Here is a 57,671-nt window from a genome sequence, read left to right on the forward strand (position 1 = left end):
CTATGATCCTTGGCGGCAGTGGCCCACGAGCCAAACTTACTTTTTCAAGATCGTCGCCAGGGGCACGGCCCATCACCAAAATAGATTGTTTACCTATTTGCTGATATTCAACCAATGCAGGCACATAAGGATGAGATACTTGAGATAGCATAAAGGCTTCTTCCTCAAGCCGTTCTTGTACATGCTGAGGAAGATTTATTCGAGAAAACTTAAAGACGTGTTCTTGAGCGATTGAGCTTTGACTAAAGCTTGAACCTGAGCCTGGGTTTTGATTGGGCGCGGTACCTGCAAATGCAAAACCAAACGCCCCTTTTCCCAATAGGGAGATATTGCGATAACCTAAACTAGCTAACTGGTCGATGCACAGTGCTACCCAATCCTTGAGCTTTTTAGCATCAGCATGCGAGAGCAAATAAATAGACTGCTCATCGGGTATATAAAAATGCGTTAACCCTTTTACCTGAGACATGCCAATTGCCTACCTCTTTTTAATGTTTACGCTTATGTGTTTTAACGCGTTTTAGGTATTCGTTTATAAGTGCGAGTCAAAGGGCCTAACCTTCTGTAGTTAGCCATGTCAATGTGTACACAGCGTTACTTCCTAATAACGGCGTGATCTCATCAAGGGCTTCACGCATACTGACATCAAGTTGCCAAGGTGGATTGATGACACATAAGCCAGAACCGTACATGCCAGCATCGGCGGTATTTTCTTCAACGGTAAGTTCAATAGTGAAACAAGGCGTACCTAGTGCCGATAACGACTGACACATCTGCTGGCTAGCCCCACTTTTAGCCCCTGCTCTCTGTGATAGTAGCGGATACCACACTACCATTTGTGCTTGCTGCCAACGTGCTAATACTTTCTTCACCGCACTGACTACATCTTGGTATTCAGAAAGCTTCTCGTAAGGCGGATCTATTAATACCGCGCCACGATTAGGTGATGGTGGCGTCAGTGCAATTAAGCCTTCGTAACCATCCCTGTGATGAACATGGCTCCGGCTATCGCCAATTTGCCACATGGCATCATCAAGCTTTTCGTGTTCAGCTGGATGTAACTCCATAAGATGCAGCACATCGATATCACGTTTCAGTTTGGCGCTAATAGCCGGTGAACCCGGGTAACATCTATCACTTAAAAACCCGTTACATAGTGACAAATAGGATTGTAACAAAGGCGAACTTGCCGATAGGTTTGCCACTTTGTCTACACCAGACTCATACTCTTTATTTTTGGATGCTAAAGCATCATCGAGTTGATAAAGCCCAGCCCCACTATGTGTATCATAGAGGGTGAAAGGCTTATTTTTTTTCTTTAGATGGCTTATTACGCCCATCCAACAAAGATGTTTGATAACGTCGGCGTGGTTGCCGGCATGAAATGCATGTTGATAGCTAAGCACGATATACCATGAGTTGGCGCGCAAACTGCGCAGGAAATTGTAGTTTAGCTGTCAATAATAACGCTTGGCCTAACATCCACACAAGCCCGACAACCCAGTTCCTTGCAATTAACCTCGATATAAATAAGCTTCCCATCAATAAGCGCTCTGTAATTAAATTCAAAGCACTTGGATCAAACCATTTTGATATTAGTGTTCACATTTAAATAATTATCAATCACTAGGCTGTGGGCCTACCGCCCACGTTAAAAATACCTATCGCTATTTCAAGTGCATTAGCATGGTTTCTGGCTCCTCGATGAAGCTAGACCAGAGATTATTGAAGCGAACCATAGTGGCACCATCAATAATGCGGTGGTCGCCAGACCAATTCACCATCATAATACTGTGCGCTTCAACGCTACCGTCAGCGGCAAAGCGAGGAAGGGTTTGCGTTTTGCCCAGCGCGACAATAGCAGCTTCTGGCTTATTAATAACCGGTGTAGCTGTAATGCCACCAATAGCGCCAATATTTGAAATGCTGATAGTGCCACCTTTAAGTGCATCCCCGCTTAATTTACCTTCTCGAGCTTGCTCGATAGTGGTATGCATTTGCTGGGCGATATCAAACAAAGAAAGGTGTTCTACGCCTTTAACATTAGGCACTAAAAGACCCATTTTAGCGTCAACAGCAAAGCCGATATTATGGTGATTAAAATAAGTAAGCTCAGTGCCATCTTCGTTTAATTGGCTGTTAATGATGGGAAATTCTTTTAACGCCAACGACAATGCTTTTACAAAAAATGGCATAAAGCTAAGCTTTATTCCTTTTGCTTCAAACATAGGTTTTAGCGACTGTCTTAACGCAATTAGCTTATCCATCCTAATTTCATCGCTCACCGTAAAGTGAGGAATGGTATTTACTGACGCCACCATTTGTTTTGCCATAGCGGCCCGAATGCCTCGTACTTTTTCGGTATAGCTTGCTTCGCTTGCTGTGTTATTCACTTTAGAGCGCGACATATTGTTAGCCTCGCCCATGGCATTTGACATAGTGAAGCTTTCATCGGGGCTTTCACCAGAGCTCTCACCGGGGCTTTCATCAATGTTTGCGCTTACGCCGGTCGCGCTAGCATGGCTGACATCATGTTTTAAAATACGGCCTTTTTTGCCACTCCCCGCAACGGCAAGTAAATCAATCTCGTGCTCTCTTGCAATACGACGTACTGCAGGGCTTGCCAGTACTTTTCCTGGTATAGCGATAGGAGGCTCAAAATCCCCATCTTGCCATTTCTCATTAATGGCCGCGTTCCCTTGCTCACTGGTATTATTGTTTGCAGGCGTTGCGCGATGGTTTGTATTTTCGTTTACTTTTTGTTCTTTGCCTGCTTGCTCATCTGTAGCGACAGCCGTTGGGTCTTCGGTGCTATTTTGATGGCTTTCGCTAGCGCTTTCATCAGTATCAAGGGCAAATAGTGGGCTATGCACTTCTGCAATATCGCCTTGTTTATAATAAAGCTTATGTACCGTGCCTGAATGCTTAGCAGGAATTTCTACCACAGCCTTATCTGTCATTACCTCAACCACACTTTGGTCTTCAGCAATAACATCCCCTTCTTTCACATTCCACTTGACGATTTCGCACTCAACAATACCTTCGCCAATATCAGGTAAAATAAAATCAATATTCATATTATTGGCTCCCTTTTAATAATGTAATGAGCGCTTGATAGCTTCGTAGGTTTTAGTTTCATCAGGCATATATTCGGTTTCATGAGCAAGTGGATAAGGTGTATCTAAACCACAAACACGCGTAATAGGCGCTTCTAGATACAAAAAGCATTTTTCTTGGATAGTGGCGGTAATTTCGCTGGCGAAGCCGCCAGTGAGCGGCGCTTCATGATTAATAAGAAGTCGACCGGTTTTCATAACCGAACTGATGACTGCTTCGGCGTCCCACGGTAAAATTGAGCGCAAATCGATAATTTCACACGACACGCCATCATCTAGCGCCATTTCAGCTGCTTTCTGCAAAATCTCAATTTGTGCCCCCCACCCTAATAGGGTGATATCTGTGCCCTCTTGTACTAAATCGGCTTTACCGAGAGGCAGTTCATAATCTTCTTCAGGTACATCGGCAATAGACGCGCGATATAAACGTTTTGGCTCAAGAAACAGCACCGGGTTTTTATCACGAATAGACGCTAGAAGCAGACCTTTAGCTTGGTAAGGGTCTCGTGGAATAACCACTTTTAAACCTGCGCAGTGGGCGAAAAATGCCTCTGGCGATTGGCTGTGGTAATGACCACCCGATATACCGCCACCATATGGCGTGCGTATGGTAAGGCCGCCAACATCAAATTGGCCGCCTGAACGATAACGCCATTTGGCCGTTTCATTTACGATTTGATCGAACGCGGGGAAAATGTAATCACCGAACTGAATTTCAGCAACAGGGAAAGCGCCTTGTGATGCAAGCCCGTTTGCGAATCCAATAATGCCCTGTTCGGTAAGCGGCGTATTAAAACACCTGCCTTTGCCAAATTTTTCTTGTAGATGACTGGTAGCTCTAAATACCCCACCAAAATGGCCAACGTCTTCACCAAACACCATGACTTTTTCTTCGGCTGTCATGGCAGTAATTAACGCGTTGTTAATTGCCTGTAGTAAGTTCATTTTAGCCATTAGCGAACACTCCCAGACGTTTTAGGATATTTTTTAGGGTATTGTTTAATATGAGCTTTTAGCGAAGTAAGCTGATCTTGTAAATGCCAGGGTACACTGTCATAAACATCTTCAACTATTTCCTCTATGCCGCAAATAGGAATGGTTTCACTGACTTTCAGCGCCGCGAGCACGTCTTGACGCGCTTTATCTACCTTGGCTTTATTTTGCTTTTCATCAAACCAACCTTTATGGGTGAGCCAATTCGCCATTCGGGCGATTGGATCTTTTGCGCGCCATTTATCTTCTTCATCTCTAGAACGATAGCCCGTGGGATCGTCAGACGTAGAATGCGCAGCAAGTCGGTAAGTCATGGCTTCTATTAATACCGGGCACATTTCTGCTAACGCTATACGGCGTGCTTCCTGCGTCGCGGCGAATACCGCTAAAGGGTCATTACCATCGACCCGAATCGTTTTTACCCCATAGCCAATTCCGCGTGATGCAATACCATCACCAGCAAATTGTTCTTCTGACGGCGTTGAAATGGCATACCCATTATTACGACAGAAAAAGATAACCGGGCAATTAAGTACCGCAGCCATATTTACGCCTGCATGGAAATCCCCTTCCGAAGCTGCGCCTTCGCCAAAGTAACAAATAGTGACGGCTTCATTACCTGCCATTTTCTGCCCGTAGGCATAACCTGATGCTTGTGGTATTTGGGTTCCTAATGGAGACGATATAGTCATAAAATTCAGCGCTTTATCACCATAATGGATAGGCATCTGCCTTCCTTTATTGGGGTCGGCTTTATTGCTGAACATTTGATTCATGAATTGATCAGTTGTATAGCCTCTAAAAGCAAGTGCACCCTGTTCACGGTATTGACTCATGATCATGTCATGGGGAGATAACGCCGCTGCACTAGCAACGGCAGCGGCTTCTTCACCAGTACTTGCTAAATAGAAGCTAATTCGACCTTGGCGCTGCGCCGCCACCATTCGCTCATCGAGAATTCTGATGTATTCCATGGTGTCGTGAATTTTTAACGCCAGGGTTTGGTCAAGCTCTGGAAGCTGTGCGTTTTCATGCTCACTTCCATCTGATTTAAGCAATTGAAGCATGGGAATATCAATTAACCCGTTGCCGATAACTTCAACCCTGTTTGTTGTTTTAATTTTTCCGAGATGATTTCTATCTTCCACAATAATCTCCCTGCAATTTGAAGGATTCGAAAGCGAGATTGCTATGTTCACTATGCTAGTGGAAGTATGTTGGTGGCGTTGTGCTATTTCAGCAGTGCTTTATTAACTAAATATGATGAAAATTCTCAATATCTAATTTTAGTAGTATTGATATCCTAATAATCACCAAGAATGTTAAATCGATGCAAATAAAAGGATAAATATAAAGTACTAAATTGTAAAAATAAGCTTAGATTAGCGTAAGAGGATGGCTGATAGGCCTTGAAATTGCGGTCATACAGTCAAATTTTCATCCTAACTTTTTAGCGAATATCAAATTAAAAAGTATGACTAAATGTAACAATATGTGTAATTCATATTAATGTTTAATATTCATTACAAAGTGAAAAAAATTGTGCTAGAAATATTATTGTCATTGTTATGACAATAAAAATTGGATCAACAAAGCCAATAAAAATAAGAAATTTCATCCATCCAGGGAAAATCCCAAAAACAGGCCGACGGAGGTTACCTGTGAATAATAAAGTGACGTTAGCTGTATCAGCTGCACTAATGTCGATGTCCATGCATTCTGCTGCAGAGCTATCATCTGCAACCGAATCGTTTTCAGTAACTGCTGATCAACTCAAAGCAGTAAAAGCGACATCGATAAATAAGTACAAGAACACTAAATCAGTTTCCACACCAAAAATACTCTACACCGCTGAGAAAGGACTCGAAAATAAAGATTACATTTACTTTGTACATCTTTCTGATGACGCAGTAGCGAGCTACGATGGTGGTGTTGAAGGTTTAGAAGCTACTAACCCCCAACTAAAAAAACAAGTTTCAGTAACACGATCTAATTCGTCTGCTAGTAAACGCTTAGACGCTTCGCTTCCAGAAGTAAAAGCATATGCCTCTTACCTTGAGAAGAAACAAGCAGAAGTTATTGCTAAAGCAGAGTCTGCTGTAGGTTCTCTTGAAACTATAGCAGAATATAAATATGCACTTAACGCAATTGCGGTAAAAGTATCACCAGCTGAGGCAGAAGCCATAGCGCGTTTGCCTGGTGTTAAAAACGTTGAACGCGATGAAGTGTATAAACTTGATACTGACACTGGCCCTATCTTAATTGGCGCTCCTGCAGTATGGGACGGCACAGCTAATGAAAGCGGCGTAGGTCGTCAAGGTGAAGGTGTAGTAGTTGCGGTACTTGATACTGGTATCAACAGTGATCACCCTTCTTTCGCTGACGTAGGTGGTGATGGTTACGATCACACTAACCCACTTGGCGCCGATGTTTACTTAGGTGAATGTGCAGTTGAAGCTGAAGTTCGTTGTAACGATAAGCTAATTGGTATTTATAGCTACCCGTCTATCTCTGACGTATACGCAGATGCCGATATCTTCCCTCAGGACGGCACTATACGTTTTGGTGAAGATTACAACGGTCACGGTTCACATACTGCGAGTACTGCAGCCGGTAACGTGCTTGTCGATGTCGGTGAAGTTACGGCTGAATTTGATGTGAATGCCAGTGATGGTGTTGCGACTGGTTTTACCTTTGGTCAAATTTCAGGTGTCGCCCCTCACTCAAACATTATTTCTTATCAAGTATGTCAACCTGGTAACACTGGTGATACCTATGCAGGTTGTACTGGTGCGGCTATGGCTGCAGCGGTAGATGATGCGGTTGAATCAGGTATTGTTGATGTTATCAACTTCTCAATTTCAGGTGGTGGCTACCCTTGGAGTGGTTCGCTTAACGCAGCGTGGTTGAATGCACGTAACGCGGGCATTTTTATTGCTCAATCTGCGGGCAATAGCGGCCCTGATCCAGAAACAACTGAGAAACACGCACCTTGGATTACCGTTGTTGGTGCTTCTACGCACGGTCGAAGTGTAGAGTATGATAAAGAAATCTCTTTCACTGGTGGTGCAACTGAGTTAGGTGCTATCGCTGGTAAGAGTAACTCTGGCGCGATATCTGGTTCAATCGTTTATGCAGGTGATTACACCAATGCAAACGATCCTGATGGCGACCCAGCACAGTGTTTAGAGCCTTTCCCTGAAGATACTTTCGCGGGTGAAATTGTTGTTTGTGACCGTGGTGCTATTGCTCGTGTAGCTAAAGCATCTAACGTTGCAAGTGGTGGCGCTGCGGGTTTCGTTCTAGCAAACCTTGCAGATGGTGCAACATCAGTTAATAACGATGCGTATATTATACCAGGTATCCATGTTGATGCGACGAACGGTGATATGCTGCGTTCATGGTTAGCAGAAGGTGAAGGCCATACCGCTTCAATTACTGCCTCTGAAGGCATTTTAACAGTGGACGACGACGCGGCTGATATTATGGCTGAGTTCTCTTCACGTGGTCCTAATACATCAATTAGCACACTAACACCGTCGGTAACTGCGCCGGGCGTTAGCATTTATGCTGCTTACTCTGATGAACAGTACGGTCAAGATTCTACAGGTTCTGCTCCTGCTGATTACGCCTACCTTCAAGGTACGTCTATGTCAGGTCCTCATGTTGCGGGTGCTGCTGCACTTGTACGTCATGAGAAACCATCGTGGACACCAGATCAAGTACGTTCTGCTCTTATGATGACGGCTACCACCGATGTTCTTAAAGAAGACGGTGTTACCGCAGCAGATTGGTTTGATATGGGCGCAGGTCGCATTGAAGTAGACCTAGCAGTTCAATCTGGCTTAGTTATGGATGAAACAGACGCAAATTATGCCTCTGCTGATCCAGCACTAGGTGGTGAGCCTCGTACACTTAACCTACCTTCTGTTACCGACGACAACTGTGTAGGTTCGTGCACATGGACTCGTACTGTAACGGCAACTAAAGACGGCTCTTGGTCTGTAGACGGTGTGGGAATTTCTGATGGTATAGAAATTACCGTTACACCAGCTACCTTCGACCTAACGGCAGGACAATCTCAAGAGTTAACGATTGAGATTGATGCATTCCGCGCCGAAAGTGATGTTTGGTCATTTGGTCAAATCAACTTAGTTTCTGGTTCATCGCCAGACTTACATCTTCCTGTTTCAATTGTTGCATCTAACGGTAACTTACCTGATGAAATCGACTTTGAAGCACATCGTAATCAAGACTCGTACTTGCTTGAAGATGTAATGGCAGTTGAGATTACTGATCTTCAGGTTACGTCTTACGGCTTAACCAAGGCAACCAAAGTTGAAGGTATGGTTGCGCAAGACTCAGACAACAGCGACTACTTAGATGATTTAGAAGATGGCTTGCATATTACTCAAATCGAAGTACCTGAAGGTACCCTTCGTTTAGTAGCTGCAACTATGGATACGACGTCGCCAGATCTTGACTTGCGTGTTGTATTTGATGCAAATGCTGATGGTATTCCTCAAGAAGATGAGCTTATTGGCATAAGCGCCACTGCAACATCTGAAGAGTACGTTAGCGTTGAAATGCCAACCGCAGGTAGCTACTGGGTTATTGTACAAAACTGGGCTGCATCATCTGATGAAGAAGGTTTTGAAGATAGCTTTGTATTAGCGCATGCCATGGTTGATAACCAGCCAGGTGAAGGGTTAACTATTGACGCTCCTTCTGCTATTCCTCAGTTAACTGAATTCGATGTACGCTTTACATGGGATTTAACTGACGCGGTTGAGGGTGATATCTACGTTGGTGCTGTTTCAATAGGTACTGATGCTGATAACGTTGATAACCTTGGCGTTATTCCTGTTGATATCGTTCGTGCTGAAGATGATGTTTATGTAACTGCAGAATCTGAAGAGCGTGTTCTACCCGGTGAAGAAGCCACTTTCTATGTAAACGTACTTCCAAACTTTACTACGGAAGACCGTGACTATGAAATTTCACTGACGCTACCAGATAACGTTACGTTAGTTGAAGGCTCACTGTCTCATGATGGTGTTGCTACTGAAAATACGCTTTCTTGGTCTATTACCCAAGAATCGCTACTTGGTGCTACTCCATCTTACGCAATTACCACTAATGCTACTGACGCATTCTGTGCTAACCCTGACTTCGGTCAAGGCGGTGGATACATCGACCTAGCCGGTTTTGGTATTGGTATAGATGATACATTGGATGGGGATACAGTAGACGGAACTTATTCACTTCCTGCTTACTTCCTAGGCACAATGTATAGTGCAGTTACAGTTACTGATGATGGTTTTGTAACATTAGGTACTGCTATCTCGTCGCCTTGGGTTAACCAAGGACTTCCAGATGTTGCAGATCCAAATGGTGTTCTTGCTCCGCTATGGCGCGACCAAGAATTTGACGTTGCTAACGGCGTAGGCGTTTCTGTTGCTACTGCAGGTGCTGCGTATACCATCATTGAATGGGATAACATGAGATTCTGGGGTCTTAGCGAAGATTTCGCTGATATTGCAGATTACCAAATTGTTTTCTTCAATGAGCCATCTGAAGGTCAGCCAAACATCGTATTCTCATACGATAACGTGACGCACGACCTTGGTAGTATCTTGCCTGTGACTATTGGTTACGAAGATATTGATGGCGCTACGGGTCAAGCTCCTTACTACACGCCTTACAGCCAAGACTTCTTTGATGCTAACTTTGATGCTGAAATTACATCTGGTACGCAAATCTGTATGTATCTTGATGACGTTGATAGCAGCCCTACTCAATTAGCTTACACCGTTATGGTAAATGCTGATGACGCTGGTGGTGCTATTCAAATGATGGCCATGTCTGAAGTGACTAACATCCCTGGTGCAGCATCTGCAGTATCTGAAACTTACGAAGGTTTACAAGTTGAAGGTCCTCCAGTTGTAACTATCGACGGCATGACAGTGGCAACACTAGAAGTGGTTGAATTAATGGAGTTGAACTTACCTGGCCTAGTAGAAGAGCCTAATGGCGACGCTGTCGACATTACTTGGAAGCAAGTTGAAGGACCAGCAGCTATCATTGCAGGTGCTGGCATAGAAGAAGCTATCCTAGTTGCTCCAGAAGTAACGGAAGATACGCTAATTGTGCTTGAGCTTACTGCTACTGATAGTAACGGTAACACTTCAATGGCAACCGCTAATGTAACGATAAAAGATAACTTACCACCTGTTATCAACATCACGGCTCCGTTTACTGTTGAAGAAGGTGAGTCAATCACTGTTTCTGCTACAGCAACAGATCCAGAAGGTGATGACGTTACATTTACCATCAATGACATCCCAGGCTCAAGTCTAACGACTACAGCGCCTAATACGAATAGCACTATTGCTGTTACGTTTGAAGTGGTTGCATTTGATGGCTTAAATACAACAACAGAAACAGTAACCGTAAGCGTTACTGATAAGAGCGGTGGTTCAATGGGTTGGTTAACATTGCTACTTGTTCCAGTTGTGTATTTACGCAGACGTAAAATGAAATAAGCGATATCGCCTAGATATTACTTAAACGTAAAAGGCCGCTGTTAAGCGGCCTTTTTTATATCTGATGAAACGTAGAGTATTCCTAGTTAACGTTAAACCTAATTAGCCTTATAACTACCTCAACTACGCGCTTTTATTATTCTTCATCGGATAATCTCGACAAGGTATTGTCTAACCGTTTACTGGGCTGAACCCCCATTTCTCTGAACTTCTCTACTTGCCGGACTAAATTTCCACGCCCACTTGAAAGCTTATTCATTGCTGCATCATAACTACCATGGGCGGTATCTAGTGCTTTACCAATCTTTTCAATATCAGAGACAAAGCCTACAAATTTATCGTATAGCTTTCCTGCTTGTTCTGCGATGAGCTGCGCGTTTTGGTTCTGGTACTCGTATTGCCAAATATTATTGATGGTACGTAATGCCACAAGCAAATTCGTGGGGCTAACTAACATAATATTATGATTAAGCGCGAGTGAAACAAGATCCGGCTCTTCTTCAATGGCCAATAGAAAGGCTGGCTCGATAGGAATGAACAGTAAAACATAATCTAATGTGCGCAGCCCTTTTAGCGACTGGTATTCCTTGGCGCCTAGCCCTTTAATATGGCCTTTGATTGAAGCGACGTGTGCACTGAGATACTGTTTGCGGCTGGCGTCATCGTCGCAATTAAAATATTGCTCGTACGCCGCTAAGCTTACCTTGGAATCGATAATCACGTCTTTGTCATTCGGTAAATGCACCACAACATCGGGTTGCAATCGCCTACCCTGTTCAGATTGTGCCGACACTTGGGTTTCAAACTCATGACCTTCACGAAGACCAGATTCTTTGAGTATGCGCTCTAAAATAACCTCGCCCCAATTCCCCTGCTTTTTATTGTCGCCTTTAAGGGCATTGGTTAACGCTGAAGCTTCTTCGGTTATGCGCTGATTCAACGCCTTTAAACTTAAAATTTCCGTTTTTAGTGACGCTCGCTCTTGCCCTTCACGAATGTGTTGTTCTGAAATTTGTCGTTTAAACCCATCTAATTGGGATTTAAAGGGCGCCAATACCGCTTCAATATTATGTTTACTTTGGGTTTGATAGGTTGCGCTTTTCTCATCAAAAATTTTATTCGCTAAGTTTTCAAACTGGGTTTGTAAGCGTTGTTCTGAGGAATGCATTAACGCAAGCTTTTCTTCATGATTCTGCATAAGCGCATCAAGCCTAGCCTTTTGCGCTTCGTATTGCGCCTGCAACTTACTGTACTCTTTTTGTAGCACGCCTGATGCTTCACTAAGTTGATGTTTCTCAGCTAGCACCTGCTCATACTGACGTGATTTTTCAACCAGCATGCCCATACGCTCTTGGGTTTCATTGTAGGTCTGCTGCTGCGCAAGTAACGCATCATTTTTTTCGGCAATGTTCTTGTGAGCCTGGTTCAGTGTTCTACGGGTCGCTATTAGCAAAATAAGAAGAATTAACGCCAGTAAAAATAAGCCAGCATTCAAATATTGGGGGGACAAATCAGATAAGGAATACATAAATACACACGCACTGTTAATTTATACAGCACTATAAACAAAAACAGGTGCCATTGGCACCTGTTTTAAACACAAATGTATGATTACTTAGATAACGCTTTATCTAAATCTTCAATTTTTGCTTTCCAAATAGCAGGTCCAGTTTCGTGCGCGTTAGCGCCTGTGCTGTCTACTGCTACGGTAACAGGCATGTCTTCCACATCAAATTCGTAAATGGCTTCCATACCTAAATCTTCAAACGCCACTACCCGTGACTTCTTGATAGCTTTAGAAACCAAGTATGCTGCACCACCTACGGCCATTAAATAAACTGACTGATGCTTTGCAATAGATTTCACCGTTGCAGGGCCACGCTCTGCTTTACCTATCATACCGATAAGGCCTGTTTTCTCTAACATCATGTCAGTGAATTTATCCATACGAGTAGCAGTAGTTGGACCCGCTGGGCCTACTACTTCATCGCCAACCGCATCAACAGGGCCTACGTAATAAATAAAGCGGTTGGTTAGGTCTACACCTTCAGGTAAACCTTCACCGTTATCAAGCATCGTTTGAATACGCTTGTGCGCCGCGTCACGGCCAGTCAACATCTTTCCAGAAAGTAATACGGTTTCACCCACTTTCCAGTCTTGAATGTCTTCTTTGGTCACATCATTAAGGTTAACGCGACGGGTGTTTTCACCCACTTCCCACGTTACCTCTGGCCAATCTTCTAATTTAGGCGGCGTAAGTTCAGCAGGACCTGAGCCATCTAAATGAAAATGTGCATGGCGGGTTGCTGCACAGTTCGGGATCATCGCCACAGGCTTAGACGCCGCATGAGTAGGCAAAGACATAATTTTAACGTCTACTACGGTCGTTAAGCCACCTAGGCCCTGAGCACCAATTCCCAATTGATTCACGCGCTCGAAAATTTCAACACGTAGCTTTTCATCTGTGGTTTCTGGGCCGCGAGCAATCAGCTCTTGAATATCTACCGGATCCATTAAGCTTTCTTTAGCCAGTACTGCTGCTTTTTCAGCTGTACCACCAATGCCTATACCTAACATGCCAGGTGGACACCAGCCGGCGCCCATGGTTGGCAACGTTTTCACTACCCAGTCTGCAATATTGTCGCTAGGGTTTAACATTACCATTTTAGATTTGTTTTCTGAGCCGCCGCCTTTTGCCGCAATCATCACCTCAACTTTTTCACCTGGCACCATATCAATGTGCACAACTGACGGTGTATTGTCTTTGGTATTGGTTCGCGCGCCCGCAGGGTCGGCAACGATAGAAGCGCGCAAGGGGTTATCTGGATTTAGATAAGCGCGGCGAGTACCTTCATCAACCATCTGTTGAACAGTCATGTCGGTTTTATCCCATGTCACACCCATGCCTACTTTTACAAAGCAGGTCACAATACCGGTGTCTTGACATAAAGGACGTTTGCCTTCAGCTGACATTCTAGAGTTAATAAGGATTTGTGCCATCGCATCTTTAGCTGCTTGGCTTTCTTCTCGGTTATACGCTGCTTCTACGGCTTTAACGTAGTCGAGCGGGTGATAGTAAGAAATAAACTGTAGGGAATCTTCAATGCTATCAATGAAGTCCTGTTGGCGGATAACGGTCATGACATCCTCTTTTTTTATTTTGCTTTCGTGGTCTTAGCCTGCTAAAAAAGCGTATACTAGCGCATCTGTTGGCACCGTACCATGTAAAATATGGGTGAAGCTTTGCGATAAAACAAACTTGTGCAGGTAAATTTAACGCGCTTAGCTAACGTTAGCTGTTTGATAGCGTGCTAATACGGTTTAATTAATTTTCCAGTACCCATTTAACGCAGCTTCAATGCCGACAACATTCTTCTTAACCTGATGTATAGAGTTAGTTTTTAATGCCCGCAACATCGCAAGTTACCATTACGCCAATCAGCACATCGTTTTCACTTTGCCTTATAGATATTTTTGAGCAGGTTGCCCACCGCGCGGGAGCCGTTTTGCTTGATACCTGTGGCTCCACGAAAAGCAATGGTCGCTACAATGTGATGGTATGGGAGCCTAGCGCTACCGTAACGGCCAAGCACGGTGAAGCCCCTCTAGTGCAATTAGATGGCGAGAAGGCATTCACAACTAACTTTCAGCCTTTTGAAGCCGTCACGCACTACCTTCATGGATCAGTGGCCAATCTTAAGGTAGATGAGACTAGCCAATCATTAGCTAAACAACTCCCTTTTATTGTAGGCGTAACGGGTTTTGCTGGTTACGATGCAGGGCGCTATTACGAAAAGCTTCCAGCAAATGCGGCGCAAACCTATACCACCCCAGATTTTTCCGTAGGGCTTTACCTGTCATCTTTAATTGAGGATACGGTTACCGGTACCTTGTATTTTTGCTCGGCGACAGGTGAAACCACACCACCTGACTTTGTCATACAGCCTAATTTTACTACTGATTTTGAAGATAGTGCTGATACTGGCGATTTTTGCGAAGAAAGTGACCATATAGGCCGTGTCTCTTTAGCCTCTATCAATGATGAGAAAACACAAGGTGATGATATTGCTAAAACGCCGTTTTCATTAACCAGTGATTGGAAATCTAACCTAACAAAAGAAGCCTATATTGACCGTATTGAACGAATTCATGACTATTTAAAAGCGGGCGACTGTTACCAAGTAAACATGGCGCAGCGTTTCACAGCTGCATACACGGGCGATTGCTGGCACGCTTATCGCGCCTTACGAGAAAGTAACCAAGCGCCCTTTTCTGCATTCATTCAGTTAAAAAACAGCACTATTTTAAGTATATCTCCCGAACGCTTTATTAGTGTTAAGCAGGGCGTGGTGGAAACTAAACCTATAAAAGGTACACGCCCACGGTTTAGTGATGAAGCTAAAGATGCACAAAGTGCTCAGTCTTTGCTGACTGCATCGAAAGATCGTGCGGAAAACCTTATGATTGTTGATTTACTGCGTAATGATCTTTCAAAACACTGCAAGCCTCATTCAGTAAAAGTACCTGAGTTATTTGCCTTAGAAAGCTATGAAGCAGTGCATCATTTGGTGAGCACGGTTGTCGGCGAACTTAACGACGATGCAACGCCATTAGATTTACTTGCCTCCTCATTTCCTGGCGGTTCTATTACAGGCGCACCTAAAATTAGGGCGATGGAAATTATAGACGAGCTTGAAGTACATAGACGCAATATCTATTGCGGCAGCATTTTTTATATGGGCTTTCGTGAAGATATGGACTCAAGCATTTGTATTCGTACGCTGCTTGCGGAGAATAACCAGCTGCATTGCTGGGCTGGTGGTGGTATTGTTTTAGATTCAGTGGCTAATGACGAGTACAAAGAAACCTTGGATAAAGTGTCTAAAATTCTGCCAGTGCTAACCTCCCACTTTGGAGCGGGCCGTGAACAGAGCTGATTTCCTCCGCCAATTTCACCATTTGCGTCAAACGCACCGAGAGCCCGATTACCCGCTTAAATCTAGAGGTAGGCCTGCTGCGGTATTAATTCCTTTAATGGATTATGGTAATGAGCTGACGGTATTACTCACAGAGCGTGCACATCACTTACGTCATCATCCAGGGCAAATTAGTTTCCCCGGTGGCGCAGTAGATGAAGTAGATAACAGCGTTTTTGATGCCGCTTTAAGAGAAGCCCGCGAAGAAATAGGCATGCCTTCTGAAAACGTAGAAATTATTGGGGTGTTACCCAATTACAGGACAGTAAGCGGTTATCAGATAGCCCCGGTTGTTGGTTTTGTTGAACCCAGTTTTACGCCTGTTATCGACCCTAACGAAGTAGAAAGTGCTTTCGAGGTGCCTTTAGCTCATGTACTGAATCGCAAAAATCATCTTATTCATACTGCTCGTAAAGGTAAGCGTTCATCGCCTATCTATTTTATTCCGTGGAATGAACATATGATTTGGGGTGCTACGGCTGCCATACTACGAAACTTGTCTCACCATATTCATCCTTAAGCTCACCTACTCTCAAACACACTTACCCTTGCGTGCCGTTAAATGTTTCTTTACACCACATTAGCAATTCTTATCAATTGATTAGGTTTTCTGTATTGTAGTTAAGCCCGTCTACATGCATGATCTAGGTATTAGTAATGTAGACTGGTGTATTTTTATGATTAGTGTTTTTGATATGTTTAGCGTGGGTATTGGCCCTTCAAGCTCGCACACCGTTGGCCCCATGCGTGCGGGTGCTGAATATGCTAAAACACTTGCAACAGACACCGCATTGTTTTCAAAAATCACGACGATTAAAGTGGAATTGTTTGGCTCTTTAGGTCAAACCGGTATTGGTCATGGTACAGGTAAAGCCGTTATTCTTGGATTATCGGGTGAAATGCCTGAAAGCATTGACGTGAATAAAATAGAGCCATTACTAGAAGACGTACGAAACCAAGAATCTTTGTGCCTAAATGGCGAGAAGCCTATTTTATTTCCAAACAAAAACGCGATTGTCTTTCATCGCCGTAAAACCCTTCCTAAGCATGCTAATGCACTTACTTTTTACGTATATGAAAACGACACCCTGCTGTGCGAGCAAACGTACTACAGCATCGGTGGCGGTTTTATCGTAAAAGAAGAAGACTTTGATGCCACTAAAGCACATGCCGGTGCCGTTCAAGCGACTGTACCTTTTCCTTTTAAGTCTGGTGCTGCGCTGCTAGAGCAATGCAAAAATAATGGGTTAAGTATTAGCGCACTTATGCTTAAGAACGAAACGACTTTTCAACCTGCTCACGCCGTAAAACAAAAGCTGTTTGAAATATGGTTAGTGATGAAAGCCTGTGTTCAACGTGGCATCGACAGTGAAGGCATATTGCCAGGTGGTCTTAAAGTTGTACGCCGTGCGCCGGCGCTTTATCGTCGCCTGCAAACCGAACATACTACTGACCCTATGCAAACCATGGACTGGGTAAACTTATTTGCCTTAGCCGTAAATGAAGAAAATGCAGCTGGGGGCCGAGTGGTAACTGCGCCAACCAATGGCGCGGCCGGTATTATTCCTGCGGTTTTACATTATGTAGACAAATTTATTCGCCCAGTGGATGAAGAAGTGGCTAGCCGCTTTTTACTCACCGCAGGAGCGATTGGTATTTTGTACAAAGAAAATGCATCCATTTCGGGTGCTGAAGTAGGCTGTCAGGGTGAAGTGGGTGTGGCATGTTCTATGGCTGCGGGTGCGCTGGCAGAGATGATGGGCGGTACTGTACCTGCAGTAGAAAATGCAGCTGAAATTGGTATGGAGCATAACCTAGGATTAACTTGCGACCCCGTGGGTGGCTTGGTACAGGTTCCTTGTATTGAACGCAATGCTATGGGTGCAATTAAAGCGATAAACGCTTCACGGTTAGCACTGAGAGGCAGCGGCGAGCACAAGGTATCGTTAGATAAAGTCATTAAAACCATGCGTGATACGGGTAACGACATGAAAACCAAGTACAAAGAAACAGCACGTGGCGGGCTGGCAGTTAATATTATCGAATGCTAACCGTTAAATGAAATCACTGGCTTTAGTACACCAGTAGAGACAAAAAAGGCGATGGCGGTTTAAGTAAGAACACCGCAAATCGCCTTTTTATTCTGGGCTGAACTACCGTTTAGGTCATTGATTTTCGATGTACTGGTGTAAGCATATGATTTACATATAGACATTATTTAATTTTATTGTTTTCAGTTAACGTTACCGCGACCGATATCGCAGAATAAAATGTCATTAAAACTACAAAAACTTTGGGCCGGTCATCATAAATTTTATAATAGAAAACTTCTGGATTTGCTCCAAAACTATTGGTTTCGCTTAAGAACAATGTTACGCGCTCGATAGTATCGTCAGTCAACCTATTTACTTCATCAGAGTTTGTAGAGCTAAAATCACGTAATTCATTGCTTATAACAAGCGTGGCACCTTCCCACTTACTTTGAGTGTGATGGTAATATAATCCACATGCTATGTGCGATAACACGCTGTCAAAACGTCTTAGGTCGATTGAATACGCCGCAGTGTGTTCTACTTTTCCATCGGGATGTTTTAGCATTACACGTTGATAGTTATCTAAAAAGTTCGAGTATGTGTCAGGCCGCCGGTCAATTGCTCGCATGATCTTGGTATTAAACAGCTGCTCTTTTATGTCATTTCCATGAAAGCACGTAGATAGACAAAACACTAAATACTCATCGTCTCTACTCTTACTATTATTGTGTTTCTCACAGGATGGTACCGTTATTAAATCTTTGCGTAGACTGATTTCACTGAGCACATCTTTTTGTTTTGGAAACAATGCTTTTGGAGGAATATGCTCCTTCGTTGTCGCTAAGGCATCGCACATGTAGCACGTTCTCTTTCGCATTAGCTACTCGACTTTTCTATCTTTGCCAGATGAGGCACGCTTTTTTCGCTCAACCTGCACATACACCGTATCGGTTGTCGCACTGCTAGAATGGCCCAGATCTTCTGATAGATCCTTTAGCGGTCTATCACGCTCTATCTCCATGCTTGCACCGGTATGACGCAGATAATGTGTGGTGGCTTCATTTAATTTCTGAGCGGATTCTAATCCTTGTTCTGACTTCATTTTGTCAAATGCAGCGTCGAACACGCTCTGAATAAGCCTCGAAATTTGACGACCTGTTAAACCACCGCGGCCTCTTATTTTTTCAACCAGAACGGTTTGCTCACCTTTGGACGGTAAAGGTGATAGTCCACGCCATTTTCTATAGCGTTTCAAAAACGTAAGATAACCCGGTGGTACCGTGATATCTCTTATCTTTTTGCCTTTTCCATAGGCCTTAAACCACCAGTTGTTGCCCTCATCTGTCCAAAAATGACTCATCAAGGGCGTCCAATCATTGCGCTCCGAGAGTTCTGAAAGCCTCAGAAATAGGGTTTTCATGGTAGCAATAGTAAATAAACTACGCTCCAAAAGCGGATCACTATCCGCCATCTCAACGGCAGTATCCAAGAGATATTGCCATTGCTGCTCAGTTAATCGACTTATCGTCTTTACCTGACTGTCTTTTATCAAGTACTTACAGTCTCGTTTTGCCAATGGAATAGGATTGCCGAAACAAATTTCTTCATCGATGAGATGGCGGTAAAAAGAGCTTAATGCCACAAAGGTAGATTCGAGGGTCTGCAATGAGGGTTGGTACTTTTTCGGATCGAGCACTCTGTCTTTATCGTATTTCGGCGGCGTTTGCCTGAACGGCGTCCACTTAAGGTTTGAAGCAAAGTAACCGTTATTGAGGCGAAATCGGTCATGGAGCTGGGTGCTTATCCATTTAACCGGTGGCGCCACACAGAAATCAATGTATCGCAAAATATCTGCTTTACGTAAATCATCTACTGGCTGCTTATCTACCATAAAGACCCACAATAGGAACTTTTCGATGTCATTTCGAAAACGCACGTACGTGTGTTGTGATTTGTTGCGACCAATATATAAAAGGTATTCTTTCGCCCAGTCCCAGTGCTGTCTCATCCATGTCGGTTGATTGTCTAAGAATGAACTTAGCTGTGGATAGTCAGACAAACTGAGCTCTGCTAGCTCAGTATACGTGGGAAACAACGGTGTGGGTTTAGTGATGGCCAAGTGTGTTGTGATTGTTAGTTAAGATGCAAACATTATAACTTAATCCTGCACCCTATGTCTAATACTGAAAAGTATTAGACATAGCGATACATATCAGGAGTATAACTACCCCCCTCCTGGAAAATCAGTTTTAATTACACATTCTATTCCAGTACTTTTTAATCTTGATGTTCTCTATTAATGAGCATGATCTCAAATTATGAATCTGTCCGAAACTTGCTTAAATATAACTTCTCAGCCCCTACAATGAGCACCAAGCCAATTATCGCGGCCCAGATCACCAAAATATCAGAGGATGCCTTTATCCAAATAAATGCCCCTAGCACCACGATATCCAATGCTATTGCACTTAACACGATTACAGCACTTGCGTTAACTTCTTTACGCAAGTGCTTAAACACGCCCCAATGTATTGCTATGTCCATAAGCAAATAAAAGATTGCGCCTAACGATGCAATCCGGCTCAAATCAAAGAAAATTGTTAGTAACATGGCGATTACCACAGTGTATACAACTGTGTGCTGTTGCACGCTGCCGGGCATGCCAAAGTGACTGTGTGGTACTAGTTTCATATCAGTCAACATCGCTAGCATGCGTGAAACGGCAAACACACTTGCAATAACACCCGACACTGTCGCAACAATAGCAAAGCCTACCGTGATCCAAAGGCCACTTCTTCCGAATGCTGGCTTTGACGCTTCAGCTAGCGCGTAGTCTTTTGCCACCACAATTTCATCTATCGATAAATTAGTTCCAACCGCTACTGCTACCAACATGTAGATTATAAAGCAGATGAATATTGAAATGATAATGGCTCGACCCACATTTTTCTTTGGATCAACAATCTCGCCTCCGCTATTAGTAATAGTAGTGAAGCCTTTGAAAGCCAAAATAGCCAACGCCACGGAGCCTATAAAGTTACTAACGCTCGTATCAGCAGGCACAATAAAAGTGCTAGTAAAACCCGCATCAGCAACGTAAATACCCCCGCCCGCTAACACCAGCAACCCCAATGCTTTGGCTATTCCCATGATAAAAGACGTCGTCTGAATAATTTTGTTTCCAAGTACATTAATCAAGAACGCGGCAATTAGTAAAGCAACACCAAGAGCAGGTACCATCCATCTCTCTGGCTCAATGTCAAAAGGTTGCAGAGCATAGTTGCCAAAGGTTCGCGCAACTAAACTTTGATTAATAACCATAGAAAAGTACATCAGTAAGGCACAACATGCGGTTATTGTGCCCTTCCCGTACGCTTTTTTTAAAAACATAGCAATACCGCCTGCCGAAGGGAAAGCGTTAGATAGCTTAACGTAGGAATACGCGCTCGCTGAAGATATGATGGCAGCAGCCAAAAAAGCAAAGGGAAACCACTCGCGAGCTAGCTCAGCTACTTGCCCGGTCAGTGCGAAAATGCCCGCGCCTATCATTACGCCAGTACCCATTGCTATTGCGCCGGCTAAGCTCAAACTGCCTTTGTCATAATTTGAATGTTCGTGTTCGGCCATTATTAACTTCCTTGATTATCATGTTGTACGGAGTACGAGGCATCATTTGTCCGTAAAGCGAAGCTACATATCTTGAAAACGATTCAAGCCTTGTGCCATTAATATTATTTCTTGATTTTCAAGCTTCAATAAGTTGCTTAGAAGCTCTATATGATGAGGAATAATGGCCTGCTCTTTTAAGTATGAGTATAGGTCTATTACCTGTTGATGCTGGTCAAGCACGTTAGCAACAATTTCAGATTCCGTTTTATTCTCAAAATCACCGTCACAATGGTCGTGCAGGAAAATTGGGTTTTTCTCCAAATATTCTATAAACAAGGTTTCCAATTCACTAAACTTAGCGTTATCGGAAAACGCTTTAACCAAAGCCGCAAGATGCTGTTCGTGAGCGAGCAAGTATTGCATTGCCATTTTTGTACGCTCTGAGTGACTCGGCGCGCAATGTTTCAGACATGTCGCCAATTGCTCATGGAATTTTACAGTCCAGTGCAGTATGTCGCGCATACTTTCTATCTTCATAAATATCCTTAAGCTCTGAAGGCTAACTAATGATTCTGCCAGCCATATTAATTTAAACGATGCAGATACAAACTTCATAACAGGCAGATTACCGTTGCATTACATCTTTGTCAGATAGCGGCTTTTATTGGGTGCTTTTCTTTTATTTAGCGGGATTTACGATAATGTAAAAGTCAGATATAAGTCCGGTAGATATTAATGTGAGGTTGTAAATGAATAACACAAAACAAAATCAGCGGCGCACATTTCTAAGAAATGCCGTGTACACCGCTGGCGGTTTAGCATTAACTAGTCGAATGTCAGCGCCATGGGCTATGCCTCAGGGCTATACTAAAGAAAGCATAAATGAAAATAATTTGGCAATGAATTTTGGTAACAGCGTCGTTAGTGGCGAGGTCATCGATTTAACGATTGCAAAACAAGCCAAACATATTGCAGGCGGTACTTCTCAGCCTATTACTATAAACGGCACGTCACCGGGCCCATTATTACGTTTGAAAGAGGGCCAAAATGTCACCATTAATGTGACCAATCAACTCAACGATAGCACGTCCATACATTGGCATGGCTTTATTTTACCTTACACGATGGACGGTGTGCCGGGAGTCGCATTTCCTGGGATAGCGCCAAACTCGACGTTTCGATACCAATTTGATGTTGAGCAAAACGGTACTTATTGGTATCACAGCCACTCAGGCTTGCAAGAGCAACTCGGCCATTTGGGGCCAGTCATTATAGATCCGAAAGATGGTGACATTGGTGCCGACAGAGAACACGTCATTTTGCTTAGCGATTGGACTTTCGAAAACCCACATGATGTATTCAGACATTTAAAAGTCGCTGAAGGTTATTACAACTATCAACAAAGAACCATTGAGGACACCGTAAACGACATCAAAAAACGCGGCTTCATAAATACGCTAAAAGAGAGAGCGATGTGGGCTGATATGCGCATGAACCCACGAGATATTTTAGACGTTACCGCCTCAACGTACACTTACCTCATGAACGGGCGGGACGCCTCAACAAACTGGACGGCTTTGTACAAACCAAACGAAAGCGTGCGGCTAAGACTAATCAACGGTTCTGCTATGACCTACTTTGATTTCAGGATCCCTGGATTAGAGATGGTTGTCGTTGCTGCAGACGGTCAGCCAGTAAAACCGGTTACTGTCGAAGAAATTCGCATTGCCGTTGCTGAAACCTACGACGTAATTGTGAGACCCAAAGGAGCCACAACCTACACGCTTTATGCTGAAAGTATGGATAGAAGTGGTTATGTTCGCGGTACATTAGCGACTGATTTGGGCGTTCAAGCATCTGTTCCTGAACTTCGCCAAATGCCAGAGCGCGGAATGGCAGCGATGGGAATGGGAGATATGTCTTCCATGGATAGCATGCCAAATATGGATGAGAACGGCTCAACAAAATCCATGAGCAAGCATTCAGATAGGTCAAAAATGAATGATATGGGCGATTCAGAAATGATGAATATGCCGCAAAGTAAAAAACCACTGCCCATAGACAGCATTGACATCAAACACGATTCTTCGGGTCATGGCGTTGGGGCATCAATGATTGCAAGCAATCCGACCAGCCGTTTAGATGAGCCCGGCATTGGACTAGAAGACGTTCAGCATAAGGTTTTATTATATAGCGATTTAGTAGGTGCTGAACCATGGCCAGATGAGCGCGAACCAACTCAGACTATTGAGTTGCATTTAACCGGCAACATGGAGCGTTACATGTGGTCGTTCGATGGTCTTAAATTTAGCGAAGTGAAAGAACCTGTACACTTTAGATACGGTGAACGAATACGGCTTATTTTGGTAAACGACTCTATGATGAATCATCCTATCCATTTACACGGTATGTGGATGGAGCTGGAGAATGGCAATTATCCACCGCCAAGAAAACACACCATCAGCTTAAAGCCCAGTGAAAAAGTATCGCTACTCATTAGCGCAGATGCACCCGGAAATTGGGCATTCCATTGCCATCTGCTGTATCACATGGATGCAGGTATGTTCAGAATTGTGTCGGTATCTTAGGAGATGACTATGAAGAATGTAAATACTATTATTTTATCTCTTGCAGCGACTAGCATGACTGCCCTACTTGCAGGTGCACATGCACAAGAAACTACACCATCTGATTGGCCAGAGCCTGTTGTTGATTATTACACTGGTACGATACTGTTTGACCGCTTCGAATATACCCGCACCGATGAAGATGAAAATATTGGGGTATGGGATATGGTTGGCTGGTACGGTGGTGACACGTATCGCCTTTATTTCAAAAGTGAAGGTGAAAACAAACAAAATGATGGTGAGCCAACAGACATTGAACGAGCAGAGATACTCGCTAGTAAATTAATTGCGCCCTACTGGGAGTTGCAAGCAGGATTAGGAACTCGAGGAACGTTAACAAGTGAATCTAATATGGAAAATTATGCGGTTATAAGCCTTTACGGCTTGGCACCCTACCAATTTGAAATGGATAACTCGTTAATGATAAATGAAGATGGCGACATCAGTTTTGCAATGGAAGCAGAATATGAAGTAAGAGTCACACAAACCTCATATCTTCAGCCTCGTTTAGCAATTAGCGCCTCCCTATCGGAGTCTGAACGGTTTGATCGCCAATCAGGCTTCAATTCAATTCGATTAGGGCTTCGCTACCGTTACGAATTCTCGCGAGAGTTTGCCCCTTATGTGGGTATGTATTGGAGCAAATCATTGGGCAACACCGCCGATGTTGCAGAGCTAGCCGGTGAACCGATAAGCGAAACTGGACTTGTTCTGGGTGCGCGGTTTTGGTTTTAAGAGGATAGAGAAGATAATAAAATGGAAGTTATACTTCAGCTTTTAATTGCTTTTGTAACCATCGGTTTAGTTACGGGCAGCCACTATTTTTGGCTGCAACAACTCAGAGCGTGGATGGACAACACCAGACTGTCGCCGCTTTTAACTCTACTAGGCGTCGTGTATGGAATAACTATTAGTCAGTTAACTGCGGCGCTGTTGTTTGCAATTAGCTTTAGAGTTTCCATTACGCTCGGGCTAGGTGGTTTTGATGGAGAAGCCGTTGCCACCTTTGTCGACATCTTTTATTTCTCGCTAATCAATCTCACCACACTGGGAATGGCTCCAATTGAGCCATTACGGCATTTATATCTTCTAGCAGGCATTGAAGCCATGACAGGTTTCTTGCTTGTAAGTTGTTCTGCATCATTAATTTTTAAAACAATGAATAAGTAATAAAATAGGACCTATTATGACCAAGTACACTAAATTTTTTGCAATGATTTTCACCTCAACTGCAGCAATGCTGCTGATGATGTATTTCAACACCTTTGCATTTGACCATGTTTTCTTTAGTGAAACACGTTTGTATATGGCGATATACATGGGCGCCATCATGGCAATTATCATGCTGTTATTTATGTTGAACATGTATGAAAGTAAAGCAAAAAACACACTAATATTATTAGGTAGTGCGGCAGTATTCGCTATCTCGCTATTCTTAGTTCGCTCTCAAACGACAGTTGCAGACTCCTCGTGGATGAAAGCCATGATACCGCACCACTCTATCGCCATATTAACCAGCGGCAGAGCAAACATCGAAGACCCTCGCGTTAAGAAATTGGCAAACGAGATCATCAGTGCGCAAGAACGCGAAATTAAAGAAATGAAATGGTTGCTTGAGGATATAGAAAAAAATGGTATTGCGACATCAGCCGATGACGCCTCTAAAAGAGCTGTCCCAGCATTTAGTGGACAATAATCAATAGTTTATTAGATTGATATAAGGACGATAAGATGAAAAAAACAGCAACGCTTTATCGAATGCACACCAGTGAGCATATTTGCCCTTATGGGTTACGCTCAAAAGACCTTCTCGAAAGAAAAGGCTTTGAAGTAGAAGACCATAAATTGAAGTCGCGAGAAGAAACTGACGAGTTTAAGAAAAAAAATAATGTTGAAACCACACCTCAAACTTTCATCGACGACAATAAAATTGGCGGTTATGACGATTTGAGAGATTATTTTGGCATGGAGCCGGCAGGTCAAACCGGCACAACCTATACGCCCGTACTAGCCATTTTTGCAGTCGCCTTTTTAATGAGCTTAGCCACTAGTTTTGCATACACCTCCGGCGTTAACTTAATAAATGTCGTTGAGTTGTTCGTTGCCTATAGTATGACCATATTGGCCATTCAAAAATTGCGCGACCTATACACCTTTTCAAATTCATTTATTACCTATGATTTGTTAGCCATGCGCAACATCAGATATGCCTATGTCTATCCGTTTGCGGAGGCGTTCGCTGGTATTGGCATGCTAGCGTCGATATCTGGATTTATTGTAGGACCTGTGTCCCTTTTCATTGGAACGGTGGGCGCAATATCAGTATTTAAAGCAGTGTATATCGATAAACGAGAGCTCAAGTGCGCGTGCGTTGGTGGCGATAGCGACGTGCCACTTGGGTTTGTTTCCCTCACGGAAAATCTGTTCATGATTGGAGCTGGTGCATGGATGTTGTACTCAGCTCTTTGAAAGTTCATATTAAGAACGTTAACGTACAGAGTAATTTTAAATACAACGATAAATTAAACATTACTTTACCTTTACCAATAAGGCTGCTTTTTATTATCGATATTGGTTCAGCCAATATGTAGGAGTTACCCATGTTTGGATTCAGTTTGCAATTGCAAATATTTTTAGATACTGCACTGACTACTATTATTTACAAACTAAATACGAATGGGAGATAAATATGTTATTTCGCCAATTTTTTGATTCTGAATCGAGCACTTATAGCTATCTCTTGGCTAGCGATAGTGGCCACGAAGCTTTGCTAATCGACCCGGTAATAGACAAGGTGGATATGTATCTGAAACTAGTCGAACAACTCGATGTTCGACTAGTGCGAGCCATCGATACTCATACCCATGCGGATCACATCACCGGTCTTAGAAAGTTGCGGGAAAAGACCGGTTGCATCACGACAATGGGCGAACAGACAAAGGCTGACTGTGTATCTGAAACCATTCGGGAGGGCGAGCACATCCGGTTGGATGATATTGATCTTGAAGCGTTGTATACACCTGGCCACACCGATGAGTCTTATAGCTTTTTGCTTCACTGCGAACAGCCAGCAGTATTCACCGGCGACGTGCTACTGATTCGCGGCAGTGGCCGAACCGACTTTCAAGGCGGCGACGCTGGTCAGAGCTACGATTCCATCACTAAAAAGCTATTTACGCTACCGGATTCAACGCTGGTATACCCGGCGCACGATTATAAGGGCTGGACCCGCAGCAGCATTGCTGAGGAAAAGGCTCACAACCCTCGGTTAGCCGGCAAGAGCCGTGCGGAATATATCGACATTATGAGCAATCTGGATCTGCCTGATCCGAAGATGATGGATGTGGCCGTTCCGGCGAACCTTGGCTGCGGTTTAGCTGCAGATGCATAGCAAACTGACAATTTTACCATTCATTCATACTGCAATCAGGAGAAATTCTTATGCTTACGTTTTTAACTGCGCAACAAATGATCGATGAAGCCAAGAAAGTGGCTGACACCGTCGACGTTGAAAAGGTAAAGGCTCTGCGTCGCAGCAGCGCGCTAGTGCTCGATGTTCGGGAGCCCAATGAGTGGCAGGAAGGTCATCTGGAAGGTGCCGTCGCTATACCGCGTGGTGTATTGGAAATGAAAATTTCCGACGAAGAAAGCGACCATCAACGGCCTATAGTCACCTATTGTGCCAGCGGTGGTCGCGCCGCGTTAGCCGCAGCCACATTACGACAAATGGGCTATATTGCAGCTTTTGCGTCGAAAGCTGGCTTTGACGATTTGCAGGCTGCCGGACTACCTTGTAATAAGCTCGACTAAATTTTCACATAAACATAGTTATGTGTCTGTGCGGTAGCAACGCATTGCACGCAGACGGGGCCCTTTTAGTGGTCTTACGGAATGTCAACAGGAGAGGACAGAACTATGATAAGCGATATGGGGATGATGATGGGTATGGGATTGGTTTATCTATTGATTATTGGCGTTTCGATTTTGTCGATTGACGCACTTTGGAAGTACTTGCGTTCGAAGGAAAAATAGAGTGATGGGTCAACTTTGGATTAGTCGCGCGGTACGGAATCCGGAAGCGAATTTCTTGCTCATTTCCTTTCTCTTCAATTTTGTCTGGGAGATGTGGCAAATGCCTTTCTACGAGGGGCTGAAAACACTGGACTACATGAGCGTCGTTCGAACGTGCACTCAAGCGAGTATAGGCGATGGTGTGATAAGCGTGTTGGCTTACTGGAGCGCCGTCGTGATCGCTCGATCCAGAGATTGGATCCATCAGATGGCCTTTACTCCGGAGTTAACTTATCTGGCTACCGGGCTGGTCATCACGACTTTCATGGAGTGGCTGGCAACCGACGTATTGGACCGCTGGCAGTACGCGCCAAACATGCCGGAGCTGCCTATACTAGGTACGGGGTTGCTACCGATTTTGCAGTGGTTGATTCTGCCACCGCTGATCCTCTGGTTTGTTCGCCAGCTGTCGGTTGGGACATCGTAGAAACAGGTATTGCCAAGTAAACTTTTGAAGTCGCACTAAATGTAGGCTTGAGTGTCATTCTGCGGCTCGTCGCTATTCAGCAAACGCACATTCCCTTTTTGTCTGAAGGTAAACATCTAAAACTTCACCGTCTTGAACCACAGCCCGCCAAAAGTTTTTCTGGTCAACTCCAACCGGACTTCTTCTTTAAAGACATTTTATAGTTAATCGGCGACAGATTGCCATTAGCTGTATGCAACCGATCTTGGTTGAAACAAAGGGTCAGAACACTTGAAAAGCGACTATTTATTAAAAGTCCACTTAGTTTCCTCGTCGAACCATGAAGCAGTATTATTGAATACAACCGATGCTGTAATCTTTTGAGGAAGAGTGGATAATGCTAATGCCTGGGGGGGACTAAATTGCTGGTTCATAAGCTTGTAATAAACAACACTGGAACCTTTATATCAATTCAGATATTGATGTTTTGTGTAAACACGCAATACCATCTAAACAGCTTACGACTAATAAGCTTTTATCTTCCAAAATGACGTTTCCTGGTAAATAAGAATGATCATATTCTTCAGCCTCAATATGACTTACATTAAATAAGACATTGTCTAGTTTTACGACTACCCCAAAAAAACCAAAGCGACGAGACAATAATTTGATGTGACTGGCGGGTAAATTCCAATCTACCGCTCTTTCAAATATATCACTGCGCGGCCAGTAAGAATGATCGACTTGAGGCGTAGCTGAATCGTAATATTTATCAACATTAGTGAAAAACGTTTTAATTAGGTTTAGCGACTCGATGTGCATTTTAACCATCAAGGTCGTTATAGATTCGTCAGTCGATACTGGCACCTTCAATTGCATAATGATGTCGCCGGCATCAACAACATCCGATATCTTATGAAGCGTGAGCCCCGATATTGTTGGGTGGTTTATTAAGTAAGGCAGAGGCGTTGGTCCTCTTCCTTTTGGCAGCAAGGTAGGATGAAGATTGATTGCATATTTAACGTCAGTAGATGGCAATATGTGCAAATATTCTGCAACAATGAACATCTCGGCCCCTAGTAAAATAAGCTTATTCAAGTCATCTAAAGTAGGTTTAACCTCAGCCAAGGGAATATGATGATGAGAACATAAGCTTGTTATGGTTGAAGCACCATGTTCAGGTTGGTTCTTATAAACACGCAGTATTTGATGGCCTTCATCAAGTAAATATTTTAAGCATGACGAGAACAAGTTATTCCCAAAATACACAATTTTCATGATGCTTTCCGCCAATCAAAATAAACATGATGAAAGTCGTAATTAAATCTGGGTGTAAAGCCGTATCGATATAAAATAAAATCTTTGGGCTCACTGACTATTAGCATGTAACTTCCCTAACGACTGCGACAGAATAGCTCTGTGCTAACGAACAATGTTTTGCTTAAAAACCAAATATTGAAATCTCCGTCATTTTTACTTACGGAACGCGAGTGATATTTTGTGCTGTTAACAAAACTAACCACAAAGGTTTTTCTTCTTGCTTACATCAAGTCTTATCGGTTTTGATGTCTTGTAGTTTGCTTAAAACCTCTTCGAACTGCTGTTTGCCGCAGTTCTCACCGTCTTCTGCTTTTGGATCTATTTTTTTAGTCGATTCAGTCTTTATGTCGATGCTTTTTGAAATATTATTCGCAATTTCCAAAGTTAATTCCTTAAATTTGATAGTGAAGCTAGATTTACAACGAGACCGTAAAATAAGTGATTTGATCCCTGAGTTCATTGCATGTGGATTACATTTTCATTACATTGCCGTCATTATTAGCATGAGCGATTACGGGGAATAATGAAATTTACTGACATTCTTGCCATGAGCCTATTGTACGATTGATTGCTTTTTGACAAGCTGAATTACCCCAAAGCCGTGGATGATGGCTCGATGTCTTGAGCATGTCGAGCATTCCAATTGGACTGCTGTGCTACCAAATTTTTTTACGGAATCTATAGGGCCATATCGCGACGGGTAATAATGCAAGTGTCAATTTAGTGCACGCTTAGTGTTTGAATTAAACGAAATATAGCCAACAGACAAAGCGATAATGACAATACCTGTCCATTGCCAAAAAGTTAAGGTCTCATCAAAATAAAACCACCCCAGATACAGCCCAAATACCGGCGTTAAAAAACTATACATATTAAGATGATACAAAGGTGCTTTGTCCATTAGCCAAAACCAGATGAGAAATGGAAGCGCTGTGCCGGGGATCGCAAGCAAAGTGATAATACTGGGATACACTATCGATTCGACTATCGGGTCAATCACGCTTGTATTGGTCATGTATGCCTGATAAAAACTAAAAATTCCTAATGGTATGGCACCAATCAACAGTTGAAAGCCCATGGCATAATAAATATCCACTTTATTTGCGATTAATTTAAGTAATATGTTACTTACTGCGATACCACTCGCTGCTATCAAAATATAAATAACACCATAAACAGGCTGTCCATTATCACTCCATAGGGACTCACTGCCGATCATCGCAATCCCCGCAAAGCCAATTGCCATAGCTAAGGCGACGCTTTTGTCCATATGCTCTTTTAGAATGAACCAACCAAGGATCCCTGCAATCAAAGGTTGGGTGTTAGTCAGCACGGTAGCCAAACCAGGAGAAATTAAGCTGGCAGCATAGAACATACCCCAAAATCCTATACTGGTAGCCGAAATACCAATAGCAGTAATAAACAGCCATTGTCGCCTGTTTTTAGGGAGTGGTCTTTTTAAAAATAAGGCAATGATTACCAGAAATAAGCCCGCTATGATAGAACGATAAAAAGCGGTAAGCATAACCGGTGCATAGTCTAATGTTAAAAAAATTAATGGATAACAACTTGCCCAAGATAACATTACACTAACTGCACCAATTTGAACTTTCACTTTTGGTTGACCATAAATATTATTTCACCTTAAATATTAAATTATAGTGGGCTTCTTTGAGCCGTTTTTTCGTGAGCCGAATGACTTGTATTGCGGGCTCTCAGCATTGCCGTAATATACTCTCCTTGCGCAACGTTAATCATTCTTTCTCGTTCTTGCTGAGCTTCCATCACTTCATCGAAAGATGATTGAACTGGGTCGGGTGGGTTGACGTCTTTAAGTTGAATCGTTTACGATTTTACTTTGTTGGTTCAAGATATTGAAATTTGATGAGGTATCTAAGTTTGCCATATTGCATTTCCTTAATTGTTTCTATCGATGTTGATAGTTTTAAGAATGAGCTCGTATATTTTTAGCCGCAAAAATTACACCAAAATGATGAATAATGGCCTTTCTAAGTGACCTTTTTACAAGCATGTAGAATTACTTTTCCGCATTGTAATGTAGACCATGGGCGAGCTCAGGGATACGCTAATGATGCTTATACCACCCAGCACGTTTAATATCATTCCAAGACGTCGATTGATGACAAGCGTAACATGCCTCTACTTTTGCTTTAGGCTCGCCGGCTACTTTTGCTGAAATCATTTTAAAATGTTGCATGTAATGGCTCGGCGGTGCTTCATGGCATTGGTTGCAATCACGTGACTGACTAGAAGGATGCGTATATTTAGGTAATGACCATGTATTTGTGCTATGACATTGCACACAGTCGTTTCCAAACAAACCAAAATGTTTATCGTCATTGCTGTGACATTGTGAACAATTGAGTAAAGCCTCTTTGTTGGTTACTTCAGGGTGAATAAAGAGCGGTTCAGGTCTTTGTTTATTCGTGAGCAAATAAGTAACAAGTGCAATGGTTGTGGCGTCCTCGTCAAAAGGCATATCAAGATTTGGAAGCATGTCAAAGCCAATATCAACCAACGCACCATGATCCATCTTAGAAATATTGGCATTGAGACCTTCATGCTCAATATGGCAACTGGTGCACTCCTGTATATCAGCATGGAAGGCGGTTGGTTGACGCGCAACAATATGCGTATCGTTTGCATGACAAGCAACACATTTATCTCTCTCTACCCCTTTAATTGGGGTATGACAACTTAAACAATCGTTATCAATAAAGGCATGAGGTTGACTAAGTGAGCCAGGGCTTATTGCCTGCTCCCAATCTAATTTGGATAAATCTTCAGGCTCGTGCCAAAAATGACTCAGGCCAAACGCTAAGACTATGATTGCTAATACACCGACAAACCATTTCATTATAGCCACCTAAGCCCAAAATAAACCTCACTTGCTATATGTATAAACAGAACACAATATAGCGTCATTGAAATAAAGATGTGAAACTTCAACCAGCGAGAAAACCAAGTTTTTGCTGTGTTATGGATCATAATGCTATATTCGGTGTCTGAGATGGCATCCACTATCTTCAGCAACTCTTTTTCTTTTAGCAATGATTTATCTTGTCTAGTGCCGAGCAAGCTTAGACTAAAGGACGGAAGGATATTTGAAGTGCGTTTAGTAAACGCTTCATACTGAGCATCACTAACGCCATCTCTCAAGTCGTTTTTTGAGTCATTTAATGCGTGTTGAAACTCGTTTAATTGACGCTTTTTTTCTTTCATTTTCGTTGATATTAAACCAAGTACATATCGGCCTACAAAACCGCTCAGAACCACTACCATCATAAACAACACAAGTATTATACCGACGGGACTAGCAAATCTGTGCGCGCTATGTATCAACGCCAATATTGGTCCTAGCACACCCGCGTAAATATGGATTTTGAGCAGAGTTGCCATAGGAATGAATTTTGTGATGCTCTTTTTTAGGGACTTTGTTCGCTTTATGAACATATATACAAGTGGGATCAGCATCAATATGCTGGCTAGTGCTCCGACAACAAAACCGCTTAGACTACCCGGAAACTGTGAAGAGCGATGCCACAAAAAGCCTAGCCAAAGTAAAATCATGAGTGCGACTAAGCTACCGACTAAATTTCGCTCATGTGTATTCATTTAAGCTTCGACCTCAACATCTGACGTTGGGATAGCCTGACATGCTAGTATATATCCTTCTTTTTTATCTTGCGGCTCTAACCCGTCATCAACGTCCATTTCTACGGCTCCTTTGGTGAGCTTTACTTTGCAGCTTCCACATGAGCCGGCACGGCAAGAGTTATCAATATCAATATCGAGTGAATCAGCAACATCTAAGATTGTTTCATCTGCATTCACCGGAGCTTGTTTACCAGAAAGACTAAAGGTAATTTGCTTTTCTCTCACTTTTTCTAGCACTTGCTGAGTAACGTTAGGTTTATTAAGGCTTTTAGGAGTTGCAGGACCAAAAGCCTCCGTTTTTATTTGGCTCTCAGGCACGCCTAAACCAGAAAGGATCCCCTTCATGGCCTCCATCATGGCTGGCGGTCCGCAGATATGGGCAGTTTTTGCTTCAATTTCAGGCACAAAATCTTGAATTAATCCAGAGGTCAAACGCCCCTGTGGACCCATCCATGACGTCCCCTTTGCTTGCGTCATACTCACAAGTACTTTCAAATTTGAATAACGAGCCTGTAAATACCTTAACTCCTGTTCAAAAATAAAGTCCTTCGTAGTACGTGTGCAAAACAGAAAATATATATCACCGTCCCAACAAGTCGTGGTTAAATATCTTACTGCGCTCATCATAGGGGTGATCCCGACACCGCCTGATATGAGCATGACACTGTTTTCGCCTTTCCCATTAAAAAAGAATTTTCCACCTGGCGCTTTGACCTTAAGCGAATCCCCAACTTTTACATTGTCATGCAAAAAACGAGATACCACACCATGCTCTTCACGTTTTATGGTGACTTCAAAATAATGTGTTTGTGTGGGTGATGAAGCTATTGTATAAGAACGTTTAACTAATTTATCGACGCCATCAATTTGCAGCGAAAAAGTGACAAATTGACCCGGCTCGTAACTGAAAGAAATGAGGTCATTGTTCGGATGAGCAAAGCGAAATGTTTTAACATCATGGGTTTCAATGAATATCGCTGTGACTTTCATCTCACCGCTAAACACTTTTCGTCGCATCCCTGAGTCAGCAGAATTTACAGGTATTGAGGCTGATAAGTCACTGTTTACACCATTATTAGTTGGGACGGATGTCGCTGTTTCTACATCAACTATTGACGTATCAGTATTTGTGGGTAAGCCAGTGTTGTTTTTTTGACTTGTGCCTGAAGCCTGAGTATTTTTTTCATCATTTTTGAGTTGCGCGAGCAACACGGATGCTCTGCGCATTTTCAATCCATATACGTATATCATGACAACAGCAAAGAGCAATAAAATCACCATGATAGAAGTGTGAAACGGCGTCATCCCCAAAATAATAGTCTGATTGTCTTCAGGTATGCTGGGCAGTATATCCATCTGAGTTTTGAACCACGTTAAGGCTACGCGTCTTGGCTCCTGTCCATCTAGCAGCGCACGTTTAGTCGCAAGACCACTATCAAAATGGGCAATTCCCTCTTTTACCGTTTCAAGCGCGATTTGCATTTGGGCATAATCTTCTGCCTGTGAGGCCTCTGCCAACCGGGTAAACCCATTAGAAAGTTGTTCGTTGCCTGATCGCATTCGCTCAGTTGCTTTACTCAAGAGAAGTGTCGTTTGCTCAGGCGTAGCTGACTGCATTCTCATTAAAGAGGGATAGAGATCTTTGGGTTTGGGCGCTCCCATTTTCTCCATCATTTTGTCCATTCCTTTGCCCATACCAGGACCCATCATACTGGAAGCGTCAATACCTGGCTGAATGCTTGGGATCTCATTAGTTGGTTTTTCATCTTTGCTTGGATGATGTCCAGCATGTTCATCGTTCTCAGCTTGTTGAAGCGCCATTGGCTGAGAAGAAAAACCTATTACCGTCAAGGTAAACATGATTAAAAATACAAACCGACAATTCAGGGTAAATATAGGCAACAACGAAAATCTCATTGCGAAAGCCCTTTTTGTTTGTGCCAAAGGGCTTCAATTTGAGATAATTGCGACGGTGTTAAAACTGACACAGCCTCACCGACCAATACGATGAATTGGGTACGAAGCTCACTGTTTATAATTTCAATTGCAGAGATTGTACTTTTAATATCACTAAAATTCGGTAATCCTTTGGAGGTAAGCGTCCATAAGCTTGACTCTAATCTGCTTCGCTTTTCAGTGTGGCTTACTTGAAAGGTTTGCCATTTGTCCTGAATATTTACTAATAGATTTAGTTGCTCATCTGATAGAAACAGAGCGTCTTTGAAGTTCATAAAAAACGAGTCTTCTCCAAGATGATACAAATGTAATGCGTCGCTTTTGCCAGGTAATGTAATTAACGTATTTGTATCCGTTACCACTGGTGGTATTTTTTGAGGCATACCCATCATTGAGCTATTTTTCATCTTCATTTTGCACATCATTCCCATGCAAGACTGATTGGATTTAGACATCATTGTCATGCTATTTTTTCCCATGCCCATTGCTGGTTTAATTGTATTACTAGGTTCACCAGAAGTTGAAGATGGCTGACTGTATGCCTCCCTGCTTGTGTTTTTTTGTGTTGTGGGCGCGAGAGAATTGTCTAATGCTTGCAAGGCTTTTTGAATATCTGCAAAGTCGTCACTGGTTGACTTAGGAGCTGTTTGTTCTATTTGTTTATGCAATGCTTGCTCAGGTTTTCCAGCTTCTTCCATCGACTCAGTGACTTGAGTCGCAGCTGAGCAAGATACGGCAAAGAAGGCGCTAAATGCAATTGTTGCGAGGTTAGCACCCCACTTATATTTCTTAGAATTTATTCTAAGCTGAGCGCGTGACAGCCAAAGAATGATGTAAGGATTAAAAATCACGATCAAATTCAACCATGTCATAACGAACAATTTCACCATCTACCACAGTTGCTTCAGCAAAATGTTGATTCTTAGATTTTCCCAGTCTTATTTTTCCAATATATTCCCGTGAATATGCACTTTCACCTTCCGCTATCGCGGCTGGTTCATACACTGTTCGAAACACGTTAAAGACTTGATGCTCTTTCAATCCATCTGTATCAGACACACAAATAACTGCTTGTCGGTCGGAAACAGAGACTACTTGGCCGCTCATTACATAGTCATGGTAAACCTGACTAGTACAACCACTAACTAAGCCTATTGCTAAGACAGCAATTGCAAAGAACTTTATAAATCTATTCATAATATTATCCAACGATGATGGTGTTTTTGGATAGGCGCGTTGCACCTATCCTGCTATAAAACGACTAATTTTTTTTATGCTGATGCTTTGGTTTACTTTTTTCCGCTGTGTGCCCCATCATCTGCTCCATCATGTCCATCATCATACTCATGCGCTTTTCCATCATCGCCATTTTATCCTCAGCCGACATATCATCATGTTTATGTTTCATGCCTTTCATGTCGTTCATACCCTTGCTGTCATCCGATTTCATCATGCCCATCATGCCTTCCATTTTTTTAGCATGATCATGCAACATTACTTCTCGTTTGCTAGGATCTGTTTCTTTTTTAACCGCGGCTAACATTGCTCGCATGTCTTCCATATGACTTTGCATTTTTTTCATCATTTGGTCTTTCATCATCGGCATTTCATGCTTGTCCGCGTTTTGGTGTGCATAGACAGCAGAAATAGGTGAAATGACTAAAACGCTGGCGAATAATAATGAAGTTATTTTTTTCATGATTTTATTTCCTTTAGTGATACTCAATTGAGCAGCTTATGTTTAAAAATGAATTTTGCTTATGCTGAATCTGTATTTTTTTGACGACGCTACGTTATTTAGGCGACAAAAACACTACCAATGCTGCGATTTCTTCATCGGTTATGGGCATTTTCGGCATCGCTGACGCAGAGTTATTAAATTGAGGCTCTTTAACTTTACGCTCAAAAAATGCTATTCCTTTTTCGCTGATAATATTATCGAGTGACGGGCCAAGGGTGCCTCCTGCGCCTTGCACCTGATGACACCCTTGGCAACCATAGCGAGTCAGAACTTCTCTTGGCTCAACGGGTTTATTGACACTCGCAAGAACTTTCGGTGCTTGCACAGGTGTTGAAGCAATTTCCATAAATTTGAGAATGGCCTGGACTTCTGCTCCCGTTAGGTGTGCCTTTTCTCGCATATGTGGCATGATGACTTTCCATTCACTTATGGAAAACTCTTGGACTGGACGGCTGTTATGGCATCGCGCACAATTATTGTTGATCAATTCTGCGCCTGACAGTGGTTCGCTGCTATTCACGTGTAGCGAAGTGAATAAAGAAATAAACAACACAAGTATGTTAATGGTAAATTGATGTTTCATAAATAATCCTCCTAGAAGCCATAACTGAATTGCACAGCAAAACGTTTGTCATCAGGGCCATCAGCCACGTTTGTATCTTCGTAACCCACTTTGATGACTGAACGCGGATCCAACCAGTAATTAACACCGACCATCCATCGCTCGGCCTCTTCTACTTTTTTTGTTTGCGCACGTTCAATAACAATTTCCGTACTCCCTAGCCCTTCGAATAGGTGACCCACGAAAAATGTCCCTTGTAAAAACCACCCATTGCGAGAAAGTGAATTAACAACTTCCTCATGGTCTTGCTCAATAAACGCTTCCGTTTTTGTACGAATATACTCTCCTCTTACCATCAGATGCGTACTGATGAAATTAATGTCAACACCATTTGCCTTAATATCTAACTGGCTGTTTTCGTCATACGCACCTTGGTAATAGGAAGTGCCGATTTCTATTGAGGGGAGTAACGCAACGGCAAGCCGACCACCAAACGCCTTGTTACTATTGTTGTCTGAGCTTGTCGCTTCGAATTCCACTTCAGGAAAAGCTTCTGTGTGTTCATCCCCGTCTGTATCCGGATCTAATGAGTTAGCAGGTGAAGACAAACGAGCAAGGGCGATATTGTGGTCGTCATCAACTTCCTCTTCATCATGAGATGCTTCAGAACTAGGCCCATTTGTCATAAAGACATCCAGAAAAACCTTGGCTGAACCCACTTGATAGACTTGTTGTGCTGCAATACCAATATCGCTCAAAATCGGCAGCATGGGATCCATTGCTTGGCTAGAGCCGTGTGCACCATATATTCCAGGGGTCCATATGCTGCGATTTATCCAACTGGGATGCCAGTTGGCACTAAATTGGCCAAACGGTAATAGAAATTTCCCCGCTGTAATCGTTGTATTGTTGTTCACAAAATAATGGATATCAGCATATTCAAGTTCGGTTTGGGTCTCACCGTTTTCATTGATACTTACTTCAAGTTCCGCCTCTACGTGCATCTTGTCATTTAGATTGAACAAAAAGATTGGCACGAAACGCGTTGAAAAACTGTCAGTACCCGCGACATCGGCACTTTCATATTTTACATCTCCGTATCCAACAAAGACGAATCGATCATTGGATTGTGCCGCATACGTTGGCGTTTGCCAGACGATAGCAGCCGAACAAAAAGTCACTAATTGTATTGTTTTAACCATCCGCATAGCATTTTCCCACTCTATTTATTGCGATTAATTAACGTAATATTTTTTAATCACATATCTGCGCGTTGAATATAGGTTGTATCCTATTGGTATGGGTTTCCCACTTCTTGATTTGGATCAATATTTTCAAATAAGTAGATTACAAGATGATTACATTTTTGTAATAAAACCATTTACTTACTTAAATTTTTCCTCATTTCAAATATGAACCAGCACAAGTTTTTCTTTGGCTAGACTGGACATAAAAATCACAAATAGATTGAGTTCATTTGGCATAAACTAGGCGTCAATTTTTGACTATGAGCACGCGAACGCGAGTTGGCAAGGAAACTAAATTTTGTTTTATGCTTTTATTCCATGTATGGGCCCGAACATTAAAGTTGTGTGCTGCAGTGGTCGATTACTGTCGACCATTGTTGGATCATTGCGTTGAATTAAATTTGCGGCTATGGTCGTGCAACCACGCAGTATTTCGTATACTAGTGCTTGCCCAACGAGAATATTCTGCTCGACTGTCCCACTCTCAAGTCGATTTTACGACACCATCTTTTATGGTGAACTAACGTTTTTTCCGACTACCCGGTGGCGAAGAATGACAACTCCACGGCTTGTGCTTTGCATTTTCCCTGATGTTTTCATCGACAAATTGATAATAACCTTCTTTAAAATTCGTCCACCAATCATGAGATATATCGCCGCCGTTTAGTTTCACTATGTTTTCAATACCATCAAGTTCACAATGGGTAACGTCGTAGCCTATATGTAAGGTCTGTTTATCACCTTCAAAAGAAACAGCGTCGACACCAAACGCGGCATCGATATCGCGAATAATAGCGCTGATTTTAGCGTCATCAATGTTCGTCAATTTAAGGTGGCGAAGCACTAAGTTCGCCTCTGATACACCGACTCTGTGTTCTAAGTCGCTCATAAGATATTTTCTCCTTTTTCCATTGCACTTAAAATCTACTAGTTATATTTTGGCTTGCTTAATAAATGACTTCCATTGCTCTATGCGCGGAATAAACATTGGCACATGTGCTTTGTAAGCCAAATATTCTCCCCCAAATTCAGCAATCACTTTTTTCTCTTCGCGCAAAGATAGACGATAATAAATAAAAACAATTATTGGAAAGAGTGCCACTGAAAATAAAGTAGGCCAATGCACAACGCCTTCGCCAAATAGCGCAATAAACAAGCCTGTATATTGGGGATGTCTTGCCAATGCGTACAAGCCATCTGTCACTAATTTTTTCTCTTGTCGCGCTTTATAAACTTGGCGCCAACCTTGAAAAAACAAGCCAATACCCAAGAATAATAAAATGTATCCCAAGACCATTGAGATCATCATGCCAGTCTCTCCCACACCTAAAAGAGACGACCACAAATTGGCACTAAGCTCAGTTCTATCCAGACCTCCAAAACGTGCCAAGAGGTAAATGGTCAATGGAAAACCATACATTTCGGCATACAAGGCAATGATAAAAGCTTGTACTACGCCCGCCCCTGCCCACTCGTGCCAAGATGAGGGTGCCATATACTTATATAGGTACCAAGACGCAACGACTATCATGATCAGCGCTAAAATCCATATACCTGAATGTGCTATCGGTTCGTTCATAAATCTATCTCCACTAGTAGATAGTCAAAACACGCATTGCTGCTATTTCGCTTTGCTACCAAAAAAATTATACAACGGCACCCAAATAAGGGTGATAAACCAGCCGTACATATAGCTCTCTACGAGCCCTAAAAAGAAACTTTGCCAGCTAAGCCATTCAACGCCTGGCAACAACTTTAACCAAACGTCATACATGGCGCTTTGTGGAAACAACAAGCCAAACGCGACGCAAAGGACAAAACTGATGCTGATAAACAGACTACTTGCATGACCAAAGGCCATTAATGATATTTTATGGGTCACGATATCGCTCCTGCATTGTTAAGTTTATCGATATACTTTTCGGGTTGTTGGTCAAACTCGTCAAGACAGTGCTTCGAGCAAAAGCGATAAAGCTCCCCCTCGTGCAGTTTCCCGTATCCTTGTTCTGGCTCCACAACTTTGTGGCAAACCGGATCTATGATGGGTTCCACTTTGTTCGAACTTGTATCTTTATGATGACCATGTGACATATGTGATCCACAGCCCAAACGCATCATCAGGTAGAAGAAAACCGCAAATAACAAAAATGAAAATACGCCGTCCATTTATCACCTCCTAGTTAAGTTGAGCAATTGGGCTCAGTTCTTTTACTGTTTATAGAATTGAAGAATACTTATGCATCCCTCGACTCATTCGAAAATCAACTCACCCACATACATTTTCATTTGGCAGTGAAAAGCGTGCTGTCCCGGCTCTGTGGGCGGTATCGATACAGTCACTTTTTTGTTTAAGGTCAAGCTTGCATTGATATCCAAATCTGGGATTTGTAAAGACTCAGAGCAAGGGGATGAATCTACCCTCGTAAATGTGAGCATTGCTTTTTGATTGGCCGGCAGCCTTATTTTCGAGGGTTGATAAACGCCATCTTTAACTAATATTTCAATCGCGCCATCTTGTATGGCGACACTGGCGGATTTATATATCCAAAACCACCACACAATAAGCGCGATAAGTGCTGCTCCTGCTAAATTTATCCACAACATAATTCAAACCTCCTAGTGATCTTTTGCTTTAAAAAAGCGCAGACGATTGGCATTAGTGACTACCGTTAATGACGAAAATGCCATAGCAGCGCCAGCTATTATGGGGCTTAACAACAAACCAAAGAATGGATATAAAATACCGGCCGCTATCGGCACACCTGCCACGTTGTAAATGAATGCGCCAAACAGATTTTGTTTGATGTTTGTTAAAGTCGCTTTGCTCACAGCAATAGCATCGGCTAAGCCATGCAATGAGCCGCGCATAAGGGTGATATCAGCGCTCTCAATGGCGACATCAGTGCCAGTGCCGATGGCGAAACCAACATTGGCGTGTGCCAAAGCAGGCGCATCATTAATACCGTCGCCGGTCATGCCGACTATTTCGCCCTCTTTCTGCAATTGGGCGACTTTGTTCGCTTTATCCTCTGGCATGACTTCAGCGACAAATTCTGTGATCCCTACTTTGCTCGCAATGGCTTTTGCCGTTAAGCGGTTATCGCCAGTTAACATAACAATGCGGATCCCATTACTCTGAAGGCGTTTAATGGCCTCGACCGAGTCTGGTTTAATGGGGTCAGCGACCGCTATTGCACCAGCTAATTTATTGTTGATAGCAAAGTACATCGGGGTTTTAGCCTCTTCGGCAAGTGTTTGAGCTCTGTCTATGAACGCTCGAATGTCTATGCTGCGTTCTTTCATTAGCTTTTCGTTACCAAACAACAGCTGACTGTCATCAAGTACCGCTTCTACGCCTTTACCAGCAATTGAAGCAAAAGCACTGACTTTACGCGCTTCAATACCTTGTTCTTTAGCGCTTTCTACAATGGCCATTGCCAGTGGATGCTCAGACCCCGCTTCAATACTCGCAGCAAGCATTAATACATGCTGTCTAATTTGCCCCTCAGCTAATAATACGTCGGTAACCTTTGGAGCACCTTCGGTGATGGTGCCCGTCTTATCAAGGATCATGGTGGTTATTTTAGACGCTGTTTGCAGCGCTTCACCGTTTCGGATCAACACGCCAGCTTCTGCAGCTTTACCCACCCCAACCATTACCGACATGGGTGTAGCCAATCCCAGCGCACAAGGGCAAGCGATGATCAGCACTGTGGTTGCAGACACAATCGCAAATGCGACTGCTGGCGAGGGGCCAAAATTTAGCCATGCTAGTGCACTAAGCACCGCGATAATCATAATTACCGGGACAAAGTACGCTGAAATCACATCCGCTAAACGCCCTATTGGTGGTTTAGAATTCTGCGCTCTTTTAACCATATTGATGATTTGCGCAAGCGCAGTATCCTTGCCTACACGCGTCGCTTTAAATACAACTGAACCAGACTTGTTAATGGTGCCAGCCACCACTTTGTCTCCATCACTTTTCTCAACGGGCATAGGCTCACCCGTTAACATGGATTCATCAACCGCCGTATGCCCTTCAACTACTAAGCCATCAACGGATATTTTTTCGCCTGGACGCACCCTAATTAAGTCATTGAGCAACACATCTTCTATCGGGATATCAATATCTTTGCCGTCTCTAATCACCCTTGCAGTTTTGGCTTGCAAACCAATTAGTCGTTTAATCGCTTCTGAGGTTTTCCCACGCGCTTTTACCTCTAGTGCTAAACCTAGATTAATTAAACCAATGATCATGGCGGTCGCTTCAAAATAGACATGGCGCGCCATTTGCGGCAATAGTTCTGGAACGGCAACGACCACCATCGAATATACCCATGCGGTGCCCGTCCCAAGTGCAATGAGCGTATCCATATTGGCTGAATGATTTTTTAATGAATTCCACGCGCCAATATAGAAATGCTTGCCTGAGAAGTACATCACGCCAAGCGTAGCCAAACCAACCGCTAACCACCCAATTCGCTCGCCAGTAGTGTTAACCGTCATCTCGCCAATCATGAGGCCATATATCATCAGTGGTACACCAAGTAACAGCGCAATAGTCATGTCTCGCAAGAGCTTTTTATAATACTGCCAATCGGCTTTTTCTCTTTCGTCTAGCGCTTCTTCTTCTGAACCACTGGTATCCACTTTTGCGTTATACCCAGCAATTTCAACTGCCGTAATTAGGCTCGCGTCCTCAACGTTGCCAGTAACAATTACACTGCGTTGTGCGAAGTTCATTTCTGCACTTTTTACGCCCTTGACAGCACGCAGTGCTTTTTCAATTTTAGTCACGCAACTAGCACAACTAGCACCATCAATAATTAAATGGTGTTCTTCTGCTTCATCGGCGTTAACACGCTTAAGCGCGTCAACCTTACCTTGCTGAGCCTCACCTTTATTAGCTGTCACGTCGCCACTGTGTGCTTTTTTATTGTTACAGCATGAGTGTTTAGTCTCACTCTCTTTATTTTCCGTGTTACTCATCAAACTCTCCGTTTAGAATGCTTACGTGTTTTTTATGTATGCAAATCACTATTTCTGCGTTTCGCTTTGTGCAATCTCGAGATCTTCAATTAAATGGCAGATAACATTATTACAGGGGGCTTTGTCCGGCATTTTTTCCCATGTATTGACTGCGTCCTGCATTCGGTCTCGCAGCTTGGCCATTTCAATAAATCGCTGTTCCGTTTCCTGCAGCCTTTTTTCAATTAACACCCTTACCGTTGGGCAAGGTGTTTTACCCTCATCCGATTCTGCAAATATTTTTTCTATATCATCAATAGAGAATCCTAAATCGCGTGCGCTTAGAATGAACCGAAGACGACGCTGCTCAAACCTATCGTAGAATTTGTAACCATTCTTCAATGCCTTTGATGGACGAAGTAAGCCAATCCTTGTGTAGTATCGAACGGTGTCTTTTTTTACGCCGAATGTGTCTGCTAATTCTGTCACTTGCATATCAGGCTCCTTTTGCACTTTGTTTACATATCCAATTCAAGAAATAATGCTTGTCTTATTTACTGCTGCAGGATAAACCTGTGAGTTGCTGACAGGTCAATACCTATTTTTAACCATGTGGTGCTGGCATCGACCAAACAATCACTAGCACTAAAATTCCTGATAGGATTATTGAACCGGATAGCTTGAACCAATCATCAAACATCTTGTTTTTACGTTTTATCAATAAACAAGATGCTAATATCGTTTGAGATAAATAATAAAGCGCAAATCCTTTACTAGCTAAGTTGATAATTTCAAATACATCACTTGTCCATACAAGCGCAATAGCGATGCCGATAATCAACATATAATAAAAATGGGTAGAAAAACGGGCTCTTATAAGTTCTTTCAGTAACCCCCCTCCGCCGATCGTGTCAGCTAGCGCAGCGCTCAACTGGCTCGCGGTTGCGGCTATTAATAATAAAAAAGGAAGGACCCAAACTGCTTTACCTAATGTGTTGCTAATTGTCGTTTCATTTAATTCCACAATTGGATACACATTGAAGAGCGGACAAGTCAGTGCAATGAAGGCAATGTAAATTAACGTTGCGATACCTTGTGAATGATTAACTGCTCTTACGCGAACCTCTGTCGAATATTGCCCTCCCATAAAACGGGCGGTCTCAAAACCTTGAGTTACCATTAACATCCCAGCTAAGATGCTTAAGGTCTGTAGAGGACCAAGATTGTTAAGCGCTTCGTGCTGAAACCACGTTGTGTTGCTGCTTAAGTCAAACGTAAATAAGGCAAATAACACACCAACGATGATTGCTAGCTTTATTGTGACAGCATACAACTCAATGACTTCCAAGCCTTTGGCGCCTCGTAACCATGCAAGTAGCATAATGGCGAGCAATACAAAAGTAGTAACGATTTTGATTGCATCACTATTCACTATATCTAATCGATCAAACAAAAATGAAGCAAAGAGGCTGATATAGAAAGCCACTGAAATAGCGTAGGCTGCCCCTAAGCACCACTGACCAAGTACTTCTATTTTAGCGATACCGCTTTTTGGAAACTTATCTAAATACGGCTCGGCATTGAAGATATTGAAACGAATGACGCCGCCTAAGCAGTATGCGAGCATCGATAACAAGATCATTCCGAGCAAAGCCCATTTACCCATAACAGAATGAAGCAACGGTGCGACAATCAGAAAGCCGCTGCCAATAATTGATGCTAATGGAGTTACGGTCGCTCGCCACTGATTCGACAGCCTGATCTGTCTGCTAAACAAAACCCAACCAACAATCATTGTCGACGTGATTGCAACCCCATTAAAAAGCATTGAGAGCACTCCGTTACTCGGTTAGATAAAATTTATGATTTAGGTTCAAACTCAACAATATCATTTGCAAGAACATTCCCACTTACGATAGTCGCGCCAGCAAAATGCTCATTTTTTATGCCACCTAATCGCACTTTTCCCACATACTCTCTGGAGTAACCTGATTCACCTTCTGTGATAACGCTTTCATCATAAACAGCGCGATAGACGCTAAAGATCTTATCCACTTGCAGATTGTTAGTATTCGAAACGCAAACTACCAACTCGTTTCCGTTGGTTGATACAACCTGACCGCTCATGATGTAATCATGATAAATTTGACTTGCACAGCCTCCTAAAAAGAATAAAGAAACTGTTAATACCGTTAGTATTTTAGTGCTATTTTTCATGAACCTTTCCTCGCTAATACTGATAAAAATTTCGTTATGTGTACGTTGTAAAAATCTTATACATCGCGAAAAAAAGCATACTGAGGTGGCTGTCAACTTACATGATCTACATCAATGATTTGCAGCAATTGCATTACCATTCAATTACATTTTTGTAATGAAAACATTGTGATAAATATCTATTCAGCGTAATGAACCATGTTACCTACAATCAATTGGACCAATGTATATGCGTAATTTTCCATTTATCGTCGTGCTTCTTCAGCGCAATCGTTTCATTACCTATTCGGTCAATATTCTTATCTTTGTAGGTCCCTTTTACGCTGCTTCTTGATATCGATATTGCTACGACATCGAATTGAGTAACATGGTGTTCAATAGACTCAATTGTCATTGCTTTTAAATACTTCATATCAGATAGCATATGATGACTCGCATACTCCTGTGCGCTTCTTTCAACGCCCTTTCCTTCGAGTATCAATACGTCATCAGCAAGCAAACCACGGGCGGTTTGCGCATCACCGGTTTCGAGAGCTTTATGGAACGCTAACACAGTCTTGCCAGCTGACGTTTCAAGACCAGTGAACATCGTCGATTTTGCTTCTTTGTCCGTCTCATTTTCATGAGAAAATACTGACCCACTCAACAGAATAAGAGTGAAAATTGTAAGGAGCTTGGGTTGAATAATGTGTTTCATATATATGACCTTCAATAAATAATTTAATTAATAAGTTAACAGTGGCACCCATTACATCGGTGGCCCAACTGCTGTTGTGACAACGCTAGTAGTGATTAATACGAGCAGACCTACACACGCTTCAGCAAATATAGAATGTCTTAATTTTATGTGTCCGTTTTCTTTTTGTAGTATGTGAGGTACGAGAAAAAACTTATGCGCGAACGCAAAGACGAGCAGCATCAAAACGCCGGAAATTTTGAGCATGAAAAGTTGACCATAGGGGCTATAAAAAAGCGCATCGATGTTTGGCAATAGCTGCACCAACATTCCTGAACCGACAATCAGCAATATAGTCACTCCCCATGACGCAAAACGACCAAACCTGTCCATCAATACATAAAGTTCGTTTCTGTTAAAGGTGGAACATGCATTTATCAATGGCAAGAGGGAACCAAGCCATGCAAAGGCCACCACAACATGCAGGGTAATAAGGGCGATACTTCCAAACCCAAGCGTATTGGTATGTCCAGAAAGGGTAAATGAAGCGCTGAGCAGCAATATTACTATAAGAGCAAAGAGCCCAAATAAAACTAACTTGGTCTTACTATTCAGAGGATTAGTTAGCCTTAATATATAAATCATCATAGCTGCTGCTAAGACAAACGCTATTGCTCTAACAAGGGTCAATGTGCCAACTGAGCTAACCCAAAGCATATTAAGCATAATGGGTTCAGTCATTCCTTTTAAACCTGTTTCGGACATGTTTCCCACTTGCACGAAAAAGTCAAAAAGGTTAGCGATCAATCCAACAGTAATAAATAAAACACCATACTGGCTAATGCTTGTTTGCCATTGTCTAACAACATAGTAGCGAGTTGATAGAGCATCGAGGTGCGTAAATAAAAGCATCGTTGAAAAACCACCAATGGCCGCCGCTATACCTAAATACACCAGGAATTTATTCAATATGAGTAATGTTGTCCAAATTTCTGGTGTCATGATAGTTCCCTGTTAATGGTTGTTATGCTCTGAGTGATCCATCTTTTTGTCTTTCATATCTTTCATCCCTTTCATCCCTTTCATTTTGTCCATTGCATGGACCATAAACGAAAAGTCTCCCTTCATTTTATGCCCATCATCACCCATGATTGTCCAAGATACTTTGTAGGTACTTGGCATTAACATAGGCAAATTGTAGGAAAAGGTGTCACTTGCCTCCATGCTTGGTTTGAACGCTGTTTCGATAGGCTCTCCTTTAGTATTAGCGATAGATAAGCTCACCAAACGAACAGGATTACCAAACGTCACTTCTATCACTTCAGGACTTTTCATCAGCATGGCATTGTCAGCAGGCAAAGACGATGTCAATCCTGTGTGAGCGAATACCGACATACTGGTCATTGTTGCGAATATTATTGCGATATACTTTTTCATTTTTTTCTCACTTAGTTATTGTTTAAAGTTAAGGGTTAAAAGTTGTCATCTAATTTGTGTATTTGTCTCCTTTTCCACAGCAAATAAATAGCGGGCAATACCAGCAAGGTAAGTAACACTGCGCTCATCATGCCTCCTACCATCGGTGCGGCAATGCGACTCATGACTTCTGCACCTGTGCCGGTCCCATACAATATAGGTAATAGGCCCAGAATAATGGCCATCGCTGTCATCATCACAGGTCTTACTCGAAGTCCAGCGCCATGCAACACTGCTTCTGTCAATTCAGCATCACTTGGTTTGGTGTTGTTCTCTCGACAACGCTCAAGTAGCGCGTTGTACTCTTGGTTGAGATACACGAGCATAATGACGCCTATTTCAACCGCGACACCTGCTAGTGCAATGAACCCAACGCCGACTGCAACAGAGAAGTTAAATCCTTCGAGATACATCAACCAAATACTCCCCACCATGGCTAAGGGCAATGTACCCATAATAATGGCGACCTCAGTCACGTTTCTAAAATTCAGATACAGCAGAATAATAATGATAGCTAGCGTGAGTGGTACCACATAAGTTAGTTTCTCTTTGGCTCGCTGCATATATTCATATTGACCTGACCACGTAATTGAGTAACCTGCTGGCAAGACCAATTGATCGCTTACCGCTTTTTGGGCTGCCACTACATAGGTGCCAATGTCTACGCCATCAATATCGACGAATACCCAACCATTTAAGCGCGCGTTTTCACTTTTTATGCCTGGAGGGCCATCTTCAATGTATACATCGGCAACATCTGCCAGCGCGATGCGCTTACCCAGTGGCGTTATAATTGGCAATAGGGATAATGCTTGGGGTGACGAACGATATGACTGAGGGTAGCGAACGTTAACCGGATATCGCTCTAGCCCTTCAACACTCTGCGTCACATTCATGCCGCCTACAGCGCTTGCCACAACCGACTGAATATCAGCGATATTCAAGCCATATCGTGCCGCTCTTTCGCGCTGAATATCGACCTTCACATAACGACCGCCTGCAACGCGTTCGGAATAAACAGAAGCTGTCCCGTCAACCTTCGTTAAGATTGTTTCAATTTGCTGCCCAATCCCTTGTATTTCTTTAAGTTCGGGACCGCCAATCTTAATTCCCACAGGGGTTTTTATACCGGTTGCTAGCATGTCAATACGGGTTTTGATTGGCATTACCCAGGCGTTCGTCAGACCGGGGAAATCGATCAAACCATCAAGTTCTTTGATTAGGTCTTTGGTGGTAAGCCCTTCGCGCCATTCATCATGAGGCTTCAATTGAATGAAGGTTTCAATCATAGTCAGAGGTGCCGGATCAGTTGCCGTATCCGCTCTGCCCACTTTGCCAAACACCGTTTCCACCTCTGGAACGGTGTAGATCAACTTATTGGTTTGTTGTAACAATTCACGCGCTTTACCAATAGATATCCCCGCATACGTGGTTGGCATATACATCAAATCGCCTTCATCCAATGGTGGAATGAACTCACTACCAATTTTATTAATGGGCCAAAAGCCAATCACCAATACCACTAATGCACCTAAAAGCGTTAGTTTAGGAAAACGAAGTACTGTTTTGAGTGAAGGCATATACAACCACGATAAGCCCTTGTTCACTGGGTTTTTGTGCTCGGCGAGCACTTTGCCTCTTATGAAATACCCCATCAACACAGGCACAAGCGTAATCGCTAGTGCAGCCGATGCAGCCATCGCGTACGTTTTAGTAAAGGCAAGTGGTGCAAACATTCTCCCTTCTTGCGCTTCGAGGGTAAACACAGGCACAAAACTTACCGTTATAATAAGTAAACTAAAGAACAGTGCAGGCCCTACTTCTGTGGCCGAGTCCACTACAATTTGCCAACGGTTTTCTTTCGTAAGTGGCGTTCGTTCCATGTGTTTGTGCATATTCTCAATCATGACAATAGCACCGTCAATCATGGCCCCAATGGCAATCGCGATACCTCCTAGAGACATAATATTCGCGTTGATACCTTGAAAATACATCACAATAAATGCCGCTAAGATACCTACCGGTAAACTCACTATTGCCACGAGTGACGACCGTACATGAAATAGGAAAGCCACACATACAAGCGCCACTACCGCGAACTCTTCTAAAAGTTTAAAGCCTAGATTGTTAACAGCACGCTCTATTAAGGCTGAACGATCGTAGACAGTGACAACTTCAACACCATCAGGAAGCCCTTTTTTGAGTTCCTCGAGTTTTGCTTTAACGCCATCAATCGTTTTCTGTGCATTTTCGCCATAGCGCATGACAACAATACCACCCACGGTTTCGCCCTTGCCATTAAGCTCGGCTATACCGCGGCGCATTTGTGGGCCAATTTGTACATCGGCAATGTCCTTTATTAAAAGTGGTGTTCCATTATCATTGACACCAAGTGGGATCAACTCTATGTCACTTTTGTTCTCGATATAACCTGTTGCTCGAACCATGTATTCAGCTTCGGCCATTTCAATAACTGATGCTCCGACCTCTTGATTACCTCGCTTAATTGCCATTTGTATGTGCGATAAGGGTATGCCATACGCCCTTAGTTTTTCAGGATCAACGCGAACTTGATACTGCTTGACCATGCCGCCAATGGCAGATACTTCCGAAACACCGGATACTGTTTGTAACTCAAATTTTAAAAACCAATCCTGTAAACTGCGCAATTGACTAATATCGTGTTGGCCGGTTTTATCAATCAGAGCATACAAATACACCCAGCCTACACCGGTCGCGTCAGGCCCTAACTGCGGTCTTGCGTTATCAGGTAAATTAGGTGCAACTTGAGACAAATACTCGAGTACTCGGCTTCGTGCCCAATACAGATCGGTATCATCATCGAAGATAATGTAAACGTAAGAATCACCAAAAAATGAATAGCCGCGCACCGTTTTAGCCCCAGGAACCGATAACATTGCGGTGGTTAGTGGGTAGGTAACTTGATCTTCGACAACCTGTGGTGCTTGTCCAGGGTAACTTGTTTTTATGATGACCTGCACATCTGACAAATCAGGAAGTGCGTCCACAGGCGTATTTTTTACCGTAACAAGACCGCCACCGACGATAATTAATGCCAAAAGCAATACAAAAAATCGATTGGTAACAGACCATCTTATAATGGCTGCAATCATTGGTGTTGTCCTCTATGGCTAGAGTGATCGACTTCCATTTTCGTTGTATCCGGTTTGGCAGACTTATCCATATCATTCATATTATGCATGTCATGCATACCGTCCATATCATCCATGTTTTCGTCATCATTCATGCCGTCCATGTTTTCCATCTGCATCATATTGCCATCTTCATCAACAATATGGATGGTATTGACCAAGTAGTCACCAGTGTCTAACTTAGTAATTTGGAGGTGCAGTGACATCCCTGCAGATAACTGTGAAATATCAATGTCATCTGCGACATTGAAATCCATGGTCATGCTAGGCCAGCCCCAATCTTCAATCTCTGCATGATCGAGATTAACCATACGGTGTTCTATCATTACGCTGTTTATGGTTGCTGTTGTCCACACCATGGTAGGCGCAGCATCTGGCTCTTCCATTCGTTTGAAATCTGATGAAATACTGCTTTCTGAGTCCAACAAGAACTGCGCCGAGGTGACAATGCGATCATCCTTATTCAAGCCCGCTAAAATTTCCGTATATTCATTCACAATATTGCCTACTTCAACTTCAACTGATTTGAAACGACCCTCGCCTAATGCCAACACGACTCTATCTTGTGTGCCTGTGCGTATAACTGCTTCGGTAGGAACCAGTAAGTTTTCATCGTCTAAGTCAGAATGAATGGTCACTTGAGCAAACATGTTTGGTTTTAAGAAGTAGTCTGGATTTTCAAACCTTAGACGTGCTTTCAATGTTCTTGTTTTTTCGTCGAGCGTTGGGTAAACGTAGTCGACTTGCCCTTGCCATTCTTTGCCTGGTAAATACTCTAAGGTCATCGTTACGGCTAACCCTTCTTCAATCAGATTAGATTGACGTTCAAATATTTCAGCATCTACCCATACTTCGTCTAAGGCACCAATCGATAAAATAGTGATACCAGGTTTTACATAAAAACCTTGTCTAACATTGAGATTATCTACAAAACCAGTTTGTGGGGCAGTAAAGGTAATTGTGTGTTGCACTTTACCAGTATTATTCAATTTTTTAATAGCTGACGCCGGCATTTGTAGTGCTTCTAAACGAGATGATGCTGCCTCAATAAGATTCTTATTATTGCGAGTGCGCGCGAGTAAATACTCTTCTTGAGCGTTGACTAATTCAGGAGAATAAAGCGCGTATAGTGGCTCACCTTTTTTAACATAATCACCGGCGGCTTTAACGTAAAGATTATCAATCCACCCCTCTACGCGAGGATGAATGTGAACGAGGGTGTCTTCGTTGTATTGCACATAGCCCACTGTTCTGATGGGCACATGTAAGGCCTTTTTCTCAACTTTAGCGGTTCTTACACCCAAATTATTTTCCACATTAGGATGTATTTTTATCGTTCCAGGACTATCAGCATTGTTACCACCGTCGTCATAAACGGGGATCAGGTCCATACCCATCGGAGACTTTCCAGGCGTATCTCTTCTATAGTTAGGATCCATTGGCGCGACCCAATACAAGGGTTTGTCCGCGTCAACGGTGCTATCAGAAAGACTGTTGTGGCTTGTCGGCATCATGTAGGTATAAACAAGCGCAGTAATTACTGCACCTGCAAACAAGCCTATGGCAAGCGTGCTAGTGTTTTTCATTATTTCTCTCCGAAACGGGTATTGGCGATTGATGGCTCATCGCTAAAAAAGTAGTTTAATTGTGATTGGGACTTGAGTAAGTCTACGTCAATGTTGAGAGCATCTATTCTGGCGTTTAGATCAGCTATTCTCGCCCTAACAACTTCAGCAAAATCACCGTCATCGTTGGTATATGCGGTTAATGAAGCCTCTGCTTGGTCACTCATTTGTATTAATATATCGGTTTGGTACAAGGCTTCTCTTTGCTGCAGTCTTCGGTGAGCGGCGTAGGCTGATTGCAGTTGCGATAGCAGTGACCTTAGGGCGAGCCTTTTTTCAGTTTTGATCGCCTCAGTTTGACTGATGGCCGCGGACACTTCTTGGTCTTGTTTATTTCCGGTAAACAGAGGAACATCAAAAGTTACTCCAACAGAGATAAAGTCAGCTCTGCTGCGCCCTAGCTGGTCGTCTGCGCGATAAGCATAACTTGCATTAACTCCCCATTGCGGTTTGTATTGCTGTTTGGCTAAGTCTATACCGGTATTACTTGCTTCAATCTTCTGCTCTATTGCCAGCACAGCGGGGTGATTATTCAGCAACTCTGCCAATATATCGATATTGCCGTTTTCTAACTCTTTCGTGGCATTCAAATATAAGCGCGGGATTGTTGGTGCTTTTGCAGGTAGGTCAACATGTTGCTGGTAACGCTGCGTATTTGTAGACCAAGTCTGTTCATCCAACAGCCATTCTAATAGCTCTGCTGTTGCTTGTTCTTTTTGAGAATGCAGTTTGGTAAGTCTATCTTCAAGTCTGGTCAGTTCGAGCTGCGCTCTCACAATGTCCTGCTGGCGTACTTTGCCGACAGCGGACGAGTAACTGGCTTGTGCAATTTCGCCTAACTGTTCGAACAAGGCTCGGTCTTGCTCAATCAATGCAATAGTTTGCTGTGCGCGAAATATCTCTAACCACTTTATTGATACTGTCAGCGTTGTTTTAGCTATTCTATCTTGACGCATTATTGGATGCTGTTTGGCAAGCTCTTGCAGTTGCTTACGACGGATATCCAAACTATCTCCCCGTGAAAACATTTGCGACACACCTGCTTTTAGCTGGGTCATAGGCTCTTGGTCAAAAGCAAACCCATCGGTAGGCAAGTTCGCTAAGCCAATCGACACAACTGGGTCAGGTAAAGTAGATGCCGCAACGCTGTTTGCCATTATTGCTTCCTCACTATACTGACTCCCCTTCAACCACGGGTCTTGTTTGACGGCCGCCGTTATAGCTTCTTCTAGGGTTAAGATACTTGAGTCAGCAGCAACAGCATGGGCAGCAACTAATATAAACGTTGCTACTGACATCAAAGTTATGAAAGGTTTCATCAAAATTGCTCCTCGTAAGTCGCTATCTCAGCGTAAACTGTTGCGCTACCGTCGGCATGCAAAAGGAGGATTTGATAAGGCATAAAACGTTCTCCCATTTCCATTCCAGGCGAACCAACAGGCATAGCAGGCACTGATAAGCCAATACTATTCGTCGGCACTTTAGCTAGGTATTGTTTGATGTATTTCGAAGGTACATGTCCTTCAAACACGTAACCGTCTTTTGACTCTGCTGTGTGACAAGAGCGGTAGTTAGGCGCAATGCCTTTGTCTTCTTTTAGATCGTTTAGATATGTTATGTTGTTAGCCGAAATGTCAAATCCGCTCTCTTCGGCATGAGTTATCCATTTTTGGCAACAGTTGCATGTCCTGCTTTTAAATACAGTCAGCTCAATGGGGGTTGCCAGTGTTGAATCATTTGTGGCTATTTCAAGTGTGTCAATATCAGATGCGTCTGAGCATGCAGTCATTATCAAAACCGATGCAAATATGCTTGCCTTAGTTACTAACAATATAGAAAATTTCATAGTGAATTCCTCTTCAATGAATTGTGTTTAGTATGATTAAGCGAAAACACCGTAGTAGCTTACAAAAGGTTATTTTCACAAAGTTGTTGTTAAAAAACGGGAGTAACTAAACAGTAAGGCGCTTCGGAGGGCGTTGCAGTAGTGCGGGAAAGATACTTGTAAACGCTGAAATAAAAGAAGCCCCTTTTATTTCAGTGAAATTTGGTTCCACTGATAGATCGTCATCGATAAGTACAGCAATGGTTAATAGAGCGGCGGGGCAACAACAGTCTTTAGCGCAACAATTCAAGTCGCGACTATCTATTTCGCCATTATCCATTTCGCTTTTAGTGTCAGATGAACTGTAAGTATCCAGTTCGCTCATACTAGGCATCACCATATCGTCTTGCGAGCAAGGCATATTAGCAGCAGCAAATGCCTGTGCACTTTGCGATACAATCATCGTGATGATGAAAATGATGTGTATAAAACGTTTTGACAATTTAAGCTTATCCAAAGGTTTGAGGATTTAAAATACTCTATTAAATACAAAATTTGCATGTCATGATCCTGACCGCAGAGTTATATTACAGATTCAACCTGACACGTTGATTACGTGCAGATTACAATTCTGTCATCAAGCCAATATTTAGTGCGTTTTTAACTTATACTGCGGGTTCGCGATTTGCTCATCTATGGAACTAAGTAGAAAACGCGAGCGCACACAAAAATTAGATGCTGTAGTCTAGTCTCATGAACTGGAGCTTAAATGAAAATACTGGTAGTTGAAGATGAACCCAAAACGGGCGATTACATCAAACAAGGTCTGTCAGAAGCGGGCTGCGTTATTGAATTGGTTAGAAACGGTTTAGACGGTCACCATAAAGCCATGACAGGTAATTTTGAACTGGTCATTCTGGATGTGATGTTGCCTGACATAGACGGTTGGAAAATAATGAGCTCCTTACGAGAGTCAAACAACCCTACTCCCGTTTTGTTTTTAACTGCCAGAGACAGTGTAAACGACAGAGTTAAGGGGCTTGAGTTAGGAGCCGACGATTATCTCGTCAAGCCATTTGCGTTTGCTGAATTGCTCGCTAGAGTGCGTTCCTTGCTAAGAAGAGGCATTGCAATGCCTACCAACACTCTTGCAATAGCCGATTTAAAATTGGACATACCCTCTCGCATCGCTTCTCGCGCAGGTAAAACCATTAATCTCACTACGAAAGAATTTACTCTGCTTGAACTGATGGTCAGGCGACAAGGCGAGGTATTGCCCCGCTCACTTATTGCTTCACAAGTTTGGGATATCAATTTTGACAGCGATACCAATGTAATCGACGTGGCTATCAGAAGACTCAGAGCAAAAATTGACGATGATTTTTCACCAAAATTAATACAAACCATTCGTGGTATGGGCTACAAACTATCAGCGGTGGACAATGAATAAGTGGTATAGCGTGGCTAACTCTCTTGCTTTTCGAACAACCAGCCTCGTGGGAATAACGGTTTTATTATTTTTTTCCGTGATGCATGCAATTGTCATCCATTCGATAGAACAACATTTTACCGAGCAAGATGCATCAGAACTAAATGAAGTTTACCGAGCGGTTGACGCCAAGCTCAAAGATGCGGCATCGAACCATACGCCGCCATCAGAAACTCTATTTGAAGCAGTTTCTGGTCACCACGGCGTTTACTATCATGTTGAGAACGCAGACGGCGAAACTCTCTTCTCAAGTGAGGGAGCTGATTTTAGTTTTTACCCTGAGAACTCCCCTTCTTTTGCAACAGTTACTCCTGATAATTTAATTTTATTTGAAGACACGCAACATATGTTGCGTGCAACCAAGCTAACAACCAGTGTCAATTTAAGCGGTACAGTTAAAACGTATACCGTCATTGTTGCTTCCAATATGGAATTCCACATGTCTTATATGGAAGACTTTAAAAAAACACTTTGGTTATTCACGCTTTGCGCAGCCATTGTGACAATATTAGCTGCAAGGATCGCAATCCATAGAGGCCACTCGCCGCTCAGAAAATTGAGCAGAAAAATTGAAACAATATCTGCTGACCACCTAGATGCCCGATTAAGCACAAAAGGTGTCCCGAGCGAACTGACTGTTTTAGTAGACTCGTTTAACACCATGATCCAGAAGTTGGAAGATGGTTTTTCAAGATTGTCCTTCTTCTCTGCCGATATCGCACATGAATTAAGAACCCCAATCACTAACTTAACCACACAAACGCAAGTGATATTGAGCCGAGAAAGAACCAATGAGAATTATACGGATATACTGTACTCACATCTTGAAGAATACGAGCGCATGAGCAAAATGGTAAGCGATATGCTTTTACTAGCGCAAACCGAGCATGGCTTGATTAAGCCCAATAAAGATGAGGTAGCCGTTAACCAAGAAATAAAGGACTTAATGGAATATTTTGAGGTGCTGGCTGATGATAAAAATATAAAGCTTACTCTAATTGGTCCTCCAGTAGTGATAGTGTGTGATAAAACAATGCTGCGCCAAGCACTCAGTAATTTAATTTCCAACGCAATTCGTTATTCACCTAAAGATGATGAAATCGTAATTGCTACAAAAAATACGGCTGACGCCATCTCTATTTCAATTATTAATCATGGCGAAGTAATATCTAAAGAGCATTTAGGCCGCTTGTTCGACCGTTTTTATAGAACCGATTTTTCGAGAAAACGAGATGGGCAAGGAGCTGGCCTCGGTTTAACAATTGCAAAGTCCATAATAAAAATTAATGGGGGTGATATACATGTTGAGTCATCGACAAAAGAGACCTGTTTTACCATT

At 42.8% G+C, this 57,671-nt stretch carries 54 protein-coding genes (2 of these 54 running past the window's edge); 15 read left to right on the forward strand and 39 right to left on the reverse strand.

Features of this window, described 5'->3' with window-relative positions; genetic code table 11:
* From J5X92_RS08765 to J5X92_RS08785, 5 genes are all read right to left on the reverse strand, one after another.
* On the reverse strand, positions 1–469 hold the 5' end (the start) of the coding sequence (locus J5X92_RS08765) for a phosphotransferase (protein ID WP_013784063.1). 1,427 nt of this gene lie to the left of the window's left edge; only the first 469 of its 1,896 coding nucleotides appear in the window; it begins with the start codon at positions 467–469; its stop codon lies beyond the left edge, outside the window.
* Positions 470–554: 85 nt separating this feature from the next.
* A complete protein-coding gene (gene rlmJ / locus J5X92_RS08770; protein ID WP_208805448.1) occupies positions 555–1,406 on the reverse strand; it encodes a 23S rRNA (adenine(2030)-N(6))-methyltransferase RlmJ in 852 nt (283 codons plus the stop codon).
* 261 nt (positions 1,407–1,667) lie between these two features.
* Positions 1,668–3,077, reverse strand: a complete 1,410-nt coding sequence (locus J5X92_RS08775) for a 2-oxo acid dehydrogenase subunit E2 (RefSeq protein WP_208805449.1) — start codon at positions 3,075–3,077, stop codon at positions 1,668–1,670.
* Between the two features lie 15 nt (positions 3,078–3,092).
* Positions 3,093–4,070, reverse strand: a complete 978-nt coding sequence (locus tag J5X92_RS08780) for a transketolase C-terminal domain-containing protein (RefSeq protein ID WP_013784060.1) — start codon at positions 4,068–4,070, stop codon at positions 3,093–3,095.
* Positions 4,070–5,257 carry a thiamine pyrophosphate-dependent dehydrogenase E1 component subunit alpha gene (locus J5X92_RS08785; protein ID WP_013784059.1) on the reverse strand — a complete coding sequence of 396 codons (1,188 nt, stop codon included), beginning with the start codon at positions 5,255–5,257 and terminating at the stop codon, positions 4,070–4,072. Before J5X92_RS08785 ends, J5X92_RS08780 begins: the two co-directional genes overlap by 1 nt.
* Before the next feature lie 513 nt (positions 5,258–5,770).
* Here J5X92_RS08785 and J5X92_RS21280 point away from each other — a divergent pair.
* The gene (locus tag J5X92_RS21280) at positions 5,771–10,654 is read left to right on the forward strand and encodes a S8 family serine peptidase (protein WP_208805450.1); all 4,884 of its coding nucleotides are present in this window, start codon (positions 5,771–5,773) and stop codon (positions 10,652–10,654) included.
* A 136-nt stretch (positions 10,655–10,790) separates the two neighbouring features.
* On the opposite strand, the gene rmuC is transcribed toward J5X92_RS21280, so the two are convergent.
* Positions 10,791–12,182, reverse strand: a complete 1,392-nt coding sequence (rmuC, locus tag J5X92_RS08795) for a DNA recombination protein RmuC (RefSeq protein ID WP_208805451.1) — start codon at positions 12,180–12,182, stop codon at positions 10,791–10,793.
* A gap of 83 nt (positions 12,183–12,265) precedes the next feature.
* The gene (locus J5X92_RS08800) at positions 12,266–13,795 is read right to left on the reverse strand and encodes a fumarate hydratase (RefSeq protein WP_013784056.1); all 1,530 of its coding nucleotides are present in this window, start codon (positions 13,793–13,795) and stop codon (positions 12,266–12,268) included.
* A 263-nt stretch (positions 13,796–14,058) separates the two neighbouring features.
* On the opposite strand from J5X92_RS08800, the gene pabB reads away from it, so the two are divergent.
* From pabB to J5X92_RS08815, 3 genes are all read left to right on the forward strand, one after another.
* A complete protein-coding gene (gene pabB, locus J5X92_RS08805) occupies positions 14,059–15,591 on the forward strand; it encodes an aminodeoxychorismate synthase component I (protein WP_208805452.1) in 1,533 nt (510 codons plus the stop codon).
* On the forward strand, positions 15,578–16,150 hold the full coding sequence (locus J5X92_RS08810; RefSeq protein WP_013784054.1) for a CoA pyrophosphatase: 573 nt from the start codon (positions 15,578–15,580) through the stop codon (positions 16,148–16,150). Before pabB ends, J5X92_RS08810 begins: the two co-directional genes overlap by 14 nt.
* Before the next feature lie 157 nt (positions 16,151–16,307).
* On the forward strand, positions 16,308–17,681 hold the full coding sequence (locus J5X92_RS08815) for an L-serine ammonia-lyase (RefSeq protein WP_208805453.1): 1,374 nt from the start codon (positions 16,308–16,310) through the stop codon (positions 17,679–17,681).
* Positions 17,682–17,844: 163 nt separating this feature from the next.
* Here J5X92_RS08815 and J5X92_RS08820 read toward each other — a convergent pair whose 3' ends face one another.
* The 4 genes from J5X92_RS08820 to J5X92_RS08835 all read right to left on the reverse strand — a co-directional run bounded on the left by J5X92_RS08820 (position 17,845) and on the right by J5X92_RS08835 (position 21,809).
* Positions 17,845–18,540 (reverse strand): hypothetical protein, encoded by a 696-nt coding sequence (locus J5X92_RS08820; RefSeq protein ID WP_071980014.1) that lies wholly within the window; start codon positions 18,538–18,540, stop codon positions 17,845–17,847.
* 3 nt (positions 18,541–18,543) lie between these two features.
* Positions 18,544–19,782, reverse strand: coding sequence for a tyrosine-type recombinase/integrase (locus J5X92_RS08825; RefSeq protein ID WP_071980015.1), 1,239 nt, complete (start codon positions 19,780–19,782; stop codon positions 18,544–18,546).
* A 197-nt stretch (positions 19,783–19,979) separates the two neighbouring features.
* Positions 19,980–21,290 carry an APC family permease gene (locus tag J5X92_RS08830; protein ID WP_208805454.1) on the reverse strand — a complete coding sequence of 437 codons (1,311 nt, stop codon included), beginning with the start codon at positions 21,288–21,290 and terminating at the stop codon, positions 19,980–19,982.
* A 63-nt stretch (positions 21,291–21,353) separates the two neighbouring features.
* Positions 21,354–21,809: a hypothetical protein gene (locus J5X92_RS08835; protein WP_208805455.1), complete on the reverse strand. Its 456-nt coding sequence runs from the start codon at positions 21,807–21,809 to the stop codon at positions 21,354–21,356.
* 212 nt (positions 21,810–22,021) lie between these two features.
* Between J5X92_RS08835 and J5X92_RS08840 the strand changes: the two genes are divergently transcribed.
* The 9 genes from J5X92_RS08840 to J5X92_RS08880 all read left to right on the forward strand — a co-directional run bounded on the left by J5X92_RS08840 (position 22,022) and on the right by J5X92_RS08880 (position 28,397).
* Entirely contained in the window at positions 22,022–23,860 is a 1,839-nt protein-coding gene (locus J5X92_RS08840; protein ID WP_208805457.1) for a copper resistance system multicopper oxidase, read from the forward strand.
* Between the two features lie 54 nt (positions 23,861–23,914).
* Complete coding sequence (locus J5X92_RS08845) at positions 23,915–24,634, forward strand: copper resistance protein B (protein ID WP_244360528.1); 720 nt, start codon at positions 23,915–23,917, stop codon at positions 24,632–24,634.
* Positions 24,635–24,655: 21 nt separating this feature from the next.
* The gene (locus J5X92_RS08850) at positions 24,656–25,069 is read left to right on the forward strand and encodes a two pore domain potassium channel family protein (RefSeq protein WP_208805461.1); all 414 of its coding nucleotides are present in this window, start codon (positions 24,656–24,658) and stop codon (positions 25,067–25,069) included.
* Between the two features lie 16 nt (positions 25,070–25,085).
* Positions 25,086–25,595 (forward strand): DUF305 domain-containing protein, encoded by a 510-nt coding sequence (locus tag J5X92_RS08855; protein ID WP_208805463.1) that lies wholly within the window; start codon positions 25,086–25,088, stop codon positions 25,593–25,595.
* Positions 25,596–25,630: 35 nt separating this feature from the next.
* Positions 25,631–26,368, forward strand: a complete 738-nt coding sequence (locus J5X92_RS08860) for a MauE/DoxX family redox-associated membrane protein (RefSeq protein ID WP_208805465.1) — start codon at positions 25,631–25,633, stop codon at positions 26,366–26,368.
* 220 nt (positions 26,369–26,588) lie between these two features.
* A complete protein-coding gene (locus tag J5X92_RS08865; RefSeq protein WP_208805467.1) occupies positions 26,589–27,290 on the forward strand; it encodes an MBL fold metallo-hydrolase in 702 nt (233 codons plus the stop codon).
* 98 nt (positions 27,291–27,388) lie between these two features.
* A complete protein-coding gene (locus J5X92_RS08870) occupies positions 27,389–27,709 on the forward strand; it encodes a rhodanese-like domain-containing protein (RefSeq protein ID WP_288389410.1) in 321 nt (106 codons plus the stop codon).
* A gap of 81 nt (positions 27,710–27,790) precedes the next feature.
* A complete protein-coding gene (locus tag J5X92_RS08875; RefSeq protein WP_208805579.1) occupies positions 27,791–27,931 on the forward strand; it encodes a hypothetical protein in 141 nt (46 codons plus the stop codon).
* A 4-nt stretch (positions 27,932–27,935) separates the two neighbouring features.
* Entirely contained in the window at positions 27,936–28,397 is a 462-nt protein-coding gene (locus tag J5X92_RS08880) for a hypothetical protein (RefSeq protein ID WP_244360531.1), read from the forward strand.
* Positions 28,398–28,838: 441 nt separating this feature from the next.
* Here the strand turns inward: J5X92_RS08880 and J5X92_RS08885 are convergent, their stop codons facing one another.
* The 28 genes from J5X92_RS08885 to J5X92_RS09020 all read right to left on the reverse strand — a co-directional run bounded on the left by J5X92_RS08885 (position 28,839) and on the right by J5X92_RS09020 (position 55,345).
* Positions 28,839–29,654, reverse strand: coding sequence for a formyltransferase family protein (locus tag J5X92_RS08885; RefSeq protein ID WP_208805469.1), 816 nt, complete (start codon positions 29,652–29,654; stop codon positions 28,839–28,841).
* A gap of 268 nt (positions 29,655–29,922) precedes the next feature.
* Positions 29,923–30,078: a hypothetical protein gene (locus tag J5X92_RS08890; RefSeq protein WP_208805471.1), complete on the reverse strand. Its 156-nt coding sequence runs from the start codon at positions 30,076–30,078 to the stop codon at positions 29,923–29,925.
* Between the two features lie 333 nt (positions 30,079–30,411).
* The gene (locus J5X92_RS21425) at positions 30,412–31,311 is read right to left on the reverse strand and encodes a DMT family transporter (RefSeq protein ID WP_208805473.1); all 900 of its coding nucleotides are present in this window, start codon (positions 31,309–31,311) and stop codon (positions 30,412–30,414) included.
* 471 nt (positions 31,312–31,782) lie between these two features.
* Entirely contained in the window at positions 31,783–32,574 is a 792-nt protein-coding gene (locus J5X92_RS08900) for a cytochrome c3 family protein (RefSeq protein ID WP_244360492.1), read from the reverse strand.
* A complete protein-coding gene (locus J5X92_RS08905) occupies positions 32,574–33,332 on the reverse strand; it encodes a hypothetical protein (protein WP_208805475.1) in 759 nt (252 codons plus the stop codon). Before J5X92_RS08905 ends, J5X92_RS08900 begins: the two co-directional genes overlap by 1 nt.
* Complete coding sequence (locus J5X92_RS08910; protein ID WP_244360495.1) at positions 33,333–35,291, reverse strand: 2Fe-2S iron-sulfur cluster-binding protein; 1,959 nt, start codon at positions 35,289–35,291, stop codon at positions 33,333–33,335.
* Positions 35,288–36,202: a hypothetical protein gene (locus J5X92_RS08915; RefSeq protein WP_208805477.1), complete on the reverse strand. Its 915-nt coding sequence runs from the start codon at positions 36,200–36,202 to the stop codon at positions 35,288–35,290. Before J5X92_RS08915 ends, J5X92_RS08910 begins: the two co-directional genes overlap by 4 nt.
* A complete protein-coding gene (locus J5X92_RS08920; RefSeq protein WP_208805479.1) occupies positions 36,171–36,527 on the reverse strand; it encodes a hypothetical protein in 357 nt (118 codons plus the stop codon). Before J5X92_RS08920 ends, J5X92_RS08915 begins: the two co-directional genes overlap by 32 nt.
* 64 nt (positions 36,528–36,591) lie before the next feature.
* Entirely contained in the window at positions 36,592–37,029 is a 438-nt protein-coding gene (locus tag J5X92_RS08925; protein WP_208805481.1) for a hypothetical protein, read from the reverse strand.
* Positions 37,030–37,123: 94 nt separating this feature from the next.
* Positions 37,124–37,654, reverse strand: a complete 531-nt coding sequence (locus J5X92_RS08930) for a c-type cytochrome (RefSeq protein ID WP_208805483.1) — start codon at positions 37,652–37,654, stop codon at positions 37,124–37,126.
* An 11-nt stretch (positions 37,655–37,665) separates the two neighbouring features.
* A complete protein-coding gene (locus J5X92_RS08935; RefSeq protein ID WP_348272390.1) occupies positions 37,666–38,814 on the reverse strand; it encodes a porin in 1,149 nt (382 codons plus the stop codon).
* A gap of 586 nt (positions 38,815–39,400) precedes the next feature.
* Positions 39,401–39,769, reverse strand: coding sequence for a cation transporter (locus tag J5X92_RS08940; protein ID WP_208805486.1), 369 nt, complete (start codon positions 39,767–39,769; stop codon positions 39,401–39,403).
* A 42-nt stretch (positions 39,770–39,811) separates the two neighbouring features.
* A complete protein-coding gene (locus tag J5X92_RS08945) occupies positions 39,812–40,459 on the reverse strand; it encodes an isoprenylcysteine carboxylmethyltransferase family protein (protein WP_208805488.1) in 648 nt (215 codons plus the stop codon).
* Positions 40,460–40,501: 42 nt separating this feature from the next.
* Entirely contained in the window at positions 40,502–40,762 is a 261-nt protein-coding gene (locus tag J5X92_RS08950; RefSeq protein ID WP_208805580.1) for a DUF5676 family membrane protein, read from the reverse strand.
* The gene (locus tag J5X92_RS08955) at positions 40,759–41,046 is read right to left on the reverse strand and encodes a YHS domain-containing protein (RefSeq protein ID WP_208805490.1); all 288 of its coding nucleotides are present in this window, start codon (positions 41,044–41,046) and stop codon (positions 40,759–40,761) included. Before J5X92_RS08955 ends, J5X92_RS08950 begins: the two co-directional genes overlap by 4 nt.
* A gap of 84 nt (positions 41,047–41,130) precedes the next feature.
* Positions 41,131–41,484 (reverse strand): cupredoxin domain-containing protein, encoded by a 354-nt coding sequence (locus tag J5X92_RS08960; RefSeq protein ID WP_082759611.1) that lies wholly within the window; start codon positions 41,482–41,484, stop codon positions 41,131–41,133.
* Positions 41,485–41,496: 12 nt separating this feature from the next.
* A complete protein-coding gene (locus tag J5X92_RS08965) occupies positions 41,497–43,872 on the reverse strand; it encodes a heavy metal translocating P-type ATPase (RefSeq protein ID WP_208805492.1) in 2,376 nt (791 codons plus the stop codon).
* 48 nt (positions 43,873–43,920) lie between these two features.
* Complete coding sequence (locus J5X92_RS08970; RefSeq protein WP_208805494.1) at positions 43,921–44,346, reverse strand: MerR family DNA-binding protein; 426 nt, start codon at positions 44,344–44,346, stop codon at positions 43,921–43,923.
* 109 nt (positions 44,347–44,455) lie between these two features.
* Positions 44,456–45,679 carry a hypothetical protein gene (locus J5X92_RS08975; protein WP_208805496.1) on the reverse strand — a complete coding sequence of 408 codons (1,224 nt, stop codon included), beginning with the start codon at positions 45,677–45,679 and terminating at the stop codon, positions 44,456–44,458.
* A gap of 32 nt (positions 45,680–45,711) precedes the next feature.
* Entirely contained in the window at positions 45,712–46,068 is a 357-nt protein-coding gene (locus tag J5X92_RS08980; protein ID WP_208805498.1) for a hypothetical protein, read from the reverse strand.
* Between the two features lie 211 nt (positions 46,069–46,279).
* On the reverse strand, positions 46,280–46,657 hold the full coding sequence (locus tag J5X92_RS08985) for a nuclear transport factor 2 family protein (RefSeq protein ID WP_244360497.1): 378 nt from the start codon (positions 46,655–46,657) through the stop codon (positions 46,280–46,282).
* 159 nt (positions 46,658–46,816) lie between these two features.
* Positions 46,817–47,746, reverse strand: a complete 930-nt coding sequence (locus J5X92_RS08990) for a CopD family protein (RefSeq protein ID WP_208805502.1) — start codon at positions 47,744–47,746, stop codon at positions 46,817–46,819.
* 12 nt (positions 47,747–47,758) lie between these two features.
* Complete coding sequence (locus J5X92_RS08995) at positions 47,759–48,181, reverse strand: copper resistance CopC family protein (RefSeq protein ID WP_208805504.1); 423 nt, start codon at positions 48,179–48,181, stop codon at positions 47,759–47,761.
* A gap of 35 nt (positions 48,182–48,216) precedes the next feature.
* On the reverse strand, positions 48,217–51,354 hold the full coding sequence (locus J5X92_RS09000) for an efflux RND transporter permease subunit (RefSeq protein ID WP_208805506.1): 3,138 nt from the start codon (positions 51,352–51,354) through the stop codon (positions 48,217–48,219).
* A complete protein-coding gene (locus J5X92_RS09005; RefSeq protein ID WP_208805508.1) occupies positions 51,351–52,979 on the reverse strand; it encodes an efflux RND transporter periplasmic adaptor subunit in 1,629 nt (542 codons plus the stop codon). Before J5X92_RS09005 ends, J5X92_RS09000 begins: the two co-directional genes overlap by 4 nt.
* Complete coding sequence (locus tag J5X92_RS09010; RefSeq protein ID WP_244360538.1) at positions 52,979–54,316, reverse strand: TolC family protein; 1,338 nt, start codon at positions 54,314–54,316, stop codon at positions 52,979–52,981. Before J5X92_RS09010 ends, J5X92_RS09005 begins: the two co-directional genes overlap by 1 nt.
* 20 nt (positions 54,317–54,336) lie before the next feature.
* Entirely contained in the window at positions 54,337–54,864 is a 528-nt protein-coding gene (locus J5X92_RS09015) for a DUF411 domain-containing protein (RefSeq protein ID WP_208805510.1), read from the reverse strand.
* 106 nt (positions 54,865–54,970) lie between these two features.
* The gene (locus J5X92_RS09020) at positions 54,971–55,345 is read right to left on the reverse strand and encodes a hypothetical protein (RefSeq protein ID WP_208805511.1); all 375 of its coding nucleotides are present in this window, start codon (positions 55,343–55,345) and stop codon (positions 54,971–54,973) included.
* A gap of 267 nt (positions 55,346–55,612) precedes the next feature.
* On the opposite strand from J5X92_RS09020, the gene J5X92_RS09025 reads away from it, so the two are divergent.
* Positions 55,613–56,293 carry a heavy metal response regulator transcription factor gene (locus tag J5X92_RS09025; protein ID WP_208805512.1) on the forward strand — a complete coding sequence of 227 codons (681 nt, stop codon included), beginning with the start codon at positions 55,613–55,615 and terminating at the stop codon, positions 56,291–56,293.
* Positions 56,286–57,671, forward strand: the 5' portion of a protein-coding gene (locus J5X92_RS09030) for a heavy metal sensor histidine kinase (RefSeq protein ID WP_208805513.1). 15 nt of this gene lie beyond the right edge of the window; 1,386 of the gene's 1,401 nt are visible here — the first part of the coding sequence; its start codon is at positions 56,286–56,288; the stop codon falls past the right edge of the window. Before J5X92_RS09025 ends, J5X92_RS09030 begins: the two co-directional genes overlap by 8 nt.

The sequence above is a fragment of the Alteromonas sp. K632G genome (assembly GCF_017653625.1).
Taxonomy (GTDB): domain Bacteria; phylum Pseudomonadota; class Gammaproteobacteria; order Enterobacterales; family Alteromonadaceae; genus Alteromonas; species Alteromonas naphthalenivorans.

Excerpts from the sequence above, each read along its gene's own strand:
- J5X92_RS08845 (WP_244360528.1), top strand. The coding sequence starts at position 23,915 with ATGACTGCCCTACTTGCAGGTGCACATGCACAAGAAACTACACCATCT.
- J5X92_RS08980 (WP_208805498.1), bottom strand. The coding sequence starts at position 46,068 with ATGAAAAATAGCACTAAAATACTAACGGTATTAACAGTTTCTTTATTC.
- rmuC (WP_208805451.1), bottom strand. The coding sequence starts at position 12,182 with ATGTATTCCTTATCTGATTTGTCCCCCCAATATTTGAATGCTGGCTTA.
- J5X92_RS08995 (WP_208805504.1), bottom strand. The coding sequence starts at position 48,181 with ATGAAAAAGTATATCGCAATAATATTCGCAACAATGACCAGTATGTCG.
- J5X92_RS08965 (WP_208805492.1), bottom strand. The coding sequence starts at position 43,872 with ATGAGTAACACGGAAAATAAAGAGAGTGAGACTAAACACTCATGCTGT.
- J5X92_RS08900 (WP_244360492.1), bottom strand. The coding sequence starts at position 32,574 with ATGAAATGGTTTGTCGGTGTATTAGCAATCATAGTCTTAGCGTTTGGC.
- J5X92_RS08910 (WP_244360495.1), bottom strand. The coding sequence starts at position 35,291 with ATGAGATTTTCGTTGTTGCCTATATTTACCCTGAATTGTCGGTTTGTA.
- J5X92_RS08925 (WP_208805481.1), bottom strand. The coding sequence starts at position 37,029 with ATGAAAAAAATAACTTCATTATTATTCGCCAGCGTTTTAGTCATTTCA.
- J5X92_RS08975 (WP_208805496.1), bottom strand. The coding sequence starts at position 45,679 with ATGCTTTTTAATGGGGTTGCAATCACGTCGACAATGATTGTTGGTTGG.
- J5X92_RS09010 (WP_244360538.1), bottom strand. The coding sequence starts at position 54,316 with ATGTCAGTAGCAACGTTTATATTAGTTGCTGCCCATGCTGTTGCTGCT.
- J5X92_RS08915 (WP_208805477.1), bottom strand. The coding sequence starts at position 36,202 with ATGACATGGTTGAATTTGATCGTGATTTTTAATCCTTACATCATTCTT.
- J5X92_RS08875 (WP_208805579.1), top strand. The coding sequence starts at position 27,791 with ATGTCAACAGGAGAGGACAGAACTATGATAAGCGATATGGGGATGATG.
- J5X92_RS08970 (WP_208805494.1), bottom strand. The coding sequence starts at position 44,346 with ATGCAAGTGACAGAATTAGCAGACACATTCGGCGTAAAAAAAGACACC.
- J5X92_RS08985 (WP_244360497.1), bottom strand. The coding sequence starts at position 46,657 with ATGTTCACTGGTCTTGAAACGTCAGCTGGCAAGACTGTGTTAGCGTTC.
- J5X92_RS09005 (WP_208805508.1), bottom strand. The coding sequence starts at position 52,979 with ATGAAAAACACTAGCACGCTTGCCATAGGCTTGTTTGCAGGTGCAGTA.
- J5X92_RS08775 (WP_208805449.1), bottom strand. The coding sequence starts at position 3,077 with ATGAATATTGATTTTATTTTACCTGATATTGGCGAAGGTATTGTTGAG.
- J5X92_RS08945 (WP_208805488.1), bottom strand. The coding sequence starts at position 40,459 with ATGAACGAACCGATAGCACATTCAGGTATATGGATTTTAGCGCTGATC.
- J5X92_RS08880 (WP_244360531.1), top strand. The coding sequence starts at position 27,936 with ATGGGTCAACTTTGGATTAGTCGCGCGGTACGGAATCCGGAAGCGAAT.
- J5X92_RS08800 (WP_013784056.1), bottom strand. The coding sequence starts at position 13,795 with ATGACCGTTATCCGCCAACAGGACTTCATTGATAGCATTGAAGATTCC.
- J5X92_RS08850 (WP_208805461.1), top strand. The coding sequence starts at position 24,656 with ATGGAAGTTATACTTCAGCTTTTAATTGCTTTTGTAACCATCGGTTTA.
- J5X92_RS08905 (WP_208805475.1), bottom strand. The coding sequence starts at position 33,332 with ATGAATACACATGAGCGAAATTTAGTCGGTAGCTTAGTCGCACTCATG.
- pabB (WP_208805452.1), top strand. The coding sequence starts at position 14,059 with ATGCCCGCAACATCGCAAGTTACCATTACGCCAATCAGCACATCGTTT.
- J5X92_RS08865 (WP_208805467.1), top strand. The coding sequence starts at position 26,589 with ATGTTATTTCGCCAATTTTTTGATTCTGAATCGAGCACTTATAGCTAT.
- J5X92_RS08990 (WP_208805502.1), bottom strand. The coding sequence starts at position 47,746 with ATGACACCAGAAATTTGGACAACATTACTCATATTGAATAAATTCCTG.
- J5X92_RS08940 (WP_208805486.1), bottom strand. The coding sequence starts at position 39,769 with ATGAGCGACTTAGAACACAGAGTCGGTGTATCAGAGGCGAACTTAGTG.
- J5X92_RS09015 (WP_208805510.1), bottom strand. The coding sequence starts at position 54,864 with ATGAAATTTTCTATATTGTTAGTAACTAAGGCAAGCATATTTGCATCG.
- J5X92_RS08920 (WP_208805479.1), bottom strand. The coding sequence starts at position 36,527 with ATGAATAGATTTATAAAGTTCTTTGCAATTGCTGTCTTAGCAATAGGC.
- J5X92_RS08855 (WP_208805463.1), top strand. The coding sequence starts at position 25,086 with ATGACCAAGTACACTAAATTTTTTGCAATGATTTTCACCTCAACTGCA.
- J5X92_RS08830 (WP_208805454.1), bottom strand. The coding sequence starts at position 21,290 with ATGGCCGAACACGAACATTCAAATTATGACAAAGGCAGTTTGAGCTTA.
- J5X92_RS09000 (WP_208805506.1), bottom strand. The coding sequence starts at position 51,354 with ATGATTGCAGCCATTATAAGATGGTCTGTTACCAATCGATTTTTTGTA.
- J5X92_RS08885 (WP_208805469.1), bottom strand. The coding sequence starts at position 29,654 with ATGAAAATTGTGTATTTTGGGAATAACTTGTTCTCGTCATGCTTAAAA.
- J5X92_RS09025 (WP_208805512.1), top strand. The coding sequence starts at position 55,613 with ATGAAAATACTGGTAGTTGAAGATGAACCCAAAACGGGCGATTACATC.
- J5X92_RS08820 (WP_071980014.1), bottom strand. The coding sequence starts at position 18,540 with ATGCGAAAGAGAACGTGCTACATGTGCGATGCCTTAGCGACAACGAAG.
- J5X92_RS08860 (WP_208805465.1), top strand. The coding sequence starts at position 25,631 with ATGAAAAAAACAGCAACGCTTTATCGAATGCACACCAGTGAGCATATT.
- J5X92_RS08960 (WP_082759611.1), bottom strand. The coding sequence starts at position 41,484 with ATGTTGTGGATAAATTTAGCAGGAGCAGCACTTATCGCGCTTATTGTG.
- J5X92_RS08840 (WP_208805457.1), top strand. The coding sequence starts at position 22,022 with ATGAATAACACAAAACAAAATCAGCGGCGCACATTTCTAAGAAATGCC.
- J5X92_RS08780 (WP_013784060.1), bottom strand. The coding sequence starts at position 4,070 with ATGGCTAAAATGAACTTACTACAGGCAATTAACAACGCGTTAATTACT.
- J5X92_RS08835 (WP_208805455.1), bottom strand. The coding sequence starts at position 21,809 with ATGAAGATAGAAAGTATGCGCGACATACTGCACTGGACTGTAAAATTC.
- J5X92_RS08930 (WP_208805483.1), bottom strand. The coding sequence starts at position 37,654 with ATGAAACATCAATTTACCATTAACATACTTGTGTTGTTTATTTCTTTA.
- J5X92_RS08955 (WP_208805490.1), bottom strand. The coding sequence starts at position 41,046 with ATGGACGGCGTATTTTCATTTTTGTTATTTGCGGTTTTCTTCTACCTG.
- J5X92_RS08815 (WP_208805453.1), top strand. The coding sequence starts at position 16,308 with ATGATTAGTGTTTTTGATATGTTTAGCGTGGGTATTGGCCCTTCAAGC.